This is a genomic window from Nostoc mirabile CHAB5784 (assembly GCF_020829645.1).
GTDB lineage: Bacteria > Cyanobacteriota > Cyanobacteriia > Cyanobacteriales > Nostocaceae > Nostoc > Nostoc mirabile.
Map to the genome: position 1 here is coordinate 1 of NZ_JAIVFS010000017.1, position 57,671 is coordinate 57,671.

Annotated in this window: 55 protein-coding genes and 1 pseudogene; 19 read left to right on the top strand and 37 right to left on the bottom strand. The window is 42.9% G+C overall.

Annotated features, from left to right (window positions below; all coding sequences use genetic code 11):
- The first annotated feature begins 477 nt into the window (after positions 1-477).
- The 4 genes from LC653_RS13390 (at position 478) to LC653_RS13405 (ending at position 2,915) form a co-directional block, all read left to right on the top strand.
- Entirely contained in the window at positions 478-1,110 is a 633-nt protein-coding gene (locus LC653_RS13390; RefSeq protein WP_229494948.1) for a Uma2 family endonuclease, read from the top strand.
- Between the two features lie 127 nt (positions 1,111-1,237).
- Complete coding sequence (locus tag LC653_RS13395) at positions 1,238-1,870, top strand: Uma2 family endonuclease (protein ID WP_229494949.1); 633 nt, start codon at positions 1,238-1,240, stop codon at positions 1,868-1,870.
- Positions 1,871-2,067: 197 nt separating this feature from the next.
- Positions 2,068-2,697 carry an Imm1 family immunity protein gene (locus tag LC653_RS13400; RefSeq protein ID WP_229494950.1) on the top strand — a complete coding sequence of 210 codons (630 nt, stop codon included), beginning with the start codon at positions 2,068-2,070 and terminating at the stop codon, positions 2,695-2,697.
- 38 nt (positions 2,698-2,735) lie between these two features.
- The gene (locus LC653_RS13405; RefSeq protein ID WP_229494951.1) at positions 2,736-2,915 is read left to right on the top strand and encodes an addiction module protein; all 180 of its coding nucleotides are present in this window, start codon (positions 2,736-2,738) and stop codon (positions 2,913-2,915) included.
- Between the two features lie 77 nt (positions 2,916-2,992).
- Here the strand turns inward: LC653_RS13405 and LC653_RS13410 are convergent, their stop codons facing one another.
- The gene (locus tag LC653_RS13410; protein WP_229495053.1) at positions 2,993-3,670 is read right to left on the bottom strand and encodes a Uma2 family endonuclease; all 678 of its coding nucleotides are present in this window, start codon (positions 3,668-3,670) and stop codon (positions 2,993-2,995) included.
- 193 nt (positions 3,671-3,863) lie between these two features.
- On the opposite strand from LC653_RS13410, the gene LC653_RS13415 reads away from it, so the two are divergent.
- The 4 genes from LC653_RS13415 to LC653_RS13430 all read left to right on the top strand — a co-directional run bounded on the left by LC653_RS13415 (position 3,864) and on the right by LC653_RS13430 (position 10,598).
- A complete protein-coding gene (locus tag LC653_RS13415) occupies positions 3,864-5,438 on the top strand; it encodes a CPBP family intramembrane glutamic endopeptidase (protein WP_229494952.1) in 1,575 nt (524 codons plus the stop codon).
- Between the two features lie 664 nt (positions 5,439-6,102).
- The gene (locus LC653_RS13420; RefSeq protein WP_229494953.1) at positions 6,103-6,378 is read left to right on the top strand and encodes a TM2 domain-containing protein; all 276 of its coding nucleotides are present in this window, start codon (positions 6,103-6,105) and stop codon (positions 6,376-6,378) included.
- Between the two features lie 911 nt (positions 6,379-7,289).
- A complete protein-coding gene (locus tag LC653_RS13425) occupies positions 7,290-9,908 on the top strand; it encodes a heavy metal translocating P-type ATPase (RefSeq protein ID WP_229494954.1) in 2,619 nt (872 codons plus the stop codon).
- 249 nt (positions 9,909-10,157) lie between these two features.
- Complete coding sequence (locus LC653_RS13430; protein WP_372478175.1) at positions 10,158-10,598, top strand: FHA domain-containing protein; 441 nt, start codon at positions 10,158-10,160, stop codon at positions 10,596-10,598.
- Between the two features lie 72 nt (positions 10,599-10,670).
- Here LC653_RS13430 and LC653_RS13435 read toward each other — a convergent pair whose 3' ends face one another.
- On the bottom strand, positions 10,671-11,018 hold the full coding sequence (locus LC653_RS13435; RefSeq protein WP_229494956.1) for a hypothetical protein: 348 nt from the start codon (positions 11,016-11,018) through the stop codon (positions 10,671-10,673).
- Positions 11,019-11,214: 196 nt separating this feature from the next.
- Here LC653_RS13435 and thyD point away from each other — a divergent pair, with 196 nt between their 5' ends.
- Complete coding sequence (thyD, locus tag LC653_RS13440; protein WP_229494957.1) at positions 11,215-12,180, top strand: thylakoid membrane protein ThyD; 966 nt, start codon at positions 11,215-11,217, stop codon at positions 12,178-12,180.
- Positions 12,181-12,649: 469 nt separating this feature from the next.
- Here the strand turns inward: thyD and LC653_RS13445 are convergent, their stop codons facing one another.
- The 6 genes from LC653_RS13445 to LC653_RS13470 all read right to left on the bottom strand — a co-directional run bounded on the left by LC653_RS13445 (position 12,650) and on the right by LC653_RS13470 (position 15,624).
- Positions 12,650-13,120: a hypothetical protein gene (locus LC653_RS13445; protein WP_229494958.1), complete on the bottom strand. Its 471-nt coding sequence runs from the start codon at positions 13,118-13,120 to the stop codon at positions 12,650-12,652.
- A 1-nt stretch (position 13,121) separates the two neighbouring features.
- Positions 13,122-13,523, bottom strand: a complete 402-nt coding sequence (locus LC653_RS13450) for a hypothetical protein (RefSeq protein ID WP_229494959.1) — start codon at positions 13,521-13,523, stop codon at positions 13,122-13,124.
- A 540-nt stretch (positions 13,524-14,063) separates the two neighbouring features.
- On the bottom strand, positions 14,064-14,303 hold the full coding sequence (locus LC653_RS13455; RefSeq protein ID WP_229494960.1) for a hypothetical protein: 240 nt from the start codon (positions 14,301-14,303) through the stop codon (positions 14,064-14,066).
- Positions 14,304-14,349: 46 nt separating this feature from the next.
- Positions 14,350-14,595, bottom strand: coding sequence for a DUF8620 family protein (locus LC653_RS13460; protein ID WP_109009489.1), 246 nt, complete (start codon positions 14,593-14,595; stop codon positions 14,350-14,352).
- A gap of 170 nt (positions 14,596-14,765) precedes the next feature.
- Positions 14,766-15,188 (bottom strand): tetratricopeptide repeat protein, encoded by a 423-nt coding sequence (locus LC653_RS13465; protein WP_229494961.1) that lies wholly within the window; start codon positions 15,186-15,188, stop codon positions 14,766-14,768.
- Positions 15,189-15,267: 79 nt separating this feature from the next.
- Positions 15,268-15,624: an iron-sulfur cluster assembly accessory protein gene (locus LC653_RS13470; RefSeq protein WP_229494962.1), complete on the bottom strand. Its 357-nt coding sequence runs from the start codon at positions 15,622-15,624 to the stop codon at positions 15,268-15,270.
- 328 nt (positions 15,625-15,952) lie between these two features.
- Here LC653_RS13470 and LC653_RS13475 point away from each other — a divergent pair, with 328 nt between their 5' ends.
- The 4 genes from LC653_RS13475 (at position 15,953) to LC653_RS13490 (ending at position 22,137) form a co-directional block, all read left to right on the top strand.
- Entirely contained in the window at positions 15,953-17,593 is a 1,641-nt protein-coding gene (locus tag LC653_RS13475) for a DUF6930 domain-containing protein (RefSeq protein WP_229494963.1), read from the top strand.
- 2,167 nt (positions 17,594-19,760) lie between these two features.
- Positions 19,761-19,937 (top strand): ribbon-helix-helix domain-containing protein, encoded by a 177-nt coding sequence (locus tag LC653_RS13480; RefSeq protein ID WP_181985004.1) that lies wholly within the window; start codon positions 19,761-19,763, stop codon positions 19,935-19,937.
- A gap of 274 nt (positions 19,938-20,211) precedes the next feature.
- Positions 20,212-21,651 (top strand): 9,9'-di-cis-zeta-carotene desaturase, encoded by a 1,440-nt coding sequence (gene zds, locus LC653_RS13485; protein ID WP_229494964.1) that lies wholly within the window; start codon positions 20,212-20,214, stop codon positions 21,649-21,651.
- 42 nt (positions 21,652-21,693) lie between these two features.
- Positions 21,694-22,137, top strand: coding sequence for an SRPBCC family protein (locus LC653_RS13490; protein WP_229494965.1), 444 nt, complete (start codon positions 21,694-21,696; stop codon positions 22,135-22,137).
- A gap of 130 nt (positions 22,138-22,267) precedes the next feature.
- On the opposite strand, the gene LC653_RS13495 is transcribed toward LC653_RS13490, so the two are convergent.
- The 6 genes from LC653_RS13495 to LC653_RS13520 all read right to left on the bottom strand — a co-directional run bounded on the left by LC653_RS13495 (position 22,268) and on the right by LC653_RS13520 (position 25,961).
- The gene (locus tag LC653_RS13495) at positions 22,268-22,630 is read right to left on the bottom strand and encodes a hypothetical protein (RefSeq protein ID WP_229494966.1); all 363 of its coding nucleotides are present in this window, start codon (positions 22,628-22,630) and stop codon (positions 22,268-22,270) included.
- Positions 22,631-22,715: 85 nt separating this feature from the next.
- The gene (locus LC653_RS13500) at positions 22,716-22,925 is read right to left on the bottom strand and encodes a hypothetical protein (protein ID WP_229494967.1); all 210 of its coding nucleotides are present in this window, start codon (positions 22,923-22,925) and stop codon (positions 22,716-22,718) included.
- Positions 22,926-23,071: 146 nt separating this feature from the next.
- Positions 23,072-23,287, bottom strand: a complete 216-nt coding sequence (locus tag LC653_RS13505) for a type II toxin-antitoxin system HicB family antitoxin (RefSeq protein ID WP_229494968.1) — start codon at positions 23,285-23,287, stop codon at positions 23,072-23,074.
- Between the two features lie 57 nt (positions 23,288-23,344).
- Positions 23,345-23,581 (bottom strand): 2Fe-2S iron-sulfur cluster-binding protein, encoded by a 237-nt coding sequence (locus LC653_RS13510; RefSeq protein ID WP_229494969.1) that lies wholly within the window; start codon positions 23,579-23,581, stop codon positions 23,345-23,347.
- A 130-nt stretch (positions 23,582-23,711) separates the two neighbouring features.
- Positions 23,712-25,190, bottom strand: coding sequence for a cobyric acid synthase CobQ (cobQ, locus tag LC653_RS13515; protein ID WP_229494970.1), 1,479 nt, complete (start codon positions 25,188-25,190; stop codon positions 23,712-23,714).
- Between the two features lie 366 nt (positions 25,191-25,556).
- Positions 25,557-25,961, bottom strand: a complete 405-nt coding sequence (locus LC653_RS13520; RefSeq protein WP_229494971.1) for an Npun_F0494 family protein — start codon at positions 25,959-25,961, stop codon at positions 25,557-25,559.
- A 195-nt stretch (positions 25,962-26,156) separates the two neighbouring features.
- On the opposite strand from LC653_RS13520, the gene LC653_RS13525 reads away from it, so the two are divergent.
- Complete coding sequence (locus tag LC653_RS13525; RefSeq protein ID WP_229494972.1) at positions 26,157-26,594, top strand: peroxiredoxin; 438 nt, start codon at positions 26,157-26,159, stop codon at positions 26,592-26,594.
- 323 nt (positions 26,595-26,917) lie between these two features.
- Here the strand turns inward: LC653_RS13525 and LC653_RS13530 are convergent, their stop codons facing one another.
- The 4 genes from LC653_RS13530 to LC653_RS13545 form a co-directional block, all read right to left on the bottom strand.
- Positions 26,918-27,313, bottom strand: a complete 396-nt coding sequence (locus tag LC653_RS13530; protein WP_229494973.1) for a hypothetical protein — start codon at positions 27,311-27,313, stop codon at positions 26,918-26,920.
- 36 nt (positions 27,314-27,349) lie between these two features.
- A complete protein-coding gene (locus LC653_RS13535; RefSeq protein ID WP_229495054.1) occupies positions 27,350-28,237 on the bottom strand; it encodes an ABC transporter permease in 888 nt (295 codons plus the stop codon).
- Between the two features lie 97 nt (positions 28,238-28,334).
- Positions 28,335-29,354, bottom strand: coding sequence for an ABC transporter ATP-binding protein (locus LC653_RS13540; protein ID WP_229494974.1), 1,020 nt, complete (start codon positions 29,352-29,354; stop codon positions 28,335-28,337).
- Between the two features lie 590 nt (positions 29,355-29,944).
- The gene (locus LC653_RS13545) at positions 29,945-31,432 is read right to left on the bottom strand and encodes an aminotransferase class I/II-fold pyridoxal phosphate-dependent enzyme (protein WP_229494975.1); all 1,488 of its coding nucleotides are present in this window, start codon (positions 31,430-31,432) and stop codon (positions 29,945-29,947) included.
- Between the two features lie 233 nt (positions 31,433-31,665).
- Between LC653_RS13545 and LC653_RS13550 the strand changes: the two genes are divergently transcribed.
- Positions 31,666-32,373, top strand: a complete 708-nt coding sequence (locus LC653_RS13550) for a M15 family metallopeptidase (protein ID WP_229494976.1) — start codon at positions 31,666-31,668, stop codon at positions 32,371-32,373.
- Positions 32,374-32,378: 5 nt separating this feature from the next.
- On the opposite strand, the gene LC653_RS13555 is transcribed toward LC653_RS13550, so the two are convergent.
- The gene (locus LC653_RS13555) at positions 32,379-32,852 is read right to left on the bottom strand and encodes a TspO/MBR family protein (protein ID WP_229494977.1); all 474 of its coding nucleotides are present in this window, start codon (positions 32,850-32,852) and stop codon (positions 32,379-32,381) included.
- A gap of 90 nt (positions 32,853-32,942) precedes the next feature.
- On the bottom strand, positions 32,943-33,416 hold the full coding sequence (locus LC653_RS13560) for a TspO/MBR family protein (RefSeq protein ID WP_229494978.1): 474 nt from the start codon (positions 33,414-33,416) through the stop codon (positions 32,943-32,945).
- A 516-nt stretch (positions 33,417-33,932) separates the two neighbouring features.
- Here LC653_RS13560 and LC653_RS13565 point away from each other — a divergent pair.
- Positions 33,933-34,502: a DUF3611 family protein gene (locus tag LC653_RS13565; protein WP_229494979.1), complete on the top strand. Its 570-nt coding sequence runs from the start codon at positions 33,933-33,935 to the stop codon at positions 34,500-34,502.
- Between the two features lie 1,663 nt (positions 34,503-36,165).
- Here the strand turns inward: LC653_RS13565 and LC653_RS13570 are convergent.
- The 5 genes from LC653_RS13570 to aqpZ form a co-directional block, all read right to left on the bottom strand.
- Entirely contained in the window at positions 36,166-36,798 is a 633-nt protein-coding gene (locus tag LC653_RS13570) for a YdeI/OmpD-associated family protein (protein ID WP_229494980.1), read from the bottom strand.
- Between the two features lie 45 nt (positions 36,799-36,843).
- Positions 36,844-37,284 (bottom strand): GNAT family N-acetyltransferase, encoded by a 441-nt coding sequence (locus LC653_RS13575; RefSeq protein ID WP_229494981.1) that lies wholly within the window; start codon positions 37,282-37,284, stop codon positions 36,844-36,846.
- A gap of 102 nt (positions 37,285-37,386) precedes the next feature.
- Positions 37,387-38,064, bottom strand: a complete 678-nt coding sequence (locus tag LC653_RS13580) for a response regulator (RefSeq protein WP_229494982.1) — start codon at positions 38,062-38,064, stop codon at positions 37,387-37,389.
- 129 nt (positions 38,065-38,193) lie between these two features.
- Positions 38,194-39,168 (bottom strand): GTPase Era, encoded by a 975-nt coding sequence (gene era / locus LC653_RS13585; protein ID WP_229494983.1) that lies wholly within the window; start codon positions 39,166-39,168, stop codon positions 38,194-38,196.
- Positions 39,169-39,518: 350 nt separating this feature from the next.
- Entirely contained in the window at positions 39,519-40,217 is a 699-nt protein-coding gene (gene aqpZ / locus LC653_RS13590) for an aquaporin Z (RefSeq protein WP_229494984.1), read from the bottom strand.
- 584 nt (positions 40,218-40,801) lie between these two features.
- Here aqpZ and LC653_RS13595 point away from each other — a divergent pair.
- Both LC653_RS13595 and LC653_RS13600 read left to right on the top strand, forming a co-directional pair.
- Complete coding sequence (locus tag LC653_RS13595; RefSeq protein WP_229494985.1) at positions 40,802-41,437, top strand: transaldolase family protein; 636 nt, start codon at positions 40,802-40,804, stop codon at positions 41,435-41,437.
- Between the two features lie 232 nt (positions 41,438-41,669).
- The gene (locus tag LC653_RS13600; RefSeq protein ID WP_229494986.1) at positions 41,670-42,317 is read left to right on the top strand and encodes a Uma2 family endonuclease; all 648 of its coding nucleotides are present in this window, start codon (positions 41,670-41,672) and stop codon (positions 42,315-42,317) included.
- 7 nt (positions 42,318-42,324) lie between these two features.
- On the opposite strand, the gene LC653_RS13605 is transcribed toward LC653_RS13600, so the two are convergent.
- Positions 42,325-42,963 carry an antibiotic biosynthesis monooxygenase family protein gene (locus tag LC653_RS13605; protein WP_229488508.1) on the bottom strand — a complete coding sequence of 213 codons (639 nt, stop codon included), beginning with the start codon at positions 42,961-42,963 and terminating at the stop codon, positions 42,325-42,327.
- 442 nt (positions 42,964-43,405) lie between these two features.
- On the bottom strand, positions 43,406-44,146 hold the full coding sequence (locus LC653_RS13610) for an SDR family oxidoreductase (protein WP_229494987.1): 741 nt from the start codon (positions 44,144-44,146) through the stop codon (positions 43,406-43,408).
- A 46-nt stretch (positions 44,147-44,192) separates the two neighbouring features.
- Between LC653_RS13610 and LC653_RS13615 the strand changes: the two genes are divergently transcribed.
- The gene (locus LC653_RS13615; protein WP_229494988.1) at positions 44,193-44,480 is read left to right on the top strand and encodes a hypothetical protein; all 288 of its coding nucleotides are present in this window, start codon (positions 44,193-44,195) and stop codon (positions 44,478-44,480) included.
- 266 nt (positions 44,481-44,746) lie between these two features.
- Here LC653_RS13615 and LC653_RS13620 read toward each other — a convergent pair whose 3' ends face one another.
- From LC653_RS13620 to LC653_RS13665, 10 genes and pseudogenes are all read right to left on the bottom strand, one after another.
- Entirely contained in the window at positions 44,747-47,920 is a 3,174-nt protein-coding gene (locus LC653_RS13620) for an efflux RND transporter permease subunit (protein WP_229494989.1), read from the bottom strand.
- A 64-nt stretch (positions 47,921-47,984) separates the two neighbouring features.
- Positions 47,985-49,298, bottom strand: a complete 1,314-nt coding sequence (locus tag LC653_RS13625; RefSeq protein WP_229494990.1) for an efflux RND transporter periplasmic adaptor subunit — start codon at positions 49,296-49,298, stop codon at positions 47,985-47,987.
- A 431-nt stretch (positions 49,299-49,729) separates the two neighbouring features.
- Positions 49,730-49,939 (bottom strand): annotated as a pseudogene (locus LC653_RS13630) (DNA cytosine methyltransferase); the annotation flags it as partial.
- 197 nt (positions 49,940-50,136) lie between these two features.
- Positions 50,137-51,105 carry an SCO family protein gene (locus LC653_RS13635; RefSeq protein WP_229494991.1) on the bottom strand — a complete coding sequence of 323 codons (969 nt, stop codon included), beginning with the start codon at positions 51,103-51,105 and terminating at the stop codon, positions 50,137-50,139.
- A gap of 164 nt (positions 51,106-51,269) precedes the next feature.
- Entirely contained in the window at positions 51,270-52,148 is an 879-nt protein-coding gene (locus LC653_RS13640; protein ID WP_229494992.1) for a hypothetical protein, read from the bottom strand.
- A 29-nt stretch (positions 52,149-52,177) separates the two neighbouring features.
- Positions 52,178-53,428, bottom strand: coding sequence for a tyrosinase family protein (locus tag LC653_RS13645; protein ID WP_229494993.1), 1,251 nt, complete (start codon positions 53,426-53,428; stop codon positions 52,178-52,180).
- Positions 53,429-53,853: 425 nt separating this feature from the next.
- Positions 53,854-55,920 (bottom strand): glycoside hydrolase family 10-like protein, encoded by a 2,067-nt coding sequence (locus LC653_RS13655; protein ID WP_229494994.1) that lies wholly within the window; start codon positions 55,918-55,920, stop codon positions 53,854-53,856.
- 210 nt (positions 55,921-56,130) lie between these two features.
- A complete protein-coding gene (locus LC653_RS13660) occupies positions 56,131-56,703 on the bottom strand; it encodes an HdeD family acid-resistance protein (RefSeq protein ID WP_229494995.1) in 573 nt (190 codons plus the stop codon).
- A 42-nt stretch (positions 56,704-56,745) separates the two neighbouring features.
- Positions 56,746-56,874, bottom strand: a complete 129-nt coding sequence (locus LC653_RS46205; RefSeq protein WP_267921736.1) for a hypothetical protein — start codon at positions 56,872-56,874, stop codon at positions 56,746-56,748.
- Positions 56,871-57,422, bottom strand: a complete 552-nt coding sequence (locus LC653_RS13665) for an alpha/beta hydrolase (protein ID WP_229494996.1) — start codon at positions 57,420-57,422, stop codon at positions 56,871-56,873. Before LC653_RS13665 ends, LC653_RS46205 begins: the two co-directional genes overlap by 4 nt.
- Positions 57,423-57,671: the final 249 nt, after the last annotated feature.

Below are 57,671 nucleotides of genomic sequence, written 5' to 3' on the forward strand. Positions count from 1 at the left end.
CCAGTTCTTCTTTGGGCAACTGGCTCAAACTTTCTCGGTCTAATTCTTCAGGCTGGCTTTGGTTCATATTTGTGATACTCACCCTCAAGTGTCCTCCTTGTCAATACTCTGCCACCTGAATCCTTACGTTTAATCAACGTGAGGGAAATCACATTCAGACAATTTATGGAACTGTCACTACTGGAACTAACTGGAAATTTTTAAAGCTCATTGGGCAAGTAGTTGAAATTGACTTGAGCGAGTATTATATTAATGACATAGGTAAAATTATCGGAATTTTATCTAATATCCTGACAGAAGAAGTATTTTAACTAATTCTGGAGGTTTAACAAGTTTTGTGGTGAAGTCTAAATCCCGTTACAAATCTTAATTACGAATTACGTTAGCGTAGCGTAAAGCCTTCTCTACGAGAGGCTGCGCCAACGGCATAGCTTCGCTTAGAGCGAGTCATCGAGCGTCATTACGAATTATTTTAATATGCTTGTCAAGTCAACCCTTGCTGAACAAAGAACAGTCTTACACAACGTTAGTTGGGAAACCTTTGAAGCCTTGCTGAGAGATACAGGCGAGGATAGAGGTTCTCGCTTTGCTTATGACTGCGGTGTTTTAGAAATCATGACTCCACTTTTTGAACACGAAAATCCTAAAATTCAGTTTGACCGATTGATATTCGCTTTAGCAGTGGAATTAAAAATTAAAATTAGAAGTGCTGGTTCTACAACATTAAAACGTCAACCAATAACAAAGGGAATAGAACCCGATAGTTGCTATTATATTCAAAATGAGCCACTAATTAGAGGTAAACAAGAATTAGATTTAACAACAGACCCAGCACCAGATTTAGCAGTTGAAATTGATATTACTAGCAGCTCTGTTAATAAATTTAATATTTATGCGGCTTTAGGTGTAGGAGAATTATGGAGATATAACGGTGAAGTTTTAAAATTTTATCAATTAGTAGAAAGCCAGTATATTGAGATTAAGTTGAGTATAGCTTTTCCTTTAATTTCTGTTAGTGATATGAATAGATTTATCCAGCAAAGTAAAACTATGGATGAAATTGATTTGGTGCAATCCTTCAGCGCTTGGGTGCGTGGAAAGATAGCTTAAAATCATGAATTAATTACGAATTACGTTAGCGTAGCGTAAAGCCTTCTCTACGAGAGGCTGCGCCAACGGCATAGCTTCGCTTAGAGCGAGTCATCGAGCGTCATTATAAATTACGAATTATTTTAATATGCTTGTCAAGTCAACGTCTGCTGAACAAAGAACAGTGCTACATAACATTAGCTGGGAAACCTTTGAAGCCTTGCTGAGAGATACAGGTGAAGATAGAGGCTCTCGGTTTGCTTATGACTGCGGTGTTTTAGAAATCATGACTCCACTTTTTGAACACGAAAACCCCAAAAGTAATTTTGGTAATTTTATTATTGCTTTAGCTGAAGAATTGGGAATTGAAGTGAGAAGTGCTGGTTCAACAACATTGAAGCGGAAAATATCAAAGCGGGGAATAGAACCAGATACTTGCTACTATATCCAGAATGAACTAGCTATTAGAGGTAAGAAAACTTTAGATTTAGAAAATGATCCGCCCCCTGACTTAGCAATTGAGATTGACATTACCAGCAGTTCAGTTAACAAATTGGGGATTTATTCAGCGTTGGGTATAACTGAACTTTGGAGATATGATGGGCAAAATTTAAAGTTTTATCAGTTGATAGATGGGCAGTATGTCGAGTGTAAGTTTAGTATTGCTTTTCCTATAGTTTCAGTGAGTGAGATAAGCCGATTTATTGAGCAGAGTAAAACAAGCGGGGAAATTGCCTTGCTTAAATCATTTCGCGCTTATATCAGGAAAAAGATCAACTAATTTTAATTGCTTAACTGAATTCAGCTGTTGACTACTATAGAGAGATAATAGAAATGGAGTATATGGGAGCAACAAATATTGCCCCAGGAGAAGATAGCTATGTCAGGACTTACGCAAAATATCTCTGAAACTCTGATTTCTCTGTGTCCTCTGCGCCTCTGTGGTTCGTTATTCCGTAACTTGTGTGTAAGTCCTATATGTGTTTAAATTCTCAAGAGACAACGCCGCAGCCTTCATCAGAAGACACGAAAGCCAATGGGGAATCCCCACGTTTGTTGACTCCTGAGCAAATTCGGGTGGGAACAAATGTGATAATGACCTATGCTGAACGTCAAGCCTTTTGGAAAAATTCTGAGATTGGTAAGTTACTTGGTTTTGATCGCTGGCCAGATTTGCCACAAAAAAGCGAAACAAGTTTAGTATTCAAGCTATCAGCAGAAAAATGGGTTAGTAATAACAATCAAGTTGAATTAAGAAAAGATTCAAATTGGATTCAAATCGAAGCAGCTATCCGCGAGTTAGATGGCAAAAGCAAAACTTTAGTAACCTTGAAATCTGATGATGAGACTTACATGAATATTAGAGGGGGGAAGTCAGCTAAATATGTTGTAAATGCAACTTTTAATAATAAAAGTTTTGATATTTTAGTTGATTTATCAAAATCTAATGAAATAGAAAAATTAGTAGTCGGTGGACAAGAAGAAAATTATCCTGCGAAAATGTGTGTTGATTTGCTGCACTGTTTAGTAGCTGCTAGAACATTTACCGAATCAGGTAAACTTGATGCTTTACTTGATTGGGAAGAAGATAAGTCTTTTATAATCTAAAAAGAAGATTATATTGAGCAACTATATTAACAACAACCATGCACCCCATATCAAAAGTCAATATTTCCGAACTAAGTGTATCTGAACGTATACAGCTTGCCGAGGACTTATGGGACAGCATTCTTACCACACCCGATAAAGTTCCTCTCAACGATGAGCAAAAACAAGAATTAGATAGACGCTTGGAGATGCATTGCCAAAATAAAAACCAAGGTTAAACCTGGCAATCTGTCAAGCAAAGACTAAGTTTAACTGAATAAGCTATCAGTTAATAAAGCGATCGCACCCCAAAAAATCAACTCAAAGAATCTGGATCTATCCCCAACCTTTGCAATTCCTGTGCCAGCCTATCGGCACGTTGTTCGGCAGCGATCGCTCGTTCTTCTGGTGTTAAATATCTGACTCCTTGTTTGTCATACCAATATAACCAATCCCGCGTAATTCCCTGATAGGTTCCCCGTTCATAACCAATTGCTAAACCTATCTCTGATAACCAAACTAGATTTCCTGGCTGCAATACATATTCACCATTTACAAAGCGATAAACTTCTAAAGGTGGTTTTCTTCGGCGTTGGGGATTGTAGACAACATAATACAAAATCTCCATCTCCGCATACATTTTCTTTTTGCTGGTGTATTCCCCACGCCGTCTGTGAGAAACAACTTCTAATGCCATAATCGGCATCACCTTTTCTTCCCACAACACATAACTTAAACGCAAGTTCTCATCAAAAACTCGCTCTACTCCTAAACTTAAAAACCCATCAGGCACAATCGGCGGTAATTCGGGATCGTAATATATCCCCATATCAACGCCAAAAAACCAATCCATTCGGTTTGCCCACAGCCAAGCTAAGATGGCTTCTAGCAAGCCCGGAATCAAATGTTGTAGTTGATTATCCACAGGTTCATCGTCAGAATCTGGCAGATCCTCGGCGGAGGGTAAGCAGTGCAATGGGTTGTAATTTAACATGGTGGGTGCGATTGCAAACTCATAATATTGATGATATCTATCCACCTCTGACAAGCCCCGAAATTTATTTATGAGATTATTAATTTTGAATTTTGAATGCGTGAATTTTGAATTCGGAGCGAAGCAACGTGACTTTTTCTTGCGATAATTCCCAAGGGGACGCGCTCTCCATTGGCTAGTAAAAGAGGGATAGATGACACTCAAGCGATTAGTTTTAATTTTTATACTGACGCCAATAGCAGTTCTGTTGGCAGTTTCGGCTTTATTCAGTAGTTGGCAAGAACCTCAGTTCCAAAGTCGCCTAGAACTATACCAAACCAATATTGCTCTACAAGCCCAAGCTTGGCAATCAGAAGATAGCAGCGATGACAATCTCAAAGCGGTTCAGGAAGCAATACTTGGTGAGCAACCCCTGGAGGGCGCCACAAAGCAGTATCAAGAGGCGCGTCAATCAGTTGAAGCTAATTTAGACAAAGTTAACAACAAACTTGCACAATTACGCTCTCAACCTGAAATAACTCCCATACCTCCGAAACCTTTACCGGATGTTCCTCCCACTACTAAAACTTCTAAGCAGGGACAGCAACAGTTACAGCAGTCCCTCAAGCAATTACAAAAATTACTGGCTGAATTAGACCTGCGCCTGGGAATTTTACAAGCACAGCAAGGACAGACGGATACAGCTCTCAAAACTTGGAGCGAATTACAACAACGCTCAGATATCAATCCAGAATTTGGAGAAACCGCAGCTGTATTAAGTGGACTGTGGAGCAATCCTCCCCGTCTGCTCCAAAATTCTCAAGAACGGATTCAAAAGAATTTAGAAGGTTGGTTTCGCTCTAATGCTTTGGTTCAGCTATACCAACTCCAGCAACGACAAGACGCTTTATCAGCAGTTAAAGCTGCACAACAAGAATCTGCTACTCAAGCGGTGATCAAATTAGCAGTTATTGGCACTATCCCCACTTTGGCAGCTTTAACTGGTCTAATACTGCTGATTTTCTTATTTGCTCAACGCTTGTTGAAAGGAAAAGCCTCGTTACTAGCTCAAAATGCTGATGTCCTTTGGTCAACACCTTGGGATGGTGAAACGATTTTGCAGGTTTTTATCGTCGGCTTTTTCTTCATGGGACAAATTTTTGTCCCTTTATTGCTATCGCTGCTCCCCATCCCTCGTCCTGTGGGTGATGTGCGACTTCAGGCTTTTTATGTTTTAGTTAGTTACTTACTGGTAGCATCGGGTGCGCTGTTAGTGCTGTATTTTTCTCTCAAGCGCTTTTTTCCATTACCAGAATTTTGGTTTCGCTTCCGTTTTCAAGATAACTGGTTTTTGTGGGGACTGGGAGGCTATTGCGCGGCTTTACCTATAGTTGTGGTGGTATCTTTGATCAATCAACAGCTATGGCAAGGACAGGGTGGTAGTAACCCTTTGTTGCAATTAGCGCTGGAAAGCCAAGATGGTGTAGCACTTGGCATATTTTTCTCCACAGCAGCGATCGCAGCTCCATTTTTTGAAGAAATTCTGTTTCGCGGCTTTTTGTTACCCTCTCTGACTCGCTACTTACCCGTGTGGGGAGCGATTCTGATCAGTAGTTTGTTGTTTGCGATCGCTCACCTCAGTTTGTCGGAAATTCTTCCCCTCACTGCATTGGGGATTGTCTTAGGGGTCGTTTATACGCGATCGCGCAACCTCCTTGCTCCTATGCTCCTCCACAGCCTGTGGAATAGTGGTACATTATTAAGTTTATTTGTTTTAGGTAGTAATTAAAACTAATTTAGTACTGTTGCGAAAAAGATAAATATTTGATTTTATCTGCATTAGTAAGAACAATTTACTAGTTATATTGCTCACAAGCATAAATAGTAGCCCAAAAGCCAATTCAGATAATGGCAAAAGCAAATCAAACCGCAACGCGAGAGTCATTAACTGATCTTGTCATTGGTGCGATCGCGTTTCACGCCCGATGGAAGTAATGTCTACGACGGACTATTCGGCGTCGCAAAAAAATCCGGAAATAATACTGATGGACTTGTAAAAAGTGGTGTAGCAGTTTTCGCTGATTATTGAGGTTCATTCTTTTCAAGATAAAGCAAAATTGCCGCACCAGGGTTTGCGACCGTCGAATCTACCAAAAGTTATACCAATTCAAAATTCACGCATTCAAAATTCAAAATGAATAAAACTAGATATCACAAGGGTTTGAGAGTGTATATCTGTCGCATTCTTTTTTCAAATTGGTATTACTAAGGAGCGCCAGATTTTCCGGCATAGCCGGAAGACATTTTAGCGTCCCCTTTGGAATAGAAGTACGCTGATTTTGGTTATTTGTCTTGGGGCTTACTTGTACTGAAAAAATTAAAAATACATTTATTAAGCAAGTAAATGTATTTGCTTTGTTTTATACCTCACTTATCAAGGAGCAGCACAAAATATGTCAAATTTCAACCCCACTCACCCTACCAAACAACTTCTAGCTGGTTACTGTGGCATTATCCTTGGAGGATTTGGGGTTCATAAGTTTATTTTAGGATACGCTCCAGAAGGCTTTATCATGTTGGTGATTTCTGTAGTCGGGGGTTCTTTCACCTACGGGGTTGCCTTGTTAATTATGCAACTTGTAGGTTTAATTGAAGGCATGATCTACTTGAATAAATCCCCTGAAGAATTTGTAAATACCTACTTTGTGAATAAACAGGGCTGGTTTTAGTGCAAAAAGGCAGTTCATGCTAGAGGCAGATTATATTTCTTTTCATAAGAAGAATTCAGAACTCAGAAATCAGAATTCAGTATAAAAAACTCCATCCCGCAAGTGGCGTGGAGTTTTTGGGCATGGGGAATCGGGCATGGGGCATGGGGAAGAAACTACCAATGCCCTATGCCCTATGCCCCAAGCGACGGGGCGACTATCCCGGAACACCCACTCTTGGGATGGAGTATCCCGTCGCTTTCAATGAATTCTGTACGAGTGGGTAATAGCGTAGCCTCTTCTCTTCTTAGGCTGCGCCAACGAGCTGCGTCCCTTGCGCGTCTGGTAGAGAGCGTCTGAATATTGGTTAAAACCGTACTTCGTCCTGCTACGCGCTTTCGCCCCTGGTGGGCAAAACTACTATTAAATATTCTCGCCTTAAACCTCTATCCCTTTATGGGTAGAGCTTAATTCTGTATTCTGACTCCTGATTTATTAACTAGTTCCGTGGGTTTAAGTCCCCCGGTTCAATAAAAATTTTGTTTTGTGTTGGGGTTAAATCCCCATTACAAAACAAAATTCACGAATTACGAATTACGAATTACGAATTATTTAATATGCTCATTCTCAAACCTAAACAGCTTAACTGGGCAATATTCTTCTTGTTGGGCATAGGGTATTTCAGCGTTATGTCTCATTTGGAAATAAACTATTTCTTAAAAAGCCTGATTGTCCTCATGCCAATGCAGGTTGGAGCTATTATTTATGTAACTTACCTACGCTGGAGCCGTCATTGACCCTCAGCGAGATACGATAAATTAAGAAATTTAATAGGGTTGACATACAGTCGTAGTTCCATATTTCGCCTACGCTCAAATTAGAGACGCTTTTAGTCAGGCGTTGAATTTCTGTAGCGAATCTAAACACTTGCCATGCAACTTGTCCCAAAAACTAAGCTAGCCCCAGAATTTGACCCAATCCTAGAGAAAATTATTCTCGATGTTGGGGGTATGAAGTGTGCTGGGTGTGTGAACGCAGTAGAACGACAGCTAACCCAACATCCAGGAGTCAAGAGTGCCTGTGTGAACCTGGCCACAGAGGTAGCAGTTATAGAGTCAGAAACTGGTGCGGTAGATGCAGATGCACTAGCACAGAGATTAACAGTCGTTGGATTCCCGACTCAACCCCGAAAACCTAGTGGCACAGTAGCAGGCGAGATATCTACCTTACTAGACCCAGCAGAACGACAACGCCGAGAAATGCGCTCTTCTGTTAGGCAGTTAGCGATCGCTGCAATCTTGCTGTTATTGTCGGGAAGTGGACATTTTGGCAATCTTGGTAGCTCAGTGCTACCAGTGCTAAATAACATCTGGTTTCACTGTGGACTGGCGACAGTAGCGCTATTAATTCCCGGTCGCCCGATTTTAGTAGATGGCTGGCTGGGCTGGCGGCGAAATGCGCCTAACATGAACACCCTGGTGGGATTGGGAACGCTGACAGCCTACATTGCTAGTTTAGTAGCGCTGCTATTTCCCAAAATGGGTTGGGAGTGCTTCTTTGACGAACCAGTAATGATGCTAGGCTTTATTCTTTTGGGAAGGACATTAGAACAACAAGCTAGAGGTCGTGCTGCTGCTGCATTTAAGAAATTGTTAGCACTCCAGCCACTCTTAGCGCGATTGATTGCCAACCCAGAGAAAGGAGGAATGGGATCTTCTAGCGTAGAGATTCCTGCTGAACAGGTGCGTGTTGGTGAATGGGTACAAGTGTTGCCAGGTGATAAAATCCCTGTCGATGGTGAAGTGGTGGTTGGTAAAACAACGGTGGATGAATCCATGTTGACTGGGGAAGCCGTGCCAGTAATTAAGCAACCAGGCGACCCGGTGACAGGAGGGACGCTAAATCAGTCAGGAGCGATCGCTATTCAGACAACCCGTACTGGAAGTGATACAACTTTAGCTCGAATTGTCGCTCTAGTAGAAGCCGCCCAAACTCGGAAAGCCCCAGTACAGAAATTAGTAGATACAGTAGCTGGTTACTTTACATACGGGGTGCTGACAGCATCTGTATTAACATTTGTCTTTTGGTACTTTTTCGGTACTCACATCTGGACTGATATCAGCATATCTGGTGACATGGAAATGATCAGCCACGCTCACCACTCCGTAGAGACGCGATTAATCGCGTCTCTACCCAGTACAAACGCGATTAATCGCGTCTCTACCCACTCCCCCCTATTAATCAGCTTAAAGCTAGCGATCGCAGTTATGGTAGTCGCCTGTCCCTGTGCTTTGGGACTTGCCACACCAACAGCCATTCTTGTCGGGACTGCTATGGGCGCAGAACGGGGTCTGTTAATCAAAGGTGGCGACGTTTTGGAAAAAGTACACCAGTTAAACACCGTAGTCTTTGATAAAACTGGCACTTTGACCACGGGTAATCCCATCGTTACAGATTGTCTGTTAATTGAGGACATGGGGAGTGGGGAATGGGGAGTAGGGAGTAAGGAACCCCACTCCCCACTCCCTAGTACAGACGCGATTAATCGCGTCTCTCCCTACTCCCTAATTCAACTAGCAGCAGCCGTAGAAAGCGGTACTCACCACCCCCTAGCAAAAGCGATTCAGCAAGAAGCACAGGGGCAACAGTTATCTATTCCAGAGGCTGTGGACTTTCACACGGAACCAGGACTAGGAGTATCTGCTGTGGTAGAGGGCAAAATTGTACTATTGGGTAACTGGGACTGGTTGAGTTGGCACGGCATTGCCATTAACGAAGCTGCACAACAGGTAGTACAGGATTTGGCAACAGATGGTAAAACAGTCGTTTGCGTAGCTGTTGGGGGAACTTTAGCCGGGTTAATTGCTATTTCTGATACCCTCAGACCAGATGCCCAATCCACTGTAGACAAGTTACGTCAGATGGGCTTACGGGTAATGTTGCTCAGTGGCGATCGCCCAGAAGCAGCTAATGCCATAGCCAAACAACTAGGATTAGATACTGCTGATGTAATAGCAGGTGTTCCCCCAGCCAAAAAAGCAGCTGCAATACAGTCTCTCCAGTTAGAAGGGACAAGGAGACAAGGGGGACAAGGAGACAAGGCGACAAAGAAAACTCCTGTAGAGACGCGATTAATCGCGTCTCTACTCCCCACTCCCCACTCCCCACTCCCCACTCCCCACTCAATAATCGCAATGGTAGGAGATGGAATCAACGATGCTCCAGCTTTATCCCAGGCAGATGTAGGAATTGCTTTACACTCTGGGACAGATGTGGCAATGGAAACTGCTGAAATTGTCCTAATGCGCGATCGCTTAAACGATGTCGTCGAATCTATTCAACTTAGTCGCGCCACTTTCAACAAAATCCGCCAAAATTTATTCTGGGCTTTTGCATATAATACAGTTGGGATACCTTTAGCAGCAGGCGTTTTGTTCCCTAGTCTGGGTTTTGTTCTTAACCCCTCTGGTGCTGCTGCATTAATGGCTTTTAGCTCTGTTAGCGTCGTCACAAACTCAATATTATTACGGCGATTAGCTCATCACCCGTAGAATTTCCATCTCAACCATCTCAAGTTAAACTGAGTCGCCCCGTCAGCTTTTACGCAGCGCATAAAGCCTCTTGGGACACTTACCAAAGCTATCATAGCTAGTGGAGTAGAACGAATATGTTCTACTCTTTCAAGGTATTATGCAACTTTAAAGCTTATTTAGATCAGCACCACAGACTTATGGTGCGCGAAAATGGCAAGATACAATACTAAACCAATATTGAGCAATCACAGTTCCACCAATTTGTCAATGGCAGCAGAAACCAATGAAAACCATCTACTGATTATTGAAGACGATCAAGGTCGCAAAGAATTTTCTCTGGAGCACCCCGTCTACTCTATCGGTAGAGATCGTGAGTGTAATATCCGTTTGATGTCGCAGTTTGTCTCCCGCCGCCATGCCACATTAGTGAGATTGCCACGAGATCATAATAGTCATAGCTACTATTACCGGATTGTAGATGGCGATGCCAAAGGCAAGCCTAGTTCCAACGGTTTGATGATTAATGGACGTAAGATACCAGCTCACGATCTCAGAAATGAAGACGAGATTGTTTTTGGCCCTCAAGTACGTGCCATTTATTACCTTTTAAGAAATACTCAGCGTTTGGGACAAACGGATTCAAGTGAGTACGATATTACACTAATAAACCCCGGTATGGCCGAGGATTTAGAGGATGCGGGAGAGTAAATTATAAATATCAATAAGAGCTTGATAATCCCACGACTTGAAGGCGTGGGAGTGTCAATTCAATCACCAAAACTAACCTGCAAGACTTTCAATCAAATGCCAATGGCGGCTACTTTCAATAGCCTGCTTGATGACTTCAAACATTTGTCGGCAGTAATTATCTAGTTGGAGTGGTAGTTCTTCATTTTTAATCACAATGCTCATCCGGGTTTCTGCTTCAGTAGATTTTGATTTATCAATCAATACTTCTGCTGTGATCAATTTAGGAAAAGGAACATGGCCCGGAACCTCACGAGCAATAATATAATCGCCAGTGTAGTATTGAATATCGAACTGACAGTCCTGTAGAAGTTCTACAAGTAACGGCAACAGATGGTCACTAGGAACAGAAACTGTAAATGAACAGGTATAGCGAGCCATAATAGCCCCACGCCTTGCAACACTCTGTCCATCCTATAATACCGAAGTATCTAAACGAAAAGTGATTCAAAAAGCAAAGTTTTTGAGATCAGGCATTACCAGATACACAGTCACATCTGTTCTATCCACAACGAAAGTGCCGTAAGCTGAAAGTTTGATTAAAAACTTTACAATAAAGGTTTGGCTGAGGTAGAACATGAAAGTCGCAATTACTGGAGCAACAGGATTTGTTGGTAGTCGTTTGGTACAACGACTCCACGCAAAAGCTCATCAAATAGTAGTATTAACTCGGAACACCACCTTTGCTCAAAAGGTTTTTCCATCTGAGGCTTTCCCAAATGTAGAAATTGTTGCCTATACACCAAATACATCTGGTTCTTGGCAAAGTGTCATCGCTAGTTGTGATGGCGTAGTTAATTTGGCAGGAGAACCTATTGGTGAAGGACGCTGGACATCAGAACGCAAACAAGAAATCCTCAATAGCCGGAAGCTAGGTACACAAAAAATAGTTGAAGCGATAGCCAACGCTAACCCCAAAACGGCAGTCGCTACAACGGGGGGAACCCCCGCAACGCGCTGCCTCCCAACAGTGTTAATTAACGCTTCGGCTATCGGCTACTACGGCACCAGTGAAACGGCAACCTTTGATGAAACAAGTACATCTGGTAACGATTTTCTCGCCCAAGTCTGCCAAGCCTGGGAAGCAGAAGCGAGAAAGGTAAAAGATGCTGGTGTGCGGCTGGTAATTCTGCGTTTTGGGATTGTTCTGGGTAATGGTGGTGCTTTAGGTAAAATGATTCCGCCTTTCAAACTGTTCGCTGGTGGTCCCATTGGCAGTGGTAGGCAGTGGTTCTCATGGATTCACGTAGACGATTTAGTTAGCCTGATTCTGCAAGCTTTAACTAAACCGGAAATAAAAGGTGTATATAATGGCACTGCCCCTAACCCAGTCAGAATGGCAGATTTAAGCCAAACCTTGGGACAAGTGATGAATCGCCCTTCTTGGTTGCCTGTTCCTAGTTTTGCGATCGAAGCTCTTTTAGGAGACGGGGCTATAGTAGTTTTAGAAGGTCAGCAAGTCCTTCCCAAGCGCACTGTGGAAACAGGCTTTGAGTACAAATATCCTAATTTGGAATCAGCTTTAACGCAAATTCTTAATTAAAAGGGAGTGGGGAGTGGGGGAAATGATTCCAGCACAAAATAACAAGAGTAGTTTGTTACTCTCTTTAAATTTTATCTGCAAGTGCGATCGCACCGCCTCCCCACAAATCGAAAAACTCCACAGCACATTGTTAAAACCACTACTTTATTGCTTCAAAATCAATATTCATTTGTAGTGTTGCCTTACTTCGCTCTTTTTACATTTCTTTAGAGAGAAGTTTTTAGAAGCTATTTTGTTACAGCTATTAAGAATATTCCCACAACAATAAAAAAAATTTTATTTCCTCTGTGATTAGTTTTTGACATGGTGTCAGAACCTAGAGAAATCACTGTTAAATTACAGCAAAAAAATTCCAATAATAAATGAAATGTTAGGTATGTATGATCCAGATAAATATAATCATTAAATTTCGCTAATTGTAGATGACTTCTGTTCGGTATGGGAAAATCGTTTCAATCCTTAGTAGAAATTATGAGCGTGGTTTAGGAGCAGGTCGCTGTGTAGCGGGATGAGGTATTGGGTTGTTATTAATTTTAAAAAACTTTTTAACTGTTGCTAACTTTTCAAAATATTGATCTATATTTCTATTAAAACACTGTCTTGCGGTAGTTCTTATTCCTTTTAAATATCGAGATTTCATGCTTGCATGAAAAAGTGTTTCGTATGCACTAAATGATAAACCCCTATCATTATCGTTGTTGTAACTAATATCGTAAACATAATCCAAGATACGCTCATGTTCTGTATTTGGTTTGTTTTGATTAAAGTAAAGTTGATAAATGTCCTCTTGCTTATAACTAGCGTAAGCTTTTACATAATGAATCGCAGAGTAGAAGCATATTGTAACAGCCCAGTCATTATCTTTTGACTGGGCTGCATTAGTAGCGGCTTTTTCGTTAAGCTGGGCTTGTTCAGTATAAATTTCAGTAGGTTTTGCCACACTAGAAATCAAATATGTTTTCGTTGAAGTCTTCTACTAATTCTGTGTAGAAATACCATCTTTCTTTTGTGGCATCTCTTAAATTCATACAAGTTTCAACAATCAAAGACTGGGCTACTTTCCATAGTGATTCTGAAGATTCACAATTGTTTTTTATTTGAAATGTCACTCTGTGAATATCTCCTCCATTGAAAGTATGTCGTACTCCCTCTACTCCTTCTAGTTCAGAAACTCTTTGTGTGACAGATTCAATTGCTTCAATTAGTTTACTTGATTTTAAACGTGTGGTTTCATTAGCGATTCTTTGCTTCGAGATTCCATGCAACAATGTTACAAATCTTTCAGGTTGGGGACTAAGTGAAGTAAGTGAAGGTATTGTTTTTAATTTTACACACCCTACCATTCTGCTACCTCTTCCAAGACGCTAGAGAGCGTTGATTGCTGTACTGGTTATATCTATATCTTAATTTACACTAATTCCTCTAAAAAGTCATTCATAAAAGTTACTTTTTGGAATTTTTTTGAAAGTGGATTTTTATTTTATCCTAATCTCGGTCAAGCAAATTCTGACTAATCGGTGTCAAATCGTTGTAGTCACATACCGATATGGGATTAAAAGCGCTTACAGTACAGCATTCAATTTCAGATTAGCCCACTCAAGAGCGATCGCACCAACTCAGCAACTCACCAACTCCAGTTTTAATATCAGGAAAATTGGCGTAACTTTTGGAATTTCAATTTCTGACCGCGAATAAAATCACCTCATCTAATTGGGTTCCCGCCGCGCTCCCAAAATAAAAAAAGGTTTCGCATAAGTGGCTCTCTTGTGTCTACTTAAACATAGAGTACCCATAGTGAGAATGTATTTAGCAGCGTCGTGATTTTTAATTTTGACGGCATCCCCGCCCCGACTGGTGATAGCATCGACAACGCCGCCAAGTCCTTAAGTCGGTTGCGAGTCTAGAGGATTTGTTAAACTACCCAAAAAGTGAGTTGAACCAGAAGCTAAATGAGTCAACAAGAAAAGCAGCGATCGCTCGAATCCGTAAACGTTGGCAGATATTGCCGATTCAGCCGAGCAGTCAAATGCAAGAGTGGAAGGAACAAGGACGACTTTGATGGTGATTGACGATGGTTTTTGCGTATGCTTTGTTACGTGTAGAATCTCAATATGAGCAAGCACTTTCTGCTCTAGAAAGAGCGGAACAAATTATTGCTCTCCTGCTGCGCTACTGACTAGAAAGAAATTTTTTGGAAACCCAACTGATAATACCACTGAGAATAGCACCGCCCATAAGGATGCCGATCGCTGGGTTAAACACGGGTTGCCACAGCTTATGCCACAAATCCAAACCCAAGTTTACTCCTACAGAATCACCGATCGCAGCGATCGCTAACCAGATAAAGCCAAACAAAACCAAAAAAACATCTGCGACTAAAATCGTGTTTAGCCAATTTAACAATTTATCTTTCATGATTGGAATGGGGAGTGGGGAGTGGGGAATGGGAAATGAGGAATGGGGAGTTGGTATTAGCAAGAGACAAGGTAGACAAAGGAGAAGACTTATTCAATAATTTCTCCTTGTTCCCCCACTCCGTACAGACGCGATTAATCGCGTCTCTCCCCACTCCCCACTCCCCATCTTCATTCTTCAAACAGCCAATTTTTTACTTTTGTCAAACTCTGCCAATTTGGTTTTCTACTTAAACCGTCTTCAATACTGGTTTTTATTTCATCGCGCCATTCTTCGTTGACAAAAATTAGCTGTTGTGCTATATCAATATGTTCTCGTAAACCTTTTTGACCTGTGTCCAGCATTGCTAAGGCGAGATTGACTCTAGCCTGTGGGTCTTGTGGATTTAACTTGACTGCTTTCTGTGCAGCTTTGTAAGCCAAATTGGGTTTGTTATCGAGTAAATATAACCACGCCAAACAAATCCAAGCAGCACTAGTTTTGGGAGCGCGATCGCACACTTCTTTAAACACAGGGATTAAAGAATCTACCGCCTCTCCTGCTTTATAGCGTTCTAAACCTGTATCAAACAGGGATTCAACTGTATTAGTCATTGGTCATTAGTCATTAGTCATTGGTGATTAGTCATTTGTCTTTCGTCCAATGACAAGGGACAAATGACAAATGACAATATTACACCCCAAATGACTTGCCGCAACCACAAGTTTGATTGGCATTGGGGTTAGTGAATTGAAAGCCACCGCCAATCATGGCATCGCTGTAATCGAGCATTAAACCGTAGAGATATAATAGACTCTTGCGATCGCTGACAATTTTGAAGCCATCATAATCAAAAACTTCATCATGAGGGGTGATCTTGCTAGTGTCTTCAAAGTCCATCATGTAAGACATCCCTGAACAGCCACCCTGGCGGACTCCTACCCGTAAGCAGAAGTCTGTGCCTTGCTTGTCCCGGAGGGATTTTACCTGGTGCAATGCGGCTTCGCTCAACAGAATTCCGCGTTGTTGAGACCCAATTGCTTGTGTCATCTGCTTTTTTAACTCCTTAATTAGTCTAAGCTTTACCCGATATCGGCTTGTTAATGCCTCTGGGTTGCCGTTGGTGTTTTTGTATTCATTCTAGCGGCTTAGATGTCGCTAGATACCAAATTGTAAACACTCCGTTAAAAGCAGCCAAAAATTTTTATTCTAGAATTGAGAGACTCAGTGTGTTTAGAGATTCGGTATTTTTGGAATTCAAGCCTGGCGGCAGTCACCAGAAGCAACTATCTTTCAGGTGCAGCCATAAAAACCTAATCCGAGGCTAGCTATCCCCCAAAGTCTACTTCCAAATTGCTTCTTTTGATTAACTTATTCTATGACAAGTTTTAATCGCTCTACCAGTCGTCGGTTGAAGAAATTAACTCAAATTCCTTCTGTATGGGAGGGCGATCGCCGTCCGTTGTCATCACCAAACCAGTACTCAGACTCAGAGGAAAAGGGAGAATGTATCCTTTGGGTAGATTACTCCCAAGGTGTGGTTCGAGGAATGGACGTGGTAGCTTCAGATATCGGCCCAGAAGCAATAGTTCGGACTTTAATGCAAGCAATGGAGCATCCTCACAGTCCGGCAAGACCTGCCAGACCCCAAAGAATTGTAGTCAAAGACCGCGAGATCCAATTTTACCTGCGGGGGGTGCTGCAAGATTTAGATATTGCCATTGACTACGCACCAGAACTGCCTTTAATTGACGAACTGTTTCGCGGGTTCGCCGACATCCTCGATAGTCAAACCCCCGACTTACCCCCACAGTATGCACAAATCTTGCGAGAAAAAGCATTTGCAATTTGGCAAGCAGCACCTTGGGAATTTTTGGAAGAACAGCAAATTTTGTCAATCGAGATTAATAACTGGGATGTTGGCACACTCTACGCCTCAGTCATGGGAATGCTGGGAATGGAGTATGGGATTTTGTTTTATCGCTCAGAAGAGTCTTTAAAACAGTTTCGCGCCGCCGTTTTAACGGATGAAGAATCAACGGAGCATCTAGAAGAAGCGTTCCTCAAGCAAGATTGCCTGTTTCTCACCTTTGAGAGTACTGACGAAACCGATGAAGATGAGGATGAAGAAAATGATTTGGCGGATCTGCCATTATCAGAAATTGACCCAACTTTCGGTAATATCCACCCCTTAGAAGGACTACGTTCTGTTTTGTATGACGAAGAAGCACTTGTAATCTTCGTTGCGATCGAAAGTCTAAGCCGCTTTATTCGCGATCACCGGCGCCAGCTTCATGAAGACATTTTCCCTCCCCTGAGCCGTCGCTATCGCATTTCTCTGCCGCAGTCAGAAGAAGCAACTAAATCTCTGCCTGTTACAGTCTCTACCATGCCGCAGTTAGCAGCAGAGTTAGAGGAAATGGCAGGCTTTGATGTCGATGACGAGGACATTGGAAATCTTGACTCCCCAAATTTCCAATCATTGCAAGATGACTTGATACCAGAAGATTCCTTCCTCAGCTTAGGTGTAGTGTCCTGGGAAATGTTGGAGTACCTGCGTAAAGGGGTCAGCTACCATCCGGCTGGTGAAATCAAACAAGTGGGTGACGGTTTGCCGGTGATTTTAATTCAAACTTCCCGGCCCAAGGCTAAAACTGTAATTGAAAGAATTGAAGCAATAGGGGGACTGAGAGCAATTTGCTTTAATCCAGGTGCCGACCCCTTCGATGGCGATCGCTACGACCTGGGTTTATTGCAAACTCAAAATGGCGAATTGTTCCTATTCGGGGAATTTTTAGATGAAGATCCTATTCATGTAGAAGCCCGGAAAAAATGGAATCAGCGATGTAAAAATACTAAGGGCTACTGTGGCTTAATCATTGCTAAAGGACTAACGGGAGCCTCTCGTGGCAATCCTCAATTACGAGATATGATGGCTTTGTTTGAAGCGCGATCGCTTTCACCTAAAGATTTAGGTATTGGCACTCTTCAACTGATGCCCCAACTTAAATTTGAATAGTTGCACGAATTCCCCCAATCCTCAATCTCAAATTGTGGTTATGAAAAATTACAACAGTTTTCGTCATGAAGTACAAAACTACGGGTTTTGAGGCAGGAGCTATAAACTCTTTATATTATGATGCGTAAGTCCTGCATTTTGCACCTTACTTACTTGCAAACTGCTGTAAGTTGATGTGTATTTGATTTACATATTGACTAAAACTGGATTCGGGAGAGGAAAAAGGGAAAGCTTTACCTTTTAAGGTTTACAAACTGAGTGCTGAGTAAAGTAAAAAGTACTCAGGATTTTTGCATTTGTATATGCTTCAACCTTTGTAAATGTTCTTTTAACTCACCACTCTTCATAGCTCTTAAGATGCAGCACTTTGCAATCCACATTTACAGTGGATTTCAAGGAAAGTGTTGTACACCAACTAGAGCTAATCTTGGAGGAACCTTCAGGATTGCTGAATTGAACAAGAGGCAAGGGGGCAGGGGAGAAAGATTCTGGAATTCTTCTGTCAAGAGCTTGTAAGACCTGTTCGCAGGTTGTGCTTGGTGAAGCGTCAACCCCATTCGGCGACTCGTGGGTGTGGCCTGGTGAGGAATCACCGCTCCTTCAGGACGGTGAGGATGTCAATCTCCGAACTTCTAATTCTAAGAAAGCCAAAGATTAAAAAATCCAGAGTGGAGCAAATCTCCGCTCTGGATTTTCCTTTAACTTAGAGTTCTCTTTGAATTCTGCTGTATGTATATGTCAACAACAGTAGATTACCAATGATTAGAAGCTAACTTTACCTCAATTTCATGAAGTAGCTGTATTTGGAAATTTTTCCAGTCATTTCATTTGGATATTTACCAGTATAAATCAGTACAAAACGCCCAAAAATTCTCTGCAAGGTTCTGTTTAATAAAATCTAGGTGAGGTACTTAGATATCAAAATATTTTTTTAATAATTTTCTGAGTTTTTCATCGTGTCATGTATCAATATAATTAAGCAAAATATCAGAATATATCTTTTTCTTTGTAATTTTTTTATAAAGCATGAGAATGAGTTTATTTGTTCTCTAAATGAAGATTATTTAAAGTGTATAAACAATGGCTATAATGAACACATAATGGAAAAAATTAAATCTACAATTGCTTTTATGAGTATACTTACTAAATAATAAATGTTTGCAAAATAAAAAGTTTATTGACAGTAATTTTTTAGCTGTGAAAAATTTACTGCCGAATTTATGGTACAAAAATGTGCAAAAAATGAATTGTCTAACCTCCCGATACATAAATACTATGAATCGAAAAACAAATCACTGACTTTAAGACAAAGTATATCGCTAGAGAGAAGATAAAACACATCTCAGATTGCATCGTATTTTTACGGCGAGTTAGTGTACAAGCATGAAACAAAAATAAAATATTGTTATCGACAACAGTCAAGTAACATCATCTCTGTTTGGTGAGCATTCATCTGTGTAAAATTACAGATGTTGCTGTTAAAATTTACCAAAACACTCAGTTATTTACACCCAGAAAACTGAGTATTATACCCTTTTTGGTGGTTACTATATTGGCACAAAGAAGCAATCAGCTTGATCGAGGATAGCCAAAATTCATAAACGTTCAAGTAGCTCTTAACTTCGTGGTTACAGTAATGGGTGCAGATGGGTGTTTGTTTTAGAGCAATCGCTTATTTGCCTACTTTTAAGTGATTATTCACGACCTCTATAGACGATTGGAACCCGCCTGTCAGAAAGCATTTCAGCATGATAATGATTTTGAAGGTTTATTTTCTGGTGTTATCTGAGATGTTCTCTCCAAGTGGGTTTGGCGAACTTGGTTAAGAGAGAAGGTCAAATGCTTTCGATGGAGAATAACTTTGTAAATCTTGATTGAGTTAACAGTAGGTGTCTCAAATTCATTTATAAAATTTCATTGTCAGGCTTTACTCATGCTATTAGTAGCGTTATTATCTTCAAAAGCAACTATGTGGTCTTTATCATGTCACAACAGTAACAAATAAAGTGTAGTTTTTTAATTTTTTTAGGAAATGATGAATACTTTGACAAAACGAACATTTTTAATATTAATGATATTACTTGTTTCCTGAGACAAATTCTGATAACCTTATCGGTTCCCTCTTTGATTTAGAATCTTTCGACGATCTAAATATCCAGCAGATAGCATGATAATGACAAATAAAAAATGGGCTGTTAAACGTATAACTGTCAATCTCGCAACACAAGAAGCGGAAAAGCTAGAAAAATATTGTCAACAAACAGGTAGACCCGCAACCGATGTGATTCGCGAACTGATTAGAAGTTTGCCTGTCTCCGATGACGACAAAGATGTAAACAAGTAAGAAGTTGCTTTTACGACTTACCAGATAACTGCTTTGTTACCAAAAAATAGCTATGATACTTTTTTGAGTGCGCCGCTATGGACAAGAGTTTGTCTAGCTGATACAGACGCGTTTTTCTCGCGTCTGGTCAATTGCCGGGACTAAAACCAGTGATCAAAAAAGTTTTAGTATTGACATTGCGATGGTTTAATATGCTGGTGGAGTTGATATTAAGTAGCAAATTCCGACACCAACCCAGTTACAATCTGTAAAGAAACTGAAAAGGAACGACGGAATGCGTGTTGCAATAGTAGGTGCGGGACTGGCTGGACTAGCAACCGCAGTAGATTTAGCTAATGCTGGTTGTGAAGTAGAGATTTTTGAGTCTCGTCCGTTTGTGGGTGGTAAAGTTGGCAGTTGGGTTGATGGAGATGGCAACCATGTAGAAATGGGTTTGCATGTATTTTTCGGCTGCTACTACCAACTATTTGACTTGATGAAGAAAGTGGGGGTGTTAGAAAACTTACGCCTCAAGGAACATACCCACACTTTTATTAATAAAGGAGGCCGCACTGGTGGTTTAGATTTTCGCTTCTTTACAGGTGCGCCTTTCAATGGCTTAAAGGCATTTTTCACGACCTCTCAACTATCGTTGCAGGATAAACTGCAAAATGCGATCGCTTTGGGTACTAGTCCCATAGTTCGCGGGTTGGTAGACTTTAACGGGGCGATGAAAACCATCCGCAACTTAGATAAAGTTAGCTTTGCCGACTGGTTCCGCAGTCACGGTGGGAGTAATGGCAGCATCAAACGCTTATGGAACCCCATTGCCTACGCATTGGGATTTATTGATTGCGAAAATATGTCTGCCCGTTGTATGTTAACGATATTCCAGTTATTTGCAGTCAGAACTGAAGCCTCAGTTTTGCGAATGCTGGAAGGGTCTCCATCTGAGTATTTACACAAGCCCATTCTGGAATATTTGGAAGTCAGAGGCACGAAAGTTTACACGCGTCGGCAAGTTCGGGAAATTCAATTTACACAGTTAGACGAACAAACCCGTGTCACTGGTATAGTAGTTGCCCAAGGTGATACATTAGAAACTATCACTGCTGATGCTTATGTCTTTGCCTGTGATGTTCCAGGAATTCAACGCATCCTACCCCACGAGTGGCGTAAGTGGTCAGAATTTGACAATATTTACAAACTAGATGCAGTGCCAGTGGCTACAGTACAGTTACGCTTCGATGGTTGGGTAACTGAACTAAACGATGGAGAGCAACGTAAACAGCTTTTGCACGCGGCTGGAATTGATAATTTGCTGTACACAGCCGATGCTGACTTTTCTTGTTTTGCCGATTTGGCGTTGACTAGCCCTGCTGATTATTATCGCCCAGGACAGGGTTCATTGTTACAGTTAGTGCTGACACCGGGAGATCCGTTTATTGCACAAAGTAATGAAGCGATCGCACAGCATGTCCTCAAGCAAGTGCATGAACTGTTTCCCTCGTCGCGGGAGCTAAATATGACTTGGTACAGTGTAGTGAAACTTGCTCAGTCTCTCTACCGAGAAGCGCCAGGGATGGATGCGTACCGTCCCAACCAAAAGACACCAGTAGATAATTTCTTCCTTGCAGGGAGTTATACTCAGCAAGATTACATCGACAGCATGGAAGGTGCTACTATTTCTGGACGGCGGGCGGCAAAAGTGATTTTGGATAGTTTGAAGAGATAACTAACCGCAAAGGGCGCAAAGGGCGCGAAGGAAGAAGAGAGAATGTCAGATTGGTTAGAGCATACTGTACAGGTAGAAGTAGAAGTTCCTATAGATTTAGTATGGAGCCTTTGGTCTGATTTGGAGCAAATGCCCCGGTGGATGAAGTGGATTGATTCGGTGAAAATTCCGCCAGATAATCCAGACATATCACTTTGGAAATTAAAGACGGGCAGTTTAGAATTTACTTGGAAATCCCGAATTCTCAAAGTTATTCCCAACCAAATTATCCAATGGGAATCGATTGATGGTTTGCCGAATCAGGGAGCGATTCGCTTTTACGATCGCAACAATAGTAGTATTGTTAAAATGACCATTTCCTATGCTATCCCCGGTATTATTGGCAAAATTATGGATAACTTGTTTTTAGGGCGGATAGTTGAATCGACAATTCAAGCTGATTTAGAAAGGTTTAAAGAATATGCGCTGAATGTTAAAGCTAATTGATATATATGGCAAAAAGAGGCAGTAGGAAACAATGTGTAAAAGTTTCTTATTGCCTGGGAAGTTTGGATTTTTTAATGGTTGGAGGAGGTGCGATAGCGTTATTACTTAATGGAGCTTCTTTTTAAAATATTTATACGTAATCACCACCCTCTTCGCTAATAATTTTCCAATCGCTATCATTAGTTTCTATCCGACAATCTGTTATATAAAGCAACTCTAGATGGCCCCATTCATACAATGGCCCCTTTGTTTTTATATTCTCTTCTGATTTTTGCACAGCCTCTGTTAGTCTTTTGTTTGCTATCTGTATTGCTATCTCATTAGCTTTTTCATTTAAACACTCTTGAAAGTTTTCCGAATCTTGTATAGTAAATTCATCTTCATTTTTATCTATACCAAAATCGGTTGGATTATGTTCATTTTCGTTTAGCTCAACTTCGATTTCAACTTCAACTTCGATTATTTTTTTAATTGTTAATTTCTTTGTTAGCATAAATTTCTACTTTTTTATAAAACATTTTCAGTGAATTTAGTACAAATTCAGTATGCATTATTATGATTTGGAATATAAACATCCGTTAATCAGGTTTCAGACTCTTTGATGTCCAGCTAATTTCTAAAACTTTTAAAGCAGCATCTAATCTTGCTAATTTTTCCTGTGAACCTACTGTTTCGGATGAATTTATTACGTTATTCACGAAAATTGCAGCATTATTCGCTAGCTTAAGAAAGGCTAATTTTGCTTCTAGGTCGCCTTCGATTACTTTTTGTCTTTGTTCTGATGTCATGTAAATTACCTAGTTAACTGGATTTTTCATAACTTAACAAATTATCTAGCAGCAAAAAACCAGTAATAACACGTAAAAATACTATTTAAACCAAAAAACTGCGATCACACAAATTAGCATTAGTCACCACTTAGTAAAGTGGGTTATCAGACCCTACTTACTGTTGGTTCTGGAAGTGGATCACCTACAGCTTCGTAAGCAATAATTAGAGACTCTAAAACTTCAATTCCATTTGCCACAGCCAACTCATAAGTATCCCCATGAGTCCGCCAGCGTTGTCCTGGAAAATCAGGAAATCCTACCAAGAAGCAATCATCTTCCTCAGACCACTGAATAACCATTTTGTATTTAAGCTTACTCATCTTGTTTCTTCTCCTCTACTTCTTCGTCTGACATTCTGAACTTAGAGGGTTAAAAAACTACCAAGTTGGGTCGCTAAACAAATTAATCGTCAATCCTTCTCGTGATGGTACAGCCGTAATACAAGCGCGGACGATTTCTCCATCCTCTAACTCCACGGTGCAAGCGTGACAAGACCCCATGAGACAACCGGTGGGAATAAATACCCCAGCCCGATCTGCTACATCTAAAAGGGCTTCTCCCACTTCGGCATCTACTGTGACATCATCTGGTAAAAAGCGGACACGAACAATCATCAATGTTACGCATTTAATTTAGTATTGACTTGTAAGGGTTGTCCTTTGTCATTAGTCCTTTGTAAAGACAAATGACTAATGACCAATGACAGTTTTAAGGAAAAAATGTGCGATTTTTATGCACTTTAGTTTAAGACAAAAACGGAGTTAAGTCTAAATGGCTTTCTACTTCAGTGGCTAGGGAGTCCAAAATCTGCTCTCGCTGTTCCCGGTAGTTAGCAACACCTGTAGGCAAAGATTTTAAACCGCGCTGTTGACGGAGGCGATTTAACCAAGCGCGTCGCCAAGGGCCGTTGTCAAAAAGCCCGTGGAGATAACTTCCCCAGACTGATTGACAACTATCCACTAATCCTAAATTAATATCGTCAAATAGGGCATGGTACGATTGAGGGTCTATACCTTGCTGTTCGATGCGCGATCGCCCTTGGTGAATTTCAAAGCCATTTACTGGCAAGCCCTGTTGCGGATAATTTGAGCTAACTTGGCGCTGGCGGGCGATTTTTTGTCCGGTAATTACGGTTCTGATTGGTAAAAGATTTAACCCTTGATACCTGCCTGCTTGTCCCTCTATCCCTTCAGGATCAGCGATGATTTGACCGAGCATTTGATACCCACCGCAGATACCTAAAACCGTTCCCCCAGAAGCAGCATAGTGTTGGATAGCTTCTGCCATACCGCTTTTTTGCAGCAGTAGCAAATCAGCAATTGTGGTTTTTGTACCTGGGATAATTACGGCATCAGGATGTTCTAAATCTTGCTTTGGACTGAGATATTTTACTGAAACAGTGCTTTCTGATTCAAGTGGGTCAAAGTCGGTAAAATTGGCAATTCTGGGTAAGCGGATGACAGCAATGTTGAGGTCAGTTTGGGCTTTATGGGATTCACGTTCTAGCAAATCAAGGGAGTCTTCTGCTGGAAACACTTGTTGTAAGTAGGGTATAACACCGACAACAGGGATACCTGTACGTTCTTCTAACCATTTTATCCCCGGTTCTAGGAGCGATCGCTGTCCTCGAAACTTGTTAATTACTACACCCTTAATTAAAGCGCGTTCTTCTGGTTCTAATAACTCTAAGGTTCCAACGACATGGGCAAAAGCACCACCCCGATCAATGTCAACTACTAACATCGTTGGCGCATTTAAATGTTTTGCCACCCGCATATTAGTTAAGTCACGGTGCTTGAGGTTAATCTCTGCTGGACTACCAGCACCTTCACAAACCACCATGTCAAATTCTGTTCCTAAATGCTGTAGCGATTCTTCAATTGTCCGCCACCCCAGGTCAAAATATTGCTCGTAGTAATCTGAGGCACTTACTTTACCAACAGACCTACCTTTGATAATTACTTGGGAAGTCATATCGCCTTGAGGTTTGAGTAAAATTGGGTTCATTTCTACCCAAGGTACGACTCCCGCCGCCCAAGCTTGCACTGCTTGAGCATAGCCAATCTCTCCACCATTGGCAGTGACATAAGCATTTAAAGCCATATTTTGACCTTTAAAGGGAGCCACTCGCCAGCCACGCCGCGACAGAATGCGACAAATAGCTGTAGTTAAAAGTGATTTCCCTGCATGGGATGTTGTCCCCACCACCATAATTGATTTCATAATTGCTATTCGTTAGTTTTTCAGGATACAGAGTGAATTTTTAGGAGTGAACAATTATATGGCAATCCGTCCATCAGTTAAAAAACAGGGGAGCAGGCTTGCCGTGAGCTTGTCCTGAGTGTAGTCGTTGGCGAAGCCTCTCGTAGAGAAGGGCGTAGCCGAACGGGAGCAGATAACAGGAGGAGAATTCCTGTATAATTTATCCCCCTTGCAAGAGCAGCACCCTTCTTCTCTACCTCATCTCTTTACTAGCACCATCAGAAATTTCAATTAGGTAATTATCGTAAAGACTTCATGAATAGATGTGACGTTTCCGTATATATTGTTCCCTTTGATTCCCTAATCCTAACTTTTTGGTTTTTTATTCTAAAAAGGTATCCGCAACCAACGAGTCACAGCATCGGATAAACGATCGCGCCATGAAGGTGTCCGCCAATTTTTTCCCTGATATTGTTCCACTAACTGGCGACCCAAGGGAGTGAGGCGAAAACTATCTGTAATCCCCTGACCATCGACTTCTCGCCGTAATACACCCACTTGGATCAGCCAGCCCAAGGCGTTGTCACAGGCTAATTCTGATAAAGGGCGTTTAGTATAGCCCTGCTTAAGGCCATTTTCCAGTGCGATCGCAGTTAATGACACACTCTGGTGTCCCATGACTTCAAATAAAGATAAATCGAAGGGCGAACACACTAGCGATCGCTCCGCTCTCTCTACTGTGCTTTGAGGATAAACAAAAATATTTGGGTTTTGGGAATCAACAGCAGGCATTGTGTATGGGGAGTAATTTTTCTTCTGATAAAAATTAATGTAAGAATATATTTTTTCTTGTATCAACTACCTCATTTAAGCAAAAATTGCTTACCTAAAGTATAGTTATGCTATTTTTTAGTAATTATATTTAATGATTATAAATTAATGTAAAATTTCAAGTGCATCAACAATCTGAAACAGGAAAGGTTAATTATGCCTCTAGCAGTTGGTACGGATGCACCTGCATTTACCGCTAAAGATACAAAGGGCAACACAGTCTCGCTATCTGATTTTGCCGGGAAGACGGTCGTTTTGTATTTTTACCCCAAAGATGACACGCCAGGCTGCACCAAACAAGCCTGTAGTTTTCGGGATGCCCAGTCTCAATATCAAAGTAAAGATATTGTCATCTTGGGAGTCAGTGCTGATGATGAAGTCTCCCATCAGGCATTCACCCAAAAGTATGATTTGAATTTTCCCCTACTGGCTGACACCGACAAATCCCTCATCACAGCTTTCGATGTGGATGGCGGCGGTTATGCCAAGCGCGTCACCTACGTAATTGACCCCAGTGGCAAAATTACCCATGTTGACACTAGTGTAAATACCACTACCCATGCTAGCGATGTTTTAGCTGCACTGGGGCTGTAGTTTTTTACCTGAGAACTAAGGATTTTTTAAACAGTCTCAGCCCCAAGCTCTTATAGTCTGTCAAGTTTAAGGGAACTCCAACAAATAAATTATTCAATGTTGTGGGGTGGGCATCTTGCCCGCCCAGTTCACAGGACGGGCGAGACGCCCATCCTACAAGAAATATTGGGATATTTTATTACTTGGAAGTTCCTAAATTGATGGGTCAACAAGTTCGTAGTAAGGACTTTAGTCCTTGTTTTTTAAGCACTGAAGTGCTTACTACAAACCCTCAGAATTAGCTTAGACATTGTACTAGAGGCTTGGGGTTACTTTATTTGAATTCAGTTACCTGATGGTGGTGTAACCGATGGCGGCGTAGCTGATGGTAGTGTAAACGATGGCGAACTGGGAGCTGCTTGCTGTTCACCTCGAATTAGTTTTTGTTGCCTTGCTTTAAAAGCTGCTGCGGCTGAGTCTAGTTGTTCGTTCTGTTGGTCAGAATTCCAGTTAAGAGTCCCGAAATTCGCCCGATGAATCAGGTCAAACATGTTGAAATTATCTGAGTTCGTGCGGGAGAAAGGATCGGTATTTTGGTCTGTTGTACTATTACTGGGAAAAGAATCTGCTGGGCTGCTGATTTGAGCCGAACTGGGTTGAGCCATGAGCAAGGAAGCAAAGCTAATTCCTGCCACGGTAGCGACAATGAGTCTAGGAATTTGTAAAAATGATTTTTTCATGGGATTTTGACCCTAAAATTGCTCTATTTTATCTCTTTAAGCAAGAGTCCGCCGTAGTTGGGGCTGAATACTCACTAAGGCGACAAGGGCAAAGCCAAACAATACCAGCAACGCTCCCCCGAAGGTAACATCACCCCAAGGAGCTTGCATGACTACGCTACCTAGTTCCCAACTACTGTGGAGATACAGATAGCGAATGGGTTCGATCGCATAGCTGAGAGGATTTAGGGTAGCTACAACCTGCAACCACTGAGGCATGAAGGATAGAGGAGCCAAAGCAGTACTAGCAAACAATAATGGTAGGTTAGTGACGAAAATCACTGCTATCAATTCAATGTGTCCGGGTAGAGCGAAAGCTAAACCAAGGGAGATGGCTGTTACGCCTAAAGCTAAGAGGAAGACAATTAGAGCGATCGCAAATAAACCCGTTGCATCTGGTAGTCCAGCCCCAATAAACGCTGCTGCTGCAACAATCACGGCTGCTTGCAGCAAACTTTGGCTGATAATAAAGATTGCCGAAGCAAAGACAATGGAAAACCGTGATGCTAACGGTGCTACCAGCAAACGATTCAAAAAGCCGAACTCGCGATCAAACATTACGGGCAAACCAGCATTCAGCGCCCCAGCAAAGGCTGTAAACACAATTACTCCAGCAGCCAAAAATTGACCGTAATTTGTCGTACTGCCGAACAATCCCTTGGGTGCATTTTGAAATAAAGCACCAAATAGCACCAACCACATTACTGGCTGAATAATTCCGGCAACCAATGTGGAGGGACGCCGTTGCAATTGAATAAACAAGCGACGAGTTAAAGCCAACGTCTCTTGTACCAATTCACCGAAAAAGTTAGGTGCAGCATTCGCATCTGCTTGTGGCGATGCTAACGGCTGCCAATTGATATCAGATTTAGGAGTAAGGCTCATAAATAATTGGGGAGTGGGGAGTGGGGAGTGGGGAGTGGGGAATTGGGGATTGGGGATTGGGGATTGGTAACTATCTCCATGCCTCATGCCCCAGTTTCTATCTCATATTCTGCTTTTTCTCAGCTTTGGGATCGCGAGTGGCAACGGCTGCCAGTTCTGCATCCATCAGTGTGCGTCCTGTAGCAGCGAGGTAAACGTCATCGAGGCTGGGGCGAGATTGGGCTATGCCAAATATGGGCAAGCCAGCAGTATTCAACGCTTGCTGTATGTTAATCAGAACATCGTTCTGAGGTGTCACTACTAAGTTGAGGGAATTACCTTGAGCGCTGTTGATGATCACTTCTTGCACAAACGGCAAAGGTTGCAAGAGGTTTTTGGCAATTTCTGCTTCCTCAATGGGGGAAAACTCGCGGATTCGCAAGGTGATGCGATCGCCCCCTACTTGATCCTTTAATTGCGAAGGTGTCCCACCAGCAATTACAACGCCCCGATCTATAATTGCCACGCGATCGGCTAAAGCGTCAATTTCTTCTAGATAATGGCTGGTAATTACTACCGTCGTCCCAGAGGCGCGTAATTTTCTCAGGAAATCCCATACCACAAAACGGGTTTCTATGTCAAGTCCTACTGTTGGCTCATCTAACACCAAAACATCCGGTGAATGGAGTAACCCAGCAGCCAAGTCTAGGCGCTTGCGTAAACCGCCGGAATAGGTTCCTGTCTTTTTATTGGCGTATTCTTGCAAACCGAGTAAATCTAATACAGTCTCGATGCGCTGTTTGGCTACTGTGCCTGGGAGGTGATAAAGTGCAGCTTGCAGTTGCAGCAGTTCTCTTCCAGTCAGCACCTTATCTATAGCGACTTCCTGAGCTACGTAGCCTAGTCGCTGTCTTGCCACTCTCGGATTATCTAACACAGAGATGCCAGATACTTCGATTTTGCCAGCATCCGGTGTGGTAAGTGTACATAAAGCACGCAAGGTAGTAGTTTTACCAGCACCGTTGGGGCCTAGTAAACCAAAAATTTCTCCTGGTTCTACCTGAAAGGAAACATCTTGGACGGCAACCACTGTACCGTAACGTTTTTGCAAATTTTGAATGAAAACGGCGGGAGCCATGACAGCTTATCCCCAACTATACAAATCTCAATAAAGTCTATCTTTATTGTAGAAGGTGGGGACTAGGAAATAGCGCATGAGCGAAAATCTGTAAACGAGTTCGCTTCATGCGCCATGCTGCCAAAAATTTCTGCTCATTTTAAGCCAATACGCTTGGGTTAAGGATAATTGTAGGTTGGGTTGAACTTTAGTGTTACCCAACAAATGCCGGAAAATGTTGGGTTTCGTTCCTCAACCCAACCTACGCAAATTTATTTTTCTGGCTTAACCCAAGCGTATTGCATTTTAAGCAAGTTGTTTGATTGCGTTTGTAGCAAAATACACCAAATACTAGAGCTTTGTGACTTGAAAAGCAGCTTTTGAACTCGTAAACTAACTTTTGTGACTTGAAAAGCAGCTTTTGTGACTTGAAAAGCAGCTTTTGTGACTTGAAAAGCAGCTTTTGTGACTTGAAAAGCAGCTTTTGCGACTTGAAAAGCAGCTTTTGCGACTTGAAAAGCAGCTTTTGCGACTTGAAAAGCAGCTTTTGCGACTAGTTTTGTATTAACGGTAGGATGTGGGGCTTCTAGCCGTTCAACTAAATTAGCACGCTATTTAACAACTTTCAAAGTTTCGAGGCTAGTGTCATTGCAACCACTGATAAATCCTCCCATCGCCTGGATTTGTTGCAAGTAGTCAAGAACGGGTTTGGTGATGAGTTCCCCTGGCATTAATACGGGAATTCCCGGAGGATAGGGACAGACGATTTCGGCACAAATGCGATCGCAAGTCTTTGCTAAAGGTAATATTTCACTAATAGCAAAAAAAGCTTCACGGGGAGACAAATACAAATTAGTACCGAATGTTCTGACAAAATCCTGCCAAATATAGTTTTTAACAGTAGCGTTGGTTGGGCGATATTCTTTGGCGAGAATGGTAAAACTTTGGACTAATTGTTCAATATCGGCTGCGGTATTGCCCAAACTAATGATAAAAGTCAGATGTTGCTGGGAGGGAAATTCAGCAGTAACGGCAAATTTTTCATCCAAAATTTCATCTGCTGCAAATCCAGTTAAACCTAAATTAGAAACAGTCACAGTTAGTCGGGTTTTGTCTAAAGCCACAAAACCAGGAGATCCCCCCAACCCCCCTTCAAAAGGGGGGCTAAGAATTTGTAAAACAGATAATCCAGGAATTTGACTGATTTTGGTTCTAGCTTCATCAGCAAGTTGCAAAGTACGAGACATTAGCATTTTGCCGTGGAGTGCCATTTGCTGACGCGCTGCATCTAGAGAAGCTAAAAGTATATAACTAGGACTGGTAGATTGTACGAGTTGCAAAGCTTTACTGATGCGATCGCAATCTATCCTATTACCTTGGATGTGCAGCATCGATGCCTGTGTCATTGCACCAAGTACTTTGTGGATAGATTGTACAGTTAAATCAGCACCTGCGGCTAAGGCTGGAGTGGGTAATTCGGGATGAAAGGCAAAGTGGGCGCCGTGTGCCTCATCTACGAGTAGAGGGATATTATATTGATGTGTGATATTGGCGATCGCACTCAAATTTCCGCAAACGCCGTAATATGTTGGGTAAACTGTCAACACTGCTTTAGCATCTGGATGTTGTTGGAGTGCAGATTCTACAGCATTAGGCGTGATGCTATGGGCAATATCTAAAACTGGATTGTATTCAGGATTAAGAAAAATGGGTATTGCACCGGAGAGAATTAAACCAGCGATCGCAGATGAATGTACATTGCGAGGCAGAATGATTTTATCGCCTGTGCTACAGGTAGCGAGAATTGCTGCTTCAATCCCACAGGTAGAACCATTGACAAGGAACCATGTTTGTGAAGCGCCAAATGCCTCAGCTGCTAGTTGTTGTGCTTCTTGAATAACGCCTTGGGGTGCAAAGAGATTATCTAAATCTGCTAATTCGGTTAAATCAGCGCGAAAGACAGCTTTACCAAGTAAATCAGCCAAGGGTTGAGAAATTCCCTCACCTTGTTTATGTCCTGGGGTGTAAAAAGGCGCATGGGATCTTGCTGCATTGGCTTTTAAGGCATCTAATAAGGGTGTTTGGTTTTGATTGAGCATTAAAATAATTCGTAATTCGTAATTCGTAATTCGTAATTAGAAAAAACAAACCGTTAACTAGTTCCGTGGGTTTAAGTCCCCCGGTTCAAAAATCATGCAAGTTTTGTGTTGGGGTTAAATCCCCATTACAAAACAAAATTTACGAAAGCGTTGCGTTAGCGAGTCCGCGTTCGCGCAGCGTCTCGTAGAGAGCGTCATTACGAATTACGAATTACGAATTACGAATTACTCACATGAGACCTTATCATCAAATCCCGATTTTTGAGTGTAGTGAACCCCTGGTGGAGATTCCTTTAGAATTTTTTGCGGTGGAATCTCCCCATCCTTATGAAAAATTAGGTGCTACCTATGGCGATCGCTCCCCCTATTATCTCCGTCAAAGTGTTATTGAAAATTTGATCCAAGCGCAAAATTATCTTCAACTACTGCATCGCAACTGGCGTATCCAAATTTTTGATGCTTATCGCCCGATCGCAGTCCAGCAGTTTATGGTAGATTACAGCTTCGCCCAAGCAGTGCAGGATAGGGGATTAACTGACGTGGAATTATCCCCAAACCAACGCCAAGAAATTTGGGAAGCGGTTTATGAAATTTGGGCTGTACCAAGTTTGAATGAAAAAACTCCCCCTCCTCACAGTACAGGCGCGGCGGTGGATGTAACGCTAGTAGATGATGCAGGGCAAATAGTAAATATGGGTTCGCCCATTGATGAAATGTCAGAGCGATCGCATCCCGATTATTATGCCAATAGCGATCGCCCAGAAGCCCAAAAGTATCATGCTCACCGTCAGCTATTGCAAGATGTAATGTTAAAAGCCGGTTTTCAACGCAATCCTAGAGAGTGGTGGCATTTTTCTTTTGGCGATCAAATGTGGGCTTGGCTGAATAATCAATCCAATCCAGCCAATCCTGTCACAGCACGTTATGGGCGTCTTACATAGATGCGTTATGCATCTTGAGGATTTAACTCTTTTAACTCGTCGGTAGTGTAAGTACCAATAGGAGTCCAAATTAGATAGGGAAGGAGTAACAGCGCCGCCATTAGAGAAATCGGCAAAACGCAGATTGCGAGAACAACGCCTGAAATCAAACCGATTAGCCCAAGGATTTCTCCAGCTTTAAGACTGCGAAACCTCAACATTACAGGTATGTAGGCGACGGTGATAATTTCCACCAAGAGGTACAAAGCCATTAGTAGCCAAGTAATTATGCCTCCTGGATTCTTTTCCCAGACAACATAAGCTGAAGCTGCACCGCAAATAAAAATCACAGTCCAGATCACCGGAATCAACGGCTCAAAAACTAGCCAGCGCGGGCGACTTAAATTTGCAAACCATTTAACATCACGCGGCGTGATCAAGAAACTACCAAGGGCAACCAAGAAAGTTACAGCCCCAATTATTATCCAAGATGGAATCATAATGCACTCAAGTTTTGTGTATTTTGTCAAGTCATACACTGCAAGTTTGACAATTTAGGGCATAGTTTGAATCATTCGCTGGTGCGAATCTTAGGCATCTTGAGGATTGAGACTGATCATCTGCCAAGTGGTATAAGTACCAATGGGACTCCACAGCAAATAAGGAACTAGTAATAGTGCTGCCCAGCCAGAAATACTTAAGACTGCAAGTATTAATAAAGCAGAAATGATAAAACCTGTGCCACCAAGAATAGTACCGACTTTCAGGCTGCGAAGCCTAAACATTACAGGCGTATAGGCAATGGTAATAATTTCTAAAAGCAAGTATAAACCCATGATTAACCGGGTTGAGGTGCTTCCTGGATCTTTTTCCCAGACAATATAAGCTGACCAAGCACCGCAAATAAATATTACAGTCCAGATAATTGGAATCGCACCCTCAAAAGTTAGCCATCTCGGTCTTTGTAAGCGCTTGAACCATTGGCGATCGCTAGGTGTAATCAAGTTAGCCGCTAAAGCAACTAAGAAAGCCACACCCCCAATCACCATCCAAGATTTAATCATGGCCGTTATTCCTTTATAAGCGCTATCTATCGCTTAATATCACTCTTTATAGTGTGATTTTGTCAATTTAGTTGCTAATTACTCATCATCCCTGAGTTTGAAACCTTCAAATCGTTTGGCAGGATTTTAAATTATGGGCATTGGAAATTGGGAATTGGGCATCAATACGCTTGGGTTAAGGAAAATTGTAGGTTGGGTTAAGCAAAGCGCAACCCAACAAAGCCCCGGAAATGTTGGGTTTTGTTCCTCAAACGCCACTTGCTTCAAGTCGGGAAACCGCAAGGGCGCAGTGGCTCCCCAACCTACACAATTTAAGGTTTTTGGCGCTAACTGAACTGTATTGAATTGGGCATTGGTTATTTCTCCCCCTGCCTCCCCTGCTCCCTCATCCCCCACTCCCCACTCCCCACTCCCTACTCCCCAGGAAATTATGTCTGGGGGTGGGGGTATGGGTCGAAGCGTGGAAATATTCTTGGTAATAGGGGAATAAGGTAATTAGATTTAATGGTAATTTATATGCAAACTAAATCAGAAACGCGATCGCAAGCACCAGAAACTCGAGGAATTGGTAATACTATTCGGCTCACAGGCTGGATTGCTTTCTGGATACAATTGGGACTTGCAGTAGTTTCTGGTTTAGCTTTGTTATTTGCTTTGACTGGCCGTAGCTTTGCGGAACAACCGAATACTGGTCTTGGGGTAGGTATCTTTTGGGCTGTGTGCGGTGTTGTAGTGTTGTTGTTCTCTGTGTATTGGGATTTTCGTTACACTCGCATAGGCAAAAGTCTAGAAAATCCTAATCCGGCGCTGCATCTCAGTAAGGCAGATACAACTAAAATAATCCGATTGGGAATAATTGCAGGTTTGGTGGGAATATTATTAACTCTCTTGGGTGCTGGATCAACTGTGTTAGTGCTAGTAGCAAAATCTATATCCCAACCTCCAGGAGTGGCAATTACTGATCCCTACAGAATTATTCGGGCGCTGGATGTTTTTGTGGCTGTGGCAAACATCAACGGGATTGCTGCTCACTTTGTGGGTACTATCGCTTCGTTATGGTTACTTGAGCGAGTGCATCAACACTAGTACCGCTACATAAAATTTAAAAAGCTTATACTGAGTGGTGAATTCTGACTGATGAGTAAATCCCAATGAGGATCAAAATTTTGCTGATGAGTCTTTGATACTCGTTGACGAGGCTTTGAACTCCGTTCATCCACCTCAGATACTCGTGAACGAGGCTTTGAACTCCGTTCGTCCACCTCAGATACTCGTGAACGAGTCTTTGAACTCCGTTCATCCACCTTAGATACTCGTTGACGAGTCTTTGAACTCCGTGAGCCTTTAACCCAAAAATGATACAGCAGATTGCAACAGGCGTGAGGTACAGATAATCGTAGGGGCACAACATGTTGTGTCCCTACCCGTGTACTTCATTTACCTGAAATACGCTGTAAGTTTAGACTCGCTTCTCCCATATCTTTAGGTTATTAGGACTTACGCATTGACAAGAAATACCAAACATGAAGCAAGGTTAAAAACCATATCTTTCGTAAGGGCACAGCAATGCTCATTGGTGTCAACTTAAGCTAAAAGTAGCTTAACTGAAAGCTTCCTCACCCGCCTCGAACTAAAGTTCAAGGCTGATAGCTAAAGTCTACTGAAGTAGACTAAAGATTTTTGGCTATATTTAGTCATCAACAGAAGACTTCCGCTAAAAGCCAAGGAAGTTCAGTTCCTTGCGGGACATAGCTTTTACGTTAAGTTGACACCTATGAGCAATGCTGTGCCCCTACAGCATAGTCTATTTACGATCGCAGGATAATTAAGAAAAGCCTGAAAACTTCCTCAAGATAGGTAATGCACATCACGATGCATTTGTACAGTGCGTAAGTCCTAGTTATTTCTAATTATTCTAATTTTTATCTAAAGATTGACTTTTAAGGCAGTTTCTTATTACTTATGACAGTTACTTTAAATCATTCTGATGAGTGAAAGTATATATACTTAATAACTGAGGTTCAAAGCATGGACTCAACAGGTAAGGTTCAAACTGGGGACTCCTCCTGGTCTCTTCCACTGCCGTTGAAAGAGTATGCAATGAGCCGAGTAACTGTCTACTTTTATAGCGACAGATGGGTTCCAATTAAATATTGTTCTTTGGAAAAGGCAATTTTGCTTCACCATAAGGCAAAATTAGAAGACAAGGAAATTTTATTATTTCCTGTTAATTTAGACCCTAATCAACTCTCAAACTCTTTTAACTAAAATGCATTGAGGTAGACTATTTTTCAAACATCTTGGCAACAAATAAATCGGCTATAGAGGCGTACTTATGTACGCCTTTATTTGTAAATGGGAGGTATTGAAATATTTACTTATATTGTTTACTTAGTTATGCTAACCACAGTCATTACACCCGCAACCCCTCCCCGGCTTGCGGGGAGGGGAGACAAAGCATAGCTTTGGCGGGGTGGGGTTCTTCGAGTTTAATCAGCAATCAAGGGGCCATGATATCAAAGAGCGATGTCTACGATGGTCACTGAGCGGCTGGTGAGCGGCTGGCCCTGACTTGTACTGAGCGTAGCCGAAGTAGCGCAGTCGTTCGCGTTAGCGTCTCCGACAGGAGAAGGGAGTCTAACCATGTCGTACCACTTCGTGGATCTTGCTACGCGCAGCGTCTCCAAGAGTTGTGCGGGCTACGCCTACGCGTCAAAAGATACGTAAGCTAACCGAACCGTATTGTTTGTTATCGTACTAATGGGTTTTTGTTCACCTCTGCTGAGTTGACGGTTTGTTGAATTCTCTTCAACCTTGTCTCTGGACGTTTTGCACTGTCAATCCAAAAAAGAATATTCTTTTTGGATGAGTTATTAAATGCCTCAAAATTATCCTTGGCAGTTGTGTTTGCTTCTAATGCTTGCTTTAAATCTGAGGGAATCATCAATGCTTCGATCGCATCTAACGTCTTCCATGAGCCATCTTGTTTTGCAGCTTCAATTTTTTCTAGACCAACTGTAGTCATCAAACCTTGTTCTATAAGTTCTTCAATATATTGTTTATTTAATTTTGACCACACACTTTTCGCTTTTCGAGGTGTAAATATTTGCATATAACGTTCTTCATCTAAGGATTTAACTTTACTGTCAATCCAACCGAAACATAGGGCTGCTTTTACCGCTTCGCTATATCTAACACTTGGTTTCCCGCTTTTTACTTTGTAGTAAATGAGCCACACACCAAGAGAGGTGCGATGGTTTTCTTCTAACCATTTCCGCCATTCTTCGAGGCTTTGAGGGCAGAAAGTGAGGAATTCATTATTAAGTTTAGATACACCAGTAATTTTACTTTTGCTAAGGTTTATCTCTGTATTTTGCTGCATTTGTTTTATGTTCAATACGTAATTGATGCAAAACTTTCATCTTCTCTAAAATCGTTTTGCCATAAAAATCAGATGCTGGCTTCTTTGATAGCCATGCTTGGTGTAAAAAGCCTCTGCTTGTCCATCCTTTTTAGTCAAAAGATAAACACAGGTAACTTTCATTGCGGTTAGACTATGCATTAATTGGTTAAGTAGCTTTGTCCCAATTCCTTGACTCTGCTTATGAGGTCGGACACAGATTTCTTCTAGATAAAAGCTTTTACTTTTTTGCCCTTGCTTGCAATAACCTGCCACCAATCCTAACAGTTCATTCTGTTTGAATACAAATCCAACAAAACCTGGTGTATTCAGAATTTCAAACAACTTTGCTCTTGCAGTCTCGAAAGTCCATTGCTCGTTCCAAGGTTCACCATTGAACACTTCAATATATAAATGAGCGCACTTATCAAGATATTCAGTAGTGAAGATTTGAATTTCTTCTGACATCAAAAAACCAGAGTTTAGTTAATCATGAAATTAAAGTATCAGCACCACAGATAAAGATTACCAGATCAGGTGTTCATCTACAGCGCTCACAGATTGTAGCAATCAAACCAACCCAGAACGCAGTGCCACAACTGCTGCTTGTACGCGATCGTCTACTGCTAATTTATTCATAATCCCTCGGACGTGAGTTTTGATGGTGTTGGGACTAAGATAGAGTTTTTCGGCAATCTCCGGGTTACTCAAGCCGTCTACCATGAGTTTCAACACTTCTAACTCGCGCCCAGATAAGTTGGCGTTGTTGCTGACGGGTGAGGGCGGTTTGAGATTATCAATTACTCGCCGTGCAATTTGGGGATCGAGATAGGCTGCACCATCAACTGCGGCTGCGATCGCACTTAACAATCGTTCCACACTTGCACCTTTAATACAATATGCATCTGCACCGCTAGAGAGTGCCGCAATAATTTCTGTCTCCGTTTGATGAGATGTTAGCATCACCACATGAGTTGCTGGCAGCGCCGCCTTAATTTGCTGTGTTGCTGCAATGCCATCCAATCGCGGCAACCCAATATCCATAACCACCAAATCAGGTTTCAGTTGCAGTGCGGCTTGAACTCCCAAATAACCATCTTCTGCTTGTCCAACAATCTCTAACTGAGGATGAGCCATTAACGATTGCTCTAATCCCAGTTGCATCATCGGATCATCTTCGACAATTAACACGCGCAACGGCAAAGCATTGGCCGGCAGATTTAAAGGATAGCGAGTATCTAAAGACATTTTTATTAATTAAGAGTCATTTGTCATTTGTTATTTGTCATTAGTTATTAATCTTTTGCCTTTTACCTTTTATTCTTTGCTTTTTTCCCTGCCAATGACCAATGACTAATGACTAATGACAAATTTGTTTTATTCTTCTACCCGATAGCCTAACTCTGCTAAACTGATCCGCGACTGTCGCCATTTTGGCTGGACTTTGACAAACAATTCTAGGTAAACTTTACCAGAGATTAACTTTTGGATTTGTTCGCGGGCTTCGCTACCAATGGCTTTGAGCATTGCTCCACCTTTGCCAATGAGTATGCCTTTTTGGGAATCACGCTCGACGTTGATGGTAGCAAGTATACGGGTAATGCTGGGAGTTTCTTCTACTAAGTCAATAGCGATCGCAACTGAATGGGGTACTTCTTCACGAGTCAATAATAAAATTTGTTCTCGGATTAATTCACCCATAATAAAGCGTTCTGGTTGGTCAGTTACCAAATCTGGTGGGTAGTATAACGGCCCAATTTCTAAATGTTCAATTAATAATTCTTGAAGTTGCGGTAATCCTGCACTCGTCTTAGCAGAAAATTTCACGATTTCCCATTCATGGGACTGGGCCATCTGAGCGTAACTATCATCTAGAAACTGAGAATCGGACGGTTGTTGGTCGATTTTGTTCACGCCCAAAATCACTGGTGTTTTGCTGCGACACAGCAATTCGGCAATATAGCGATCGCCTGCTCCACAAGCTACCGCTCCATCTACCACAAATAGCACTACATCTACCGATTCAATGGCAATTTTGGCATTTTGCACCAACACTTCCCCCAATTGATGATGGGGCTTATGAATTCCTGGCGTATCTACAAAAATTAACTGGGCTTCTGGTGTAGTTAAAATACCGCGCAAACGGTTACGTGTTGTTTGCGCTACTGGTGATGTAATGGCAATTTTTTGCCCTACCAATTGATTCATTAAAGTAGATTTACCGACATTAGGACGACCAACAATGCCAATAAAACCTGATTTGAATTCAGGAGGAGCCTGTGGAATTGTGACTTCTCCTGAAAAAGAGAAGTTGTAATTTTCAATACTAGTCACCTTTGGCTCCACCCTCATATTTTACAGCTGGGATAACTTGGTTTTTTTTTAGACACAAAACAAGCATAAAATTCCCCTGGCATTTTTAGGGATTGCTTTTGCCGAGGTTTAATCTACTACTGGCTCTACACCTATATTTTACAGCTAAGATAACTTTGTTTTGTTTTTAGATACAAAATAATCTAACTAAAATAGACTACCTCACAATTAGGGTTTAAATGCTTAATGACCAATTTTTGAGTAGCATTTGACAGGTGCTGGTACTGGATGATCAAGGCAAAACTAAGGCTTGGTGGGAGCGGCTTCCAAAGCAGCCAAGGGATGATGGCAAATTCCCTTAAATTACTAGAGTGAAGTTGTGAGTAATATTAAATGTCTGGTTCTTGCAGCCATCGGGCGACCATACCCGCCAAAACTCCACCTAAAATTGGAAACACGATGAAAATCCAAAGGTCAGCCAATGCCCAATCTTGAGTAAAGATAGCTGTGGCTAGCGATCGCACGGGATTGACGCTGGCATTTGTCACCGGAATCAGGATAAGATGCGCCAAGGTAAGCCCTAAACCTATGGGGATGGGTGCAGACAGCTTCAAAGCGGGAGAAGATGTTACGCTCAAGATCAGCAGCACAAAGCCACAGGTAACAGTCAATTCGGCTAATGCACAAGCCCACCAGCTATAGTTACCAGGGGAGTGAATTTCCACCCCATTAGAACCAAAGTCGGCTGTTGTAAACCCAGGCTTGCCCATGCAAATCAAAAACAGGATAGTAGTCCCCCAAATTCCGCCGAGAATCTGACTTCCTATATATGGCAAAACGTCTCGGAAAGAAAATTGCTTGGCTACCCAAAAACCAATTGTGACTGCGGGATTGATATGACATCCGCTAATAGAACCAAAAGTATAGGCAGCAGTCAGCAAACTTAAGCCAAAAGCGATCGCCACCCCAGTAACTCCAACCCAAGGTACTGTACCAGAAATAACCGCAGTACCCACGCCCATCAGAACCAACCAAGCTGTACCTAGAGCTTCTGCAAAACATCGTTTGGCTAACGAGTAACGATTCATGAGATAATGCCATAACTGGCTAGACGCGATTGATATTTGTACACATTAGCTGAATCACACTAAGATAAATACTTGCTTCTGGATTATTAAGTAGAAAAATTACCGAAGAAGAATTCAGAATTCAGGTGGTCGCCGAGCGCAGTCGAGGTGAGCCAGAATCCAGCTTGGGGATTCTGTGCGGCTCGATGTATAAGAGAGGTTTAGAGCAAGCAATTTTAAACGCGCGTGATATTAATAGGACTTACGCAAATTATCTCTCAAACTCTGATTTCTCCGTGCCCTCTGTGCCTCTGTGGTTCGTTATTCCGTAAATCGTGCGTAAGTCCTAATTAAATTCTTTCCGTAGCTGTTACCCCTGACTTGACTGCTGGGGTATTCACCAATTCTGAATTCTGAATTCTGTCTTCTGACTCCTTCTCATAGCGCTTTTCATTTCCATAAACTACAAACCAGACGGTAAGGACACAGCATTGCTGTGCTTTTACAGCTAACCTGTGTTCTATCCAATTAAAAACTGTTGCAACTTGTCACGAATCATATACAGCTATTGCATATTGATATCGGGGAATTAATCGGGAGAAATTATGGCAATTTATCTAGACTCGGCGATCGCATCTGAAGCTGAAGTTGTTAAGCTTTGGGGATGGGTGAAAGGCATAACAACAAATCCCACGCTGTTGTCTCAAAGCGATACCCCACCAGAAACCACGCTCAAAAAATTGGTTGCCTTGACGAATGGCCCGTTATACTATCAACTTGTGGCATCTGATAAAGCTCTTATGTTAGCTGAAGGTAGAAAAGCTTTTGAGATTATTGGTTCACAAACAATTTTAAAGATTCCCGCAACACCATTAGGTTTTGAAGTCGTGGCGAGTCTATCATCAGAAATTACCTGTTCAGTGACAGCGATTTACAGTGCAGCACAGGCAGCAGTAGCACGGGAAGCAGGAGCTAAAATTGCCATAGCTTATGTAAATCGAGCTACGCGGTTGTTAGGTGATGGTATTGCTTTGGTGCGGGATATGGCCAGCGTCCTCAAAGGCAGTGATACGGAAATCTTGGCAGCTAGTATCAAATCTCCCGAAGAAGCAGCCGCTTCATTGCAAGCTGGGGCGGATCATTTGACTTTACCATTGGCAATGTTGCAAGCGATCGCTACTCACGAATTCTCACAGAAAACTGTTGAAGAATTCGCTAAAGGAGGTATTGGCTTAAGATAATTCGTAATTCGTAATTCGTAATTCGTAATTCGTAATTCGTAATTCGTAATTCGTAATTCGTAATTCGTAATTCGTAATTCGTAATTCGTAATTCGTAATTTAAATATGAGTTTGTCAGATATCCCTAATCTTTGGGTTCCTTTAGCACTTTTAGGTTTGATTATTGTCGCTGCTGTATTTTTCAGCCGCAGCAGTTGATATTTAACTATTGTGGAGGTGGAGGTTCAGTTCTATGTTTGCTGTTGTCACACCCGATACAATCCATTTGCCTCCAGGCGCAGTAGTCCGCCTACCCGGAAGTTGGCAAGACTATCAAGCACTCAATGAACAACTAGGCGATCGCTCCTCTCCTCGCATTAAGTATCGAGATGGAGAAATTCTTTTGATGGCACCGCTACCAGAACATGGGCGTAAAGTAAGTGTAATTGCAGATGTAGTCAAAGTTTTGCTCGATCATCTGGGACGAGAATACGAGGCATTTACCCCAATCACAATGGAACTGCCACAGGAAAGTGGTATAGAACCAGACTACTGTTTTTATATTGAAAACTGGGAAGCAATCGCAGGTAAAGATCCCATCAATTGGGGCGTTGATCCATCCCCCGATTTAGTGGTGGAGATAGACATCACCAGCTACACCGATGTAAATGACTACCTGCCTTATGGAGTACCAGAAGTTTGGTTGTTTAGGAAGAACCAGCTTGTGATTTACAGATTGCAAGGCGATCGCTATACTGTTGAAACCAGTAGCCGCTATTTCCCCAACATCAATGTGTCAGAGGTAGTCACAGAGTGTTTAAAAATTGCCTATGACCGTAATACTAGCGCTGCTATTCGGGAATTACGGCGGAAATTGACAATTCCTACGCTACTAACTTAGGTTCCAATCAATCAGCAGGTTCAGTGAACACAACCTCGTAGAGATGAAACTCGTTTTCAGCCAGACCTTGCCAATATTTACCCAAGGGCGCATACTTTGGATCTTTCAGTAGTTCCTCGAAATCTGCAAAGCTGCGCCATTGACCATAGTTCACATTGTGTACGCCATCCAGGGAACGGTGGAAATTACCAGATAGAAGTCCTGGATTTTGTAATCCAAGTGGTAAGTATTCCCTCTCCAATTCCACTAGGCGTTGCTGATTTTCTGGCTTTACCCGGAATTCTGCAAGGTGAATCAAACCACCTTTGGTAATTTTGAGTGTGGCATCATCTGGTAGGGAAACGACGACTTCGTAGACATGGGACTCGTGGATATGGAACTGGAAAACCTTTGCTCCTAGCTTTCGGATTTCGGAATTGTTCACAAATGCTTGGTAGTCTTCCTGAGTTTTCCACTGGGCATAGTTCATTACCCGCACGCCATCTATACTTTTGTGAATGTTGGATGAGACAAAACCAGGCTGGTGTTTTACTCCTGTTTCGAGAAATTCCACAATATTATCTATCAGTTCCTGCTGACGTTCAGGTTCGACTGCAAAGATAATTATGACCGTAATTACATCGTTGTTCTTGGCTATGATAGGCATTTTGATACCTCTTAAAGCGGACTGGAGACTGGGGACAAAAGGGACAAGGGAGACAAGAGGATTAACAATTCAAAATTCACGCATTCAAACATTTTAGACATTTTAAGATGGGGATTTAAACCCCAACTGAAACTGCGCTACGTGTAATGGTTGGGGTCTTAGAGGTTGTTTTAAAAGTGTTTTGCTGTGATTTTAGGCACTTTTAGATCCCCCCTAACCCACGCCAGTCGCTCCACTTGGGGAGACCCCAAGACCGCGCTGGCTCCCCTTAAAAAGGGGGGAACCGGAGTCAAAGTCCCCCAATTTATCGGGGGATTTAGAGGGATCTAAAACTTTTTATACCCACAATAGGACTTTTCAAACAACCTCTTAAACCCTTTAATTTCCGATAACTAATGCTGAGTGTCCCATGCCCAATGCCCAGTCGTCAATCTCCTTAAATTCAAGCGATTCCACCGTTTACACGGATGTTTTGCCCAGTGATCCACCTAGCTTCGTCGCTAGCGAGAAATGCTACTACGTCGGCGATTTCTTGTACCTCTCCCAGTTTGCCAAACGCAGCCATTTGGGCTAAACGGTCTATCTGTTCTTGTGTTTTGCCTTCTCGAAACAGTTCTGTATCGGTGGGGCCAGGAGAAATAACATTGACTGCGATCGCCTTTGCACCCAATTCTTTAGCTAGTACCCGCGTGATTTGTTCAACAGCACCCTTGGTTGCTACATAAGCACTATAAGTTGGCAGCATCATCGCCGTAGTTGATGAGGAAAAGTTGATAATCCGCCCCCCTTCTGATATATGTTGCGCGGCTTGTTGACAAGCAAAAAAAGTGCCTTTGACGTTAATGGCAAAAATCGTGTCAAAATCTTCTTCACTCACCTGAGTAATTGGTTTATAAAAGGCGATTCCGGCATTGTTGACCAAAATATCCACTTTACCGAAGCGCTCAAGTGTTTGCTCAAATAACCTTTTGATGTCGGGTACTTTGCTAATATCAGCTTGTACGGCGATCGCTTCTACTCCCAACTTTTCAATTTCTGCAACAACTTCCTGTGCTTTGCCTGCATTACCCGCATAGTTAACGACAATAGATGCGCCGTTACCAGCTAACTTGAGTGCGATCGCTCGTCCAATTCCCCGCGATGCACCAGTGATAATTGCAACTTTTCCGGCTATTGATGCCATAGATTCACCTGTTTTTGTTTCAGTTATTAATATATAGCAATCACATTTGATTCCTGAAGCACTCGTAGAGAAAGGGAACAGGGAAGTCAACAAGCAAATGCTGTTGCTCAACAAGCAAATGCTGTTGCTCAACAAGCAAATGCTGTTGCTCAACAAGCAAATGCGTACGCTCAACAAGCAAATGCGTACGCTCAACAAGCAAATGCGTACGCTCAACAAGCAAATGCGTACGCTCAACAAGCAAATGCGTACGCTCAACAAGCAAATGCGTACGCTCAACAAGCAAATGCGTACGCTCAACCTGACTTTTTACGGGATGTGGAAAAGGGGATAGACTTTTGCAAGAGGTCTAATACAGTTGAGTTAAGCATTTCTTCCTTCTCTTTCTTCTCTTCCTTTGCGTTCAACTCTTGGAGACACACTCGTGTTTGCGTCTTCTCTGCGAGACGCACTCGCCAACGCGGTTCGTTAAAAAATTAACTTTGACAACAGTTAAGCCTTAACCCAAGCGTATTGCTATATACAAAAGATAAAAGTTAGGAGAACATTTTAACTCCTAACTCCTAACGTACAGACGCGATTAATCGCGTCTCTCCTAACTTACCGATGGGTGGTAGAAGGAACTTTGCTATCTTGACTAACATCTAGCTCATGAGGCTGACGACGTGGACTCAAGCGATCGCGAATTTTGCCAATTACGATATATAAAATTGGTACAAAAAACAGAGTCAAGAAAGTAGAGACAATTGTACCGCCAGCGATCGCAGTACCAAGAGATTTTCTGCTAGCTGCTCCTGCTCCTTCGGGATTTACCAATGGCCAAATACCCAAGATAAAAGCGAAGGAAGTCATCAGGATAGGTCGTAAGCGTTCTTGTGATGCTTGCACTGCTGCTCTGGTAATTGAAAGACCCCGCTCTTGCAGTTGGTTGGCAAATTCCACAATCAGAATGGCATTTTTACTTGCCAAACCAATCAGCATTACTAAACCAACCTGGCAAAATACATCGTTAGCTAAACCCCGCAACATCTGCGCCGATAACGCCCCCAAAATAGCTAGAGGAACTGACAGCATAATAATTAGTGGGTCAACATAGTTCTCATACTGAGCAGCCAACACTAAGAAGACAAAGACAAGTCCCAATCCAAAAATCAGGGGCGCTAGACCGCCAGACTGTTTTTCTTCGGCGACGATTCCCGACCATTCATAGCCCATACTTGCTGGCAAAACCTTCTTTGCTAGTTGCTCCATCGCTACTGTTGCTTCACCGGAACTATAACCAGGAGCGGCGGAACCGTTGATTTCAATGGCGCGGAACAAGTTGTAATGATTGATCGTTTGCGCCCCGGTGGCAGAAGTAATTTTCACGAGATTGCTCAGGGCAATCATCTGATTATTAGCAGAACGCACGTATAATTTACCGATATCTGCCGGGTTAGAGCGAAACTGAGCGTCTGCTTGAACATACACCCGATAAGTTCGTTGTAGCAAATTAAAGTCGTTGACATACCGCGAACCCAAGTAAGCCTGTAGGGTATTAAAGATATCGTTTACTCCAACTTGCAGGGATTTAGCTTTGTTACGGTCTACTTCAATTAACATCTGCGGTGTATTTGCGCTAAAAGTGCTAAACACAGCTTGCAATCCTGGTGTCTGATTACCGCGTTGGAGTAGCTGACCCATAACTTGCACTAAGTTATTTAAACCACTGTTCCCTGTTCTGTCTTGTAGCTCAAATTGGAAGCCGCCGAAACTACCTAAACCTTGAATAGATGGTGGATTCACTGCAAAAATTCTTGCTTCGGGAATTCCCCCTAGCACTCCACCCAACTTACCAATGATTGCCTGTGCTGACTGTCCCGGTTCGTGACGCTTGTCCCAAGGCTGGAGAGTCGAAAAAATTGCCCCACTATTAGCAGAGTTACCACTAAAACCAAAACCACCGATCGCAAAAGTACCTGTGACTTCTGGCAATTTGAGGATTTCTTTTTCTACCTTAGCCATGACTTCGCTAGTGTAGTTGAGTGAAACTCCCTCTGGCCCTTGGATAATGGTGATGAAATAACCTTGGTCGTCATCAGGGATAAACGCTGTAGGTACGCTGATGTAAAGCCAGCCCGTCACCCCCAAGGACAATATAAATACTCCCACTACGATCGCTTTCACCCGTGTCAAGCGCTTGAGTATTTCCTCATACTGTCTGCGTGTCCAATCAATAAACCTGTTAATCCGCTCAAAAATCCAGCCTAACCAACCGCGTGGTCTTTGCCCCGGACGCAGCAGCAACGCTGAGAGGGAAGGAGTTAAGGTAATGGCTAGAAAGGTAGAAATCGCCATTGAAAAAGCGATCGTCAGCGCAAATTGCTTATATATCTGTCCCGTAGCTCCTGGGAAGAATGCCACGGGTACAAATACAGCCATTATTACTAGGGAAGTTGCAATCACTGCCCCAAACAGCTCCCGCATTGACTCAGAGGCAGCTTGGCGGGGCGACATCTCCTCATTCTCAATTAAGCGAGAGATATTCTCAACAATCACAATTGCGTCATCAACCACCAATCCCGTTGCCAAAGTTAAACCAAACATGGTCAGGGTGTTGATCGAAAATCCAAAAACCTTGATAAAGGCAAAAGTACCAATCAAGGTTAGGGGAACGACAACCACCGGAATCAGCGTAGTCCGCCAGTCCTGCAAGAAGATATAAATTACTAAAACGACCAGAGCGATCGCTTCTATCAACGTCTTGACTACTTCTGCTAGCGACGCTTCCACAAAAAGTGTTGTATCAAACGCCACCTGATATTTCAGTCCTGGGGGAAAACTTTGCTCTAGCCGCAGCATTTCGCTTTTAACTGCCCTAGCAACGTCTAAAGCGTTACTCCCAGGACTGGGAAATATCCCTAGGCCCACACCTTCGTTGCCTCTAAATCGCAGAAAAGTACTGTAATTTTCTGCTCCCAATTCCGCCCGACCCACATCTTTCAACTTTACCAGCGTGCCATTCTCAGATGTCTTGATCACCATGTCGGCAAATTCTGTTGCCCCACTTAGTCTGCCAATAGCTTGCAAATCGATTTGATACATCTGATCTGGTAATGTTGGCTGCTGCCCAATTTGCCCAGCCCCCACCTGTAAGTTTTGCTCATTGAGTGCATCGATCACATCTTGGGGAGTGAGGTTACGACTAGCAAGGCTGCTGGGGTTGAGCCACAAGCGCATCGCATAGCGGCGTTCACCAAAAATCTGCGCCTCACCCACCCCTTTGATTCTTTTGAGGGCATCTACTATGTAGAGGTCGGCATAGTTACTTAAAAAAACGTTGTCGTATTCTTTATTATCCGAGTACAGCCCGATCGCTAAGAGAATGTTGTTAGACTGCTTAGTGACAGTGACTCCAGTTTGCTGTACAGCTTCTGGTAAGAGCGGTTGAGCGATCGACACACGATTTTGCACATCGACTGCTGCAATATCTTTGTTGCGCGATGCGTCAAATGTAACTGTAATCGTACTATTGCCATTGTTGCTACTATTTGAAGTCATGTACTTCATGCCTTCAACGCCATTAATCTGCCGCTCTAAGATAGTCGTAACGGTATTTTCTACAACTTCAGCATTAGCACCGACATAGTTAGCAGTAACGTTAATTTGAGTCGGGCTGATCTCTGGATATTGATCTGTGGGTAGTGTCGGGATACTGATGGCTCCTACCAACAAAATGATAATAGAGCAAACACTTGCAAATACAGGTCGCTTAATAAAGAAATCAACAAACATGGGGATTGGTGGTAGGTATTTGGTAGTATGCTAGTTGTAAGTTACTACAATTTAGCATCCATTTTTAAGATTCTGGAGCGATCGCAACACCATCCCTGAGATTGAGCAACCCTGAAATAATAACTTTATCTTCTGGCTGTAATCCTTCAATAACTTGGTAATTATTGTCTTTAATCTCGCCTAGCTTCACTCGCTTTTGCCGAGCTACTTGTTGAGATACACCTTGGGGAGATTTTTCTGTTTCAACTACATAAACAAAAGTGTCTCCACCTACACGAGTCATTGCTGTTGTGGGTATTAAAATTCCGGGGCGCTGATTCCAGAATAATCTAGCTCTTACCAATTGATCTGCATGTAACTGACCATTAGGGTTGTCAAAAAGTGCTTTAATCAATATTCCTTGTGTTTCATTATTGGCAGTAGGTGCAATGAAAAAGACCCTACTTCTACCAAGCTTTTGACCTTGTGTGTTCATAACCTCCACTGGCATTCCCTTACGCAGTTGGGGCCCTTGCTGTAATGGCACAGAGATGTTGACTTCTAAAGGTCGATTTTGCGCGATATTAACTAATTGTGTAGAAGTATTAACTAAATCACCTACTTTCACAGCGATGTTGCCAACTGTGCCACTAAAGGGAGCGGTAATTTTGTCGGACTGGAGGTTCCCTTGTTGTTTTGGAATATTTACATTAGCTTGCTGCAAAGTTTGTTGAGCCTGCAATATGTTGGCTCGTTGTGCTTGAATTCTAGAATCAATTGCATCAAGATTAGCCTTAGCATTGGCGAGCCTATTACCAAACTGATTGCGAGTCTGTCGAGACACGGCTCCTTCCTGGGCTAGGGTGACAAACTTTTCGTAATTCTGCTGGTACAATTGCACATTTGCAACGTAGGATGGTCGTTGTGCTTCCAGAGATTTGAGTGTAGCGCGGGCATTTTCCAGTTGCACTAAAAATCCTTGAGGCACAGCATTGCTTCCACTGATACCTGCTTGTGATGTAGGATCTACTTGGAGAATTGCCGCTCCTGCTGCGACTCGATCTCCCGATTTGACAAATATCTGGGTAACTTGGCCCTGAATCCTCGGCTGGAGTGTGACTGAGCGCTGGGATGTTAGGCTAGCAATAAAATCTGAACTTTCCTCAATAATGCCGCTTTGTACTGTCGATATTTTGACTCTTACCCCTTGAGGTTGAGCATTAACAGTTGAAGGTGCTGAATTTTGCGGAGTGAGCAAACGCCAAACTAGAGTTGCTGTGCCCCCTAACAATAGTAGTGCAGCTAAAACCCAAAGCCACCGCCGTTTTCCAGAAGGTGGCTCAAATGAGTTTTGTGGAGCTTTGTCTCCAAAATCAGTTTGAGGCTCAGGGGATGTCATGGCTTATGAGGAACTTAAGGAACAAATTAACTAGAATTCAATCAATATTTCATCTGTTGATATGGAAATTACTGATTTGGCATGAGGTTTTGTGGCAAATTATGTGTTACCCCATCCAAATATACAGTTTTGATGATTCCGTCTAAATCTACCGAAAGGTGAATCCCCAATTTTTCATCCAGTTATCATGGACAAGCTTTGGTGATGCTGGCATACCCATGATTGCACTGTAAAAAGTCGGTGATCTGCCTTAGTCAAAATATAAGTTAATCATATAGCTAGTTGACCCTAGCTCAATCCCTCTAGTACGCCACGGAGTAAATAGAGCAGCCATTTAAAATCCCTAAAAACCCCATTCCATAATACTTTTGAATGCGTGACTTCCGCCTTGCGGTACTAGAGTCTTTCTGGTCAAGCTTCCGATTAGAAAATTAACGGCTGAACTCTGCTTCTGGCAAGTCAACAAAAGCCTTAGCAACAGTTACATAGGGTAGTAACCCAAATAATTCAAGTTCAGGACTATGAGTAGATAAAGGTAAGCGAATACTACCAATGTCCTTTCGGCAACCAAGAAAAAATAATCGCCGCCTTAACTGGGGAGTACCGAAATCAGCAGCTAAAAGTACACCTGTTGAGATGTTGTAACCCGATTGGTTTCACCCTGAGAAAATTCACCAGCATTTCAACGGTAAACCACTGAGTTTTGAGGATTAACCTTGGGAGAATGGGGAGTGTCCTTTTATAGCCGCCATTAACGGACAGTTGCACCAAAACAGTAGTTGCCAATGCGGTTCGCTTCTGTTGCGAGGTCGGGGTTATTCTTATTAAACTTTTCCCATCAAGCCATTAGTTCTGCTATCTCAGCAATGATCTCTGAGGCATCCAATCGCCTTCTCCTCACTGCACCAACTATGCTGCATTCGGCATTGAGTACAAAGGCTTCTAGTTGATGCTGATTCACACTGGTTCCGCCATAACTCACCCCAAGTTCAAAGAACTCCCGTAGAGAGGCATGGTTGTCTAGAGTTCTTAGGAAGCGGTGGTTTTCATCGACTTGAGCGCCCCAACTGCGAGCGTATTGTGTGAGTCGCCTCGGATCGTCATACTCGGGGTCATAGGTAATAGCGGCAGTACGAACCCGGCTTTCCATGTCTTTAAGTCGCTTCTGCAGGCGACCAAGCCTGGATATAGTGAGTGGACACTTTGCAGGATTACCGCATCGTGTAAAGAAAAAGACCACGACTGTTGGCTGACCCCGAAAGAAATCCGGTAGTAGAAATGTGCAACCGGATTGATCCTGCAAACGAAGTTGGGTTAGCTTGCTGGGGAGTGGTTGAAATAGCCGTGTGATTGTTGATCCATGGTCTAGCTCTTCTTCCGTCCCTGCCGAGGGATAAGCTTCCAGCGCCTCAATAGCGTTGTTCAAGTCTGAACGTAAGTTTTCACTGTTGAGTTCACCAGCTAGCTGCCGCAGTCGCGGCAGAGCTTTACGCCCACAACTGCCGAGCCACGCGATTGTTCGCAAAATCTCCCTTAGGGCGGTAGTCGCTTCCCCGTTGTCTCCGTAGCCACCATACGTATCAAGACGAATCAGATCATCACGATGGCGGATGTAGAGGATGGCCTCAAGTAGCGGTTCTACAAATTGGGAGGAGGGTTCTGGACGTTTGCGAAGAGCGGCGGCTGCCACGCTGGTCAGCCAAGGGTCGAAGGCACTCTCCAGCTCTGCAAGCACAAATGGAAGGGCCGTTTCCGGGAGAGCTCGATGAGCAAGGGCGCGAATTAGGGAACCTCGGATTCGCGTCACGGTTGCTGGATCGGCACCGTCATAGACAGGGTGGCGTTCCTCAAGGAGGGCTAAAAAGCAGGGGGTGAAGCTCGCATCCCCTTGACCGCGTTGGATAAGATCAATCACCTCCTCTTCGGAGCGGATTGCCTCCACATCAACGATCGCACTTCCCGAATCTATTCTCATGATGGCCTCCGTCGTCGGCTGGCAAGGATACGCACAAACTCCTCCACTGGATCTTCAGCTGCTTCAACATCAGCCGATTCAGCACTAAAATCATTTGAACGTCGGGTCTCAGGCACAGGCAATGCTTCAGGCGCAAGCGCATTGAGTGCCGTCGCCGCGAGCTTACGTGCAGTAATTGTTTTTTGTTGATCGCTAACCAGCGCCCTGAGACGATCCACAGATGAGGGATCACCAGCAAGATGGCGGATGGCGGCTTCTAGCGTTCGTTCATCAGGAGGCTGATCCACAATCTGGCGTGCCAGCTCACGCACATCTGCGTGAGGATCTTCACTGAGAAGATTCAGGGCATCAGCAGGACTCACCAGCGCCTGCTCAGAATCTTCAAGGCCCCTTATCAGCAGTTCTTGGGCACGTCGGTCACCCTGAGAGATGAGTGCACTAAAGGCCGAAAGCCGTAACTCGGATGTCTCGATGGCGATACGCAGGGACTCCAAATAGGCGGGACGCCATTCAGGAAATGTGGGACTTGAGATGGCTAACAACTCCAGAAGTCTCAGCGCGGCTAGACGAACCTGCACTGTTTCTTGTGGATTGGACAGGATCTCAAGAGGCAGTTGATGTGCAGTTGATGGCTCACTCTTGGAAACAATTTGCCCTAGAGCCTCTACACGGAACGCAGGGTCGAGATTCAATTGCCGCCCGACAACTGCCTCCCGCAAGTTATCTACATCGGTCATATCGCCTTGCGGCGACCCAAGCACATCCTCAGCACCTAGGCTTTCGAGTCTTGAACTCCAGCGCGGCTCGTTGCTGTGTGCGCGTTCTACAGCGACCTGCTGACTTAATTGGCGTCGATAATCTTCGATGCTACTCATGGTTGGTGTTTCATAATTGATATGTTTTTTCAGCTGAATTCATAGGGAATATCATCGTAGCCATAGCCAAGTCTCGCAGTTGATGTTTCAAAGCCTTGGAAATCAATCATATCTTGCACCATTGGCATCATACCTGGCGATGATGTAACTGGCGAACCCGGAAGCTGACCTCCTGGAGCGAAGTTGGGACGGGGTGGGGTAACAACACCGTTCCACGGCCACATTGTATCAGTCAGGCGGCGTCCATCTCTGTTCTCTGGGGTATAGGTCTCTAACTCCTGAGGATTTATGCGTTCGTTCAGCCACTGCCAAAGTGCCCATAAACGGTCAACATTGGCATGAAGTAGGAAAAAAAGAGGATCCTTAACTGCAAGAGGAACCGAGGAGACAGAACCTCTGAATGACACATGTGCGGCTCCGTGGGGCAAACCCTCCATAGTGCTAAAGGCTGAATACAAATCGCCTAGCGCCAAGGTTTGCGCTTGGGATAGTACAGGGGATCCTATTGGCCCAGGAGCAGGGCTGGTTGCAGTATCAAAAACCGCACTGCGTAGAATCCCAGGCACGCCATCAGTTACCCATGCGGCGAGCGGATTCGTGCTGTTGAATACAGCCAAGCTGGCAGAACCATTTTGAGCAACTTGTTGCGTTGCCCCCATAAAGTCGGACTGGAAGATCCGTGGTGCTGGCTCATCGAAGCGCCAGTAGGGCAAGGAAACTGAAGGATCTATCGACTGAAGCTCGCGCTCAATATCCAGCAGAAAAGCCCGATGCCAGGGTAAAAACTGTGGTCCTCGGTGAGCCTCTGGATCAGAGGGACCAACGTGGATATCCCGGAAGTCCTGATAGATACCCGTTCCTGAAAGGTTGAGTTGGAAGATAGCCTCTAGGAAGCGATCGCGCTCGCCTACAGTGAGGTTGTTCGCATTTTTGCGAACACGTACCATTAGAGGCAATGTGATTTCATCCCCTATCCCATTCACGACAAGCAAGCAGTCTTGATCGTTGACACTTGGAAAACCAAACTTACCCCCAATCTCGAAAGAAACCCATGAACCATCAGCTGGCAGCGTGAGATCCAGACTCTCTTTCGACGGTTGACTTCGAGATGCATAGAAAACCACTTGACCACCACCGGGCTGTGCAGGGCGACTGCTCAATGTCACCGTAGAATTCTCTGTGGTCGGGGAAGCTAGGCGGATGCGACAAGGGGATGGAGCGTTAGCGATGTAGAGCGCATCTGCGTTTGACGTTCCATTAATCTCAATTTCAATTGCCATGTGACAGATTTAATTTTGTCATAAAGCTTTCATAGCAACTATGGCACAGTATTAACTCGTATAAGCAATCCCTTCATCATCTTTAATTTTCTCGATTACAAAAAAATAGTAGATAAACGAGAAAAATATGGTTCAACTAGGTAATGGTGGAAATAGACTAATTTTACATAGTTTTTTAGCATTAGAGCCAAATTTTGACCAGCCTCTTGGTTTATTGTGGGGGAAGCTATGACTTTACCCGTCGCAGGCGATGTCTACGACGGGCTGCACCTACGCACTCATAGATAAGTAGTTGTGCAAAATTAAATATACATTTGTCATTGCGAGTGGAGCGAAGCGAAACGAAGCAATCGCAAGGGCTTTGGATTGCTTCACTTCGTTCGCAATGACATAAATAATTTTGCGTAACCACTTAGCACTTTGGTTCAACTAACTGTAATAATTGTTCCCACACTTTCATTCGCCAATCTATCCACCGCACATACGGCATAGGTTCCCGCTTGTTGGACGGTAGCGAAGGTTGTGCCAGCAGACAAAATTCGTTGAATTGTCCAAGTATCGCCAGTTTGTCGATAAAGTGTCCAGGAACGAACTGGCTGATTATCACCAGGCTGCCAACTCAGTTTGCGGTTATTGACTTGTAGTTGAATAGGCGGAGGCGGCGGTGTTGTATCCTCCCAAGACAAAGTTGGAGGTAACGCTGGTTTGTTATAAAGCAGACTTTGGAATTTATCAGCAATGCCCTGACTATTTTCTGTCAAAACACCGACATTAAAGAAGATATTCCCTAGTGACAACTGTCCAGCCTGGCTACGACTAATTTTCACCTGCTTTTCAATCTCATCACTCTCCCGACTCTTGTTGCTTGGTTCTGTCAAATTGTTACCAGCGTAAACGTGTCTTTGCTTAGTGTTTACCTGTGTCCACCACTTTAGCAACGCCGAATAACTTTGTTGTGGTTGGTCTGTGCGCCAATAAAGTTGAGGCGCGATATAATCAATCCAGCCTTCTGCTAGCCATTTCTTGGCGTCGGCATACAGCACGTTATAAGCATCCAACCCAGTAATACCAGTGGGTTGTCCGGGGCGATAAATCCCAAAGGGGCTAATACCAAATTTAACGTCAGGTTTGGTTGTTTTAATTCCCTGCCAGAGGCGCTGTACCATTCTGTTAACATTATCTCGTCGCCAGTCGCCAAGGCTGAGTGTACCACCGGCTGCCTTATATGCAGCGTAGGTTTTATCATCGGGGAAAGGTTGTCCCTCAATGGGATATGGATAAAAATAATCATCTAAGTGAATGCCATCAACATCGTAGCGCTTCACTACATCAAGAATTACGTTGTAAGCTCTATCCTGAACTATTTTCAGTCCTGGGTCCATCCAGCGTTGAGTTTTCCACAAATAAACGCTTTCTGGATTGGTAGCTGCTATGTGCGGACGAACTGTTTTAGCTGGGTTGGTGGAAGTGCTGGCGCGGTAGGGGTTGAACCAAGCATGAAGTTCAATATTGCGCTTATGACATTCTGCGATCGCAAACGCTAAAGGATCATAAAATGGTTCTGGTGCTTGACCCTGAGTTCCTGTAATCCAAGCACTCCAAGGCTCTAATTGAGATTCATATAAAGCGTCTCCCTCTGGTCGCACCTGGAAGATAAGGGCATTGAAGTTTAGCGCTTGTAATTTACTAATAATCTCGCTGAGTTCAGCTTTTTGTTGGGCAACAGAAAGTCCTGCTTTGGAAGGCCAATTACTATTCCACACACATGCTACCCATGCCCCTCGGAATTCCCGACTATGATTTACCCTAACGCTACCGACAGGTGTAGGTGTCGGCGTTGGTATTGGTATTGGTGTTGGTATTGGCGTGGGCGTAAGTATTGGCGGCTGCACTAGATAACTAGAGGCAATTTTTTCAGCAAACCCTAAATACACCAAAGCTTGATAAATAATCACTGCCACATCTGCACGGGTGGCTGCGAGATTGGGATTGAGTAATTTGATATTTGGGAAACTAGCCACCAGTCCAGCGCTGGTGGCAATAGCTACCTGATTTCTACCATACCCAGGAATCTGAACAGAATCTTGATAAATTTGTGGAAGTTGTGAGAGGAGGTCAGGTTTTACTTTGGTGGCAATTTCTAAGCCTCCTACCAAAGAAACTAAAACTTCCACCCTAGTAATTCGGTTAGCAAAACGGAAAGTTTTATCAGGAAACCCGCTAAGAAATGCTTTTTCGTAAGCTGCTTGAATGGCTGCTGCTGCCCAATAATTAGTAGTTACATCAACAAAGGGGACATACTGCCGCTTCTTAGAAACTGTGGGAAATGCCTTAGCGATGATAGCGGCAAATTCAGCGCGGGTAACAGAATTATCGGGGCGATAAGTGCCGTTAGGCAATCCATTGACAATACTACGTTGGGCTAAGGCTGTAATAAATAAGCGTGCCCAATGGTTTTGAATATCCGAGAAGGGAGTAGGAATAGATACCATTGTTGAAAAGCAGCTAGCTGGCCTTGATTTTGATTTCCTTAGCTAATTTAGCAATATCAGAGCGATCGCTGCTGCAATGTCTTAGTAAACTGTCACTACTCAAGTTTGAACATTGGGAAGCAGGAGGCAGGAGGCAGAAGTTCTTTAATTTTGAATTGATTTCTTCCCCCATTCCCCATTCCCCATTCCCTACTCCCCATTCCTTATCTACTAAGTAGGATTTGCAGCTTCATTACTAGGATTCAAGGTAGAACGCGCATTCAATGACAGCATGATGCGTGAAATGCCAGTGAAAATAATGCTAACACCAACTAGTGTGCCAAGAAGCCAGGGCGCATTAAAGGGCCACTGGAACCAAATCATTGCGCCTAAGACCAGCGTAATAATACCATCACCTAGTATCCACGTCCAGTTATCTTGGGGACGTAACTTAAATGCCAGAATTAACTCGAATGTGCCTTCAGCCAGTAAAAAGCTGCCAAGCAACAGAGTTAGTGTGAGAATACCTGTAAAAGGATAAACAAACAGCATTATACCCGTTGCAATATAGAGTCCGCTCAATAGAAGTTTCCAAATAAAACCTCCTTGGTGGCGGGTTTGAGTGGCATAAACTAGTTTTGTAAATCCGGCGAAAATCAAAATCACCGCAATCCAACTTTCGGCGAATAAGGTGGTGAAATTAGGCGCTGCGATCGCAATAAACCCTAAAATACTCAAAAGTATACCACTTATCAGTGACCCATTAACATCCTTCTTAATATTTTTAGAAACATCGGTTGTCATACAATTCTTCTCCCTATTCTTAGACTAAACTCTACATTTAGGTTAGGGAATTTCTAGGTAACAAGGTATGAACCCTAAGATAGACTCATCAGTATTAACTTCATTGCGATCGCTACTAAAATCCACGACTATTGAGACACTAAACCAATCATCTGATGACGTAACCCTCATAAGGTTTCTGCAAGATTGCTTAGGCGTTCATAAACAGCGATGAGACGATCTCCTTCAAGTTCAACAGAAGTATTTGGATAATTCTGAATGGCTCCAAGCAGTGTAACTTCACCATTTTGTTGAATAGATGTACTTAAAGCACTTCGCAGTGCCTCCTGATTTAGTTGTCCTCCGGGAGGGTGAACTACCTCACCAATTTGGTTAACTAAAATTGGCCCTGCCCAGCTAGACAGTAAACTATTTAAAAAGGCAGCATCGGCTTTTATTGGGGCTTTTAGTGCCTTACGAGCTACTGCGGGGTCTTGTTGAGCCGCCTGTAAATAAGCTCTTAATGTCGGGGTAGTTTTACCAGTTTCTGTAAACTGAGTTAATTCTTGAACAGATATTTGCCCCTGAAAAGTACCATACTTTAAAACAACTTGCTCGGCAGCCTCAGCATTAGTAGTTGAAAGTAGAACAATAGCGCCTACGGCTAAAGCTACTGTTTGAGTGAGTAACTTTGTGAGTTTCCTATTGTTTAATCGGTTGAAAAGTTGATAGATCTGCATTCTGTTTAACTTTATAATAATGGTGCGGAGTGTAGATATGCACAAAATGCCCAAGCGTTATATTCTTTCACGAAATTCCTGCTACAGATAGATGTTAGGGACGTACAGCTATCATGCGTGTCAACTTAAGCTAAAAATAGCTTAACTGTTGGCTGACTCAACCGCCTAGAACTAAAGTTCAAGGCTAATAGCTAAAGTCTACTGAAGTAGACTAAAGATTTTTGGCTATATTTAGTCATCTTCAGATGA

What these genes read in the sequence shown, in the direction of transcription:
- LC653_RS13560 (WP_229494978.1), bottom strand. Translation starts at nt 33,416, where the DNA reads ATGATTAAATCTTGGATGGTGATTGGGGGTGTGGCTTTCTTAGTTGCT.
- LC653_RS13645 (WP_229494993.1), bottom strand. Translation starts at nt 53,428, where the DNA reads ATGGCAATTGAAATTGAGATTAATGGAACGTCAAACGCAGATGCGCTC.
- LC653_RS13410 (WP_229495053.1), bottom strand. Translation starts at nt 3,670, where the DNA reads ATGTTAAATTACAACCCATTGCACTGCTTACCCTCCGCCGAGGATCTG.
- LC653_RS13580 (WP_229494982.1), bottom strand. Translation starts at nt 38,064, where the DNA reads ATGTCTTTAGATACTCGCTATCCTTTAAATCTGCCGGCCAATGCTTTG.
- LC653_RS13555 (WP_229494977.1), bottom strand. Translation starts at nt 32,852, where the DNA reads ATGATTCCATCTTGGATAATAATTGGGGCTGTAACTTTCTTGGTTGCC.
- LC653_RS13550 (WP_229494976.1), top strand. Translation starts at nt 31,666, where the DNA reads ATGAGACCTTATCATCAAATCCCGATTTTTGAGTGTAGTGAACCCCTG.
- LC653_RS13525 (WP_229494972.1), top strand. Translation starts at nt 26,157, where the DNA reads ATGCCTCTAGCAGTTGGTACGGATGCACCTGCATTTACCGCTAAAGAT.
- LC653_RS13565 (WP_229494979.1), top strand. Translation starts at nt 33,933, where the DNA reads ATGCAAACTAAATCAGAAACGCGATCGCAAGCACCAGAAACTCGAGGA.
- LC653_RS13540 (WP_229494974.1), bottom strand. Translation starts at nt 29,354, where the DNA reads ATGGCTCCCGCCGTTTTCATTCAAAATTTGCAAAAACGTTACGGTACA.
- LC653_RS13605 (WP_229488508.1), bottom strand. Translation starts at nt 42,963, where the DNA reads ATGCCTATCATAGCCAAGAACAACGATGTAATTACGGTCATAATTATC.
- era (WP_229494983.1), bottom strand. Translation starts at nt 39,168, where the DNA reads ATGAGGGTGGAGCCAAAGGTGACTAGTATTGAAAATTACAACTTCTCT.
- thyD (WP_229494957.1), top strand. Translation starts at nt 11,215, where the DNA reads ATGAAAGTCGCAATTACTGGAGCAACAGGATTTGTTGGTAGTCGTTTG.
- LC653_RS13395 (WP_229494949.1), top strand. Translation starts at nt 1,238, where the DNA reads ATGCTTGTCAAGTCAACGTCTGCTGAACAAAGAACAGTGCTACATAAC.
- LC653_RS13640 (WP_229494992.1), bottom strand. Translation starts at nt 52,148, where the DNA reads ATGAGTAGCATCGAAGATTATCGACGCCAATTAAGTCAGCAGGTCGCT.
- LC653_RS13655 (WP_229494994.1), bottom strand. Translation starts at nt 55,920, where the DNA reads ATGGTATCTATTCCTACTCCCTTCTCGGATATTCAAAACCATTGGGCA.
- LC653_RS13610 (WP_229494987.1), bottom strand. Translation starts at nt 44,146, where the DNA reads ATGGCATCAATAGCCGGAAAAGTTGCAATTATCACTGGTGCATCGCGG.
- LC653_RS13390 (WP_229494948.1), top strand. Translation starts at nt 478, where the DNA reads ATGCTTGTCAAGTCAACCCTTGCTGAACAAAGAACAGTCTTACACAAC.
- LC653_RS13595 (WP_229494985.1), top strand. Translation starts at nt 40,802, where the DNA reads ATGGCAATTTATCTAGACTCGGCGATCGCATCTGAAGCTGAAGTTGTT.
- LC653_RS13415 (WP_229494952.1), top strand. Translation starts at nt 3,864, where the DNA reads ATGACACTCAAGCGATTAGTTTTAATTTTTATACTGACGCCAATAGCA.
- LC653_RS13505 (WP_229494968.1), bottom strand. Translation starts at nt 23,287, where the DNA reads ATGAGTAAGCTTAAATACAAAATGGTTATTCAGTGGTCTGAGGAAGAT.
- LC653_RS13575 (WP_229494981.1), bottom strand. Translation starts at nt 37,284, where the DNA reads ATGTCAGAAGAAATTCAAATCTTCACTACTGAATATCTTGATAAGTGC.
- LC653_RS13510 (WP_229494969.1), bottom strand. Translation starts at nt 23,581, where the DNA reads ATGATTGTTCGTGTCCGCTTTTTACCAGATGATGTCACAGTAGATGCC.
- LC653_RS13430 (WP_372478175.1), top strand. Translation starts at nt 10,158, where the DNA reads ATGGCAGCAGAAACCAATGAAAACCATCTACTGATTATTGAAGACGAT.
- LC653_RS13435 (WP_229494956.1), bottom strand. Translation starts at nt 11,018, where the DNA reads ATGGCTCGCTATACCTGTTCATTTACAGTTTCTGTTCCTAGTGACCAT.
- LC653_RS13660 (WP_229494995.1), bottom strand. Translation starts at nt 56,703, where the DNA reads ATGACAACCGATGTTTCTAAAAATATTAAGAAGGATGTTAATGGGTCA.
- LC653_RS13520 (WP_229494971.1), bottom strand. Translation starts at nt 25,961, where the DNA reads ATGCCTGCTGTTGATTCCCAAAACCCAAATATTTTTGTTTATCCTCAA.
- LC653_RS13665 (WP_229494996.1), bottom strand. Translation starts at nt 57,422, where the DNA reads ATGCAGATCTATCAACTTTTCAACCGATTAAACAATAGGAAACTCACA.
- cobQ (WP_229494970.1), bottom strand. Translation starts at nt 25,190, where the DNA reads ATGAAATCAATTATGGTGGTGGGGACAACATCCCATGCAGGGAAATCA.
- LC653_RS13465 (WP_229494961.1), bottom strand. Translation starts at nt 15,188, where the DNA reads ATGACTAATACAGTTGAATCCCTGTTTGATACAGGTTTAGAACGCTAT.
- LC653_RS13625 (WP_229494990.1), bottom strand. Translation starts at nt 49,298, where the DNA reads ATGACATCCCCTGAGCCTCAAACTGATTTTGGAGACAAAGCTCCACAA.
- LC653_RS13460 (WP_109009489.1), bottom strand. Translation starts at nt 14,595, where the DNA reads ATGAAAGATAAATTGTTAAATTGGCTAAACACGATTTTAGTCGCAGAT.
- LC653_RS13545 (WP_229494975.1), bottom strand. Translation starts at nt 31,432, where the DNA reads ATGCTCAATCAAAACCAAACACCCTTATTAGATGCCTTAAAAGCCAAT.
- LC653_RS13600 (WP_229494986.1), top strand. Translation starts at nt 41,670, where the DNA reads ATGTTTGCTGTTGTCACACCCGATACAATCCATTTGCCTCCAGGCGCA.
- aqpZ (WP_229494984.1), bottom strand. Translation starts at nt 40,217, where the DNA reads ATGAATCGTTACTCGTTAGCCAAACGATGTTTTGCAGAAGCTCTAGGT.
- LC653_RS13490 (WP_229494965.1), top strand. Translation starts at nt 21,694, where the DNA reads ATGTCAGATTGGTTAGAGCATACTGTACAGGTAGAAGTAGAAGTTCCT.
- LC653_RS13450 (WP_229494959.1), bottom strand. Translation starts at nt 13,523, where the DNA reads ATGGTAGGGTGTGTAAAATTAAAAACAATACCTTCACTTACTTCACTT.
- LC653_RS13420 (WP_229494953.1), top strand. Translation starts at nt 6,103, where the DNA reads ATGTCAAATTTCAACCCCACTCACCCTACCAAACAACTTCTAGCTGGT.
- LC653_RS13405 (WP_229494951.1), top strand. Translation starts at nt 2,736, where the DNA reads ATGCACCCCATATCAAAAGTCAATATTTCCGAACTAAGTGTATCTGAA.
- zds (WP_229494964.1), top strand. Translation starts at nt 20,212, where the DNA reads ATGCGTGTTGCAATAGTAGGTGCGGGACTGGCTGGACTAGCAACCGCA.
- LC653_RS13400 (WP_229494950.1), top strand. Translation starts at nt 2,068, where the DNA reads ATGTGTTTAAATTCTCAAGAGACAACGCCGCAGCCTTCATCAGAAGAC.
- LC653_RS13620 (WP_229494989.1), bottom strand. Translation starts at nt 47,920, where the DNA reads ATGTTTGTTGATTTCTTTATTAAGCGACCTGTATTTGCAAGTGTTTGC.
- LC653_RS13425 (WP_229494954.1), top strand. Translation starts at nt 7,290, where the DNA reads ATGCAACTTGTCCCAAAAACTAAGCTAGCCCCAGAATTTGACCCAATC.
- LC653_RS13480 (WP_181985004.1), top strand. Translation starts at nt 19,761, where the DNA reads ATGATAATGACAAATAAAAAATGGGCTGTTAAACGTATAACTGTCAAT.
- LC653_RS13475 (WP_229494963.1), top strand. Translation starts at nt 15,953, where the DNA reads ATGACAAGTTTTAATCGCTCTACCAGTCGTCGGTTGAAGAAATTAACT.
- LC653_RS13470 (WP_229494962.1), bottom strand. Translation starts at nt 15,624, where the DNA reads ATGACACAAGCAATTGGGTCTCAACAACGCGGAATTCTGTTGAGCGAA.
- LC653_RS13535 (WP_229495054.1), bottom strand. Translation starts at nt 28,237, where the DNA reads ATGAGCCTTACTCCTAAATCTGATATCAATTGGCAGCCGTTAGCATCG.
- LC653_RS13495 (WP_229494966.1), bottom strand. Translation starts at nt 22,630, where the DNA reads ATGCTAACAAAGAAATTAACAATTAAAAAAATAATCGAAGTTGAAGTT.
- LC653_RS13570 (WP_229494980.1), bottom strand. Translation starts at nt 36,798, where the DNA reads ATGCAGCAAAATACAGAGATAAACCTTAGCAAAAGTAAAATTACTGGT.
- LC653_RS13500 (WP_229494967.1), bottom strand. Translation starts at nt 22,925, where the DNA reads ATGACATCAGAACAAAGACAAAAAGTAATCGAAGGCGACCTAGAAGCA.
- LC653_RS13530 (WP_229494973.1), bottom strand. Translation starts at nt 27,313, where the DNA reads ATGAAAAAATCATTTTTACAAATTCCTAGACTCATTGTCGCTACCGTG.
- LC653_RS46205 (WP_267921736.1), bottom strand. Translation starts at nt 56,874, where the DNA reads ATGAGGGTTACGTCATCAGATGATTGGTTTAGTGTCTCAATAGTCGTG.